The 41792-nt window shown below is 71.7% G+C and carries 38 protein-coding genes, 1 pseudogene and 1 riboswitch; of the genes and pseudogenes, 27 read left to right on the plus strand and 12 right to left on the minus strand.

What is annotated here, in order from left to right:
- The first annotated feature begins 401 nt into the window (after positions 1–401).
- Complete coding sequence (locus AB0927_RS18690) at positions 402–1106, plus strand: hypothetical protein (RefSeq protein WP_366668703.1); 705 nt, start codon at positions 402–404, stop codon at positions 1104–1106.
- A 22-nt stretch (positions 1107–1128) separates the two neighbouring features.
- Here AB0927_RS18690 and AB0927_RS18695 read toward each other — a convergent pair whose 3' ends face one another.
- On the minus strand, positions 1129–1584 hold the full coding sequence (locus AB0927_RS18695; protein WP_366668704.1) for a hypothetical protein: 456 nt from the start codon (positions 1582–1584) through the stop codon (positions 1129–1131).
- Positions 1585–1787: 203 nt separating this feature from the next.
- On the opposite strand from AB0927_RS18695, the gene AB0927_RS18700 reads away from it, so the two are divergent.
- The 4 genes from AB0927_RS18700 (at position 1788) to AB0927_RS18715 (ending at position 5142) form a co-directional block, all read left to right on the plus strand.
- On the plus strand, positions 1788–2510 hold the full coding sequence (locus tag AB0927_RS18700; protein ID WP_366668705.1) for an A24 family peptidase: 723 nt from the start codon (positions 1788–1790) through the stop codon (positions 2508–2510).
- 43 nt (positions 2511–2553) lie between these two features.
- Positions 2554–3753: a cyclic dehypoxanthinyl futalosine synthase gene (mqnC, locus tag AB0927_RS18705; protein ID WP_366668706.1), complete on the plus strand. Its 1200-nt coding sequence runs from the start codon at positions 2554–2556 to the stop codon at positions 3751–3753.
- A 7-nt stretch (positions 3754–3760) separates the two neighbouring features.
- Positions 3761–4366: a hypothetical protein gene (locus tag AB0927_RS18710; RefSeq protein ID WP_366668707.1), complete on the plus strand. Its 606-nt coding sequence runs from the start codon at positions 3761–3763 to the stop codon at positions 4364–4366.
- A gap of 83 nt (positions 4367–4449) precedes the next feature.
- Complete coding sequence (locus tag AB0927_RS18715; protein WP_366668708.1) at positions 4450–5142, plus strand: demethylmenaquinone methyltransferase; 693 nt, start codon at positions 4450–4452, stop codon at positions 5140–5142.
- A gap of 34 nt (positions 5143–5176) precedes the next feature.
- Here AB0927_RS18715 and AB0927_RS18720 read toward each other — a convergent pair whose 3' ends face one another.
- Positions 5177–5485 carry a PASTA domain-containing protein gene (locus tag AB0927_RS18720; RefSeq protein ID WP_366668709.1) on the minus strand — a complete coding sequence of 103 codons (309 nt, stop codon included), beginning with the start codon at positions 5483–5485 and terminating at the stop codon, positions 5177–5179.
- Between the two features lie 109 nt (positions 5486–5594).
- Complete coding sequence (locus AB0927_RS18725; protein WP_366668710.1) at positions 5595–6125, minus strand: GNAT family N-acetyltransferase; 531 nt, start codon at positions 6123–6125, stop codon at positions 5595–5597.
- Between the two features lie 97 nt (positions 6126–6222).
- Here AB0927_RS18725 and AB0927_RS18730 point away from each other — a divergent pair, with 97 nt between their 5' ends.
- Positions 6223–7506, plus strand: a complete 1284-nt coding sequence (locus AB0927_RS18730) for a geranylgeranyl reductase family protein (RefSeq protein WP_366668711.1) — start codon at positions 6223–6225, stop codon at positions 7504–7506.
- Here AB0927_RS18730 and def read toward each other — a convergent pair whose 3' ends face one another.
- Both def and AB0927_RS18740 read right to left on the minus strand, forming a co-directional pair.
- Entirely contained in the window at positions 7507–8130 is a 624-nt protein-coding gene (gene def / locus AB0927_RS18735) for a peptide deformylase (protein WP_366668712.1), read from the minus strand. It lies immediately after the preceding gene.
- 152 nt (positions 8131–8282) lie between these two features.
- Complete coding sequence (locus AB0927_RS18740) at positions 8283–9110, minus strand: C40 family peptidase (RefSeq protein ID WP_366668713.1); 828 nt, start codon at positions 9108–9110, stop codon at positions 8283–8285.
- Positions 9111–9854: 744 nt separating this feature from the next.
- On the opposite strand from AB0927_RS18740, the gene AB0927_RS18745 reads away from it, so the two are divergent.
- Genes AB0927_RS18745 through nuoN form a run of 14 tightly spaced genes read left to right on the plus strand, consistent with a single transcriptional unit; the run spans position 9855 to position 25799 of the window.
- A complete protein-coding gene (locus AB0927_RS18745; protein ID WP_030494815.1) occupies positions 9855–10214 on the plus strand; it encodes an NADH-quinone oxidoreductase subunit A in 360 nt (119 codons plus the stop codon).
- A gap of 15 nt (positions 10215–10229) precedes the next feature.
- Positions 10230–10784, plus strand: coding sequence for an NADH-quinone oxidoreductase subunit B family protein (locus tag AB0927_RS18750; protein ID WP_177148523.1), 555 nt, complete (start codon positions 10230–10232; stop codon positions 10782–10784).
- Complete coding sequence (locus tag AB0927_RS18755) at positions 10781–11539, plus strand: NADH-quinone oxidoreductase subunit C (protein ID WP_366668714.1); 759 nt, start codon at positions 10781–10783, stop codon at positions 11537–11539. Before AB0927_RS18750 ends, AB0927_RS18755 begins: the two co-directional genes overlap by 4 nt.
- Entirely contained in the window at positions 11536–12861 is a 1326-nt protein-coding gene (locus AB0927_RS18760) for an NADH-quinone oxidoreductase subunit D (RefSeq protein WP_366668715.1), read from the plus strand. The genes AB0927_RS18755 and AB0927_RS18760 overlap by 4 nt, the downstream gene beginning before the upstream one ends.
- On the plus strand, positions 12858–13640 hold the full coding sequence (gene nuoE, locus AB0927_RS18765) for an NADH-quinone oxidoreductase subunit NuoE (protein WP_366668716.1): 783 nt from the start codon (positions 12858–12860) through the stop codon (positions 13638–13640). The genes AB0927_RS18760 and nuoE overlap by 4 nt, the downstream gene beginning before the upstream one ends.
- Positions 13637–14986: an NADH-quinone oxidoreductase subunit NuoF gene (nuoF, locus tag AB0927_RS18770; protein WP_366668717.1), complete on the plus strand. Its 1350-nt coding sequence runs from the start codon at positions 13637–13639 to the stop codon at positions 14984–14986. Before nuoE ends, nuoF begins: the two co-directional genes overlap by 4 nt.
- A complete protein-coding gene (locus tag AB0927_RS18775) occupies positions 14983–17511 on the plus strand; it encodes an NADH-quinone oxidoreductase subunit G (protein ID WP_366668718.1) in 2529 nt (842 codons plus the stop codon). The genes nuoF and AB0927_RS18775 overlap by 4 nt, the downstream gene beginning before the upstream one ends.
- Positions 17508–18884, plus strand: coding sequence for an NADH-quinone oxidoreductase subunit NuoH (nuoH, locus tag AB0927_RS18780; protein WP_366668719.1), 1377 nt, complete (start codon positions 17508–17510; stop codon positions 18882–18884). The genes AB0927_RS18775 and nuoH overlap by 4 nt, the downstream gene beginning before the upstream one ends.
- Positions 18877–19479 carry an NADH-quinone oxidoreductase subunit NuoI gene (gene nuoI / locus AB0927_RS18785; protein ID WP_366668720.1) on the plus strand — a complete coding sequence of 201 codons (603 nt, stop codon included), beginning with the start codon at positions 18877–18879 and terminating at the stop codon, positions 19477–19479. Before nuoH ends, nuoI begins: the two co-directional genes overlap by 8 nt.
- Entirely contained in the window at positions 19476–20318 is an 843-nt protein-coding gene (locus tag AB0927_RS18790) for an NADH-quinone oxidoreductase subunit J (RefSeq protein ID WP_366668721.1), read from the plus strand. Before nuoI ends, AB0927_RS18790 begins: the two co-directional genes overlap by 4 nt.
- Complete coding sequence (gene nuoK, locus AB0927_RS18795; protein ID WP_366668722.1) at positions 20315–20614, plus strand: NADH-quinone oxidoreductase subunit NuoK; 300 nt, start codon at positions 20315–20317, stop codon at positions 20612–20614. The genes AB0927_RS18790 and nuoK overlap by 4 nt, the downstream gene beginning before the upstream one ends.
- A gap of 15 nt (positions 20615–20629) precedes the next feature.
- Positions 20630–22576 carry an NADH-quinone oxidoreductase subunit L gene (gene nuoL / locus AB0927_RS18800; RefSeq protein ID WP_366668723.1) on the plus strand — a complete coding sequence of 649 codons (1947 nt, stop codon included), beginning with the start codon at positions 20630–20632 and terminating at the stop codon, positions 22574–22576.
- Between the two features lie 5 nt (positions 22577–22581).
- A complete protein-coding gene (locus AB0927_RS18805) occupies positions 22582–24153 on the plus strand; it encodes an NADH-quinone oxidoreductase subunit M (protein WP_366668724.1) in 1572 nt (523 codons plus the stop codon).
- Positions 24150–25799, plus strand: a complete 1650-nt coding sequence (gene nuoN, locus AB0927_RS18810) for an NADH-quinone oxidoreductase subunit NuoN (RefSeq protein ID WP_366668725.1) — start codon at positions 24150–24152, stop codon at positions 25797–25799. The genes AB0927_RS18805 and nuoN overlap by 4 nt, the downstream gene beginning before the upstream one ends.
- A gap of 89 nt (positions 25800–25888) precedes the next feature.
- On the opposite strand, the gene AB0927_RS18815 is transcribed toward nuoN, so the two are convergent.
- Positions 25889–26431 (minus strand): hypothetical protein, encoded by a 543-nt coding sequence (locus tag AB0927_RS18815; protein WP_366668726.1) that lies wholly within the window; start codon positions 26429–26431, stop codon positions 25889–25891.
- Positions 26432–26756: 325 nt separating this feature from the next.
- Between AB0927_RS18815 and recQ the strand changes: the two genes are divergently transcribed.
- Positions 26757–28757, plus strand: a complete 2001-nt coding sequence (gene recQ / locus AB0927_RS18820) for a DNA helicase RecQ (protein ID WP_366668727.1) — start codon at positions 26757–26759, stop codon at positions 28755–28757.
- A gap of 27 nt (positions 28758–28784) precedes the next feature.
- On the opposite strand, the gene AB0927_RS18825 is transcribed toward recQ, so the two are convergent.
- Both AB0927_RS18825 and fahA read right to left on the minus strand, forming a co-directional pair.
- The gene (locus AB0927_RS18825; RefSeq protein WP_366668728.1) at positions 28785–29723 is read right to left on the minus strand and encodes a M56 family metallopeptidase; all 939 of its coding nucleotides are present in this window, start codon (positions 29721–29723) and stop codon (positions 28785–28787) included.
- Positions 29724–29908: 185 nt separating this feature from the next.
- Positions 29909–31129, minus strand: coding sequence for a fumarylacetoacetase (fahA, locus tag AB0927_RS18830; protein ID WP_366668729.1), 1221 nt, complete (start codon positions 31127–31129; stop codon positions 29909–29911).
- Positions 31130–31389: 260 nt separating this feature from the next.
- Between fahA and AB0927_RS18835 the strand changes: the two genes are divergently transcribed.
- A complete protein-coding gene (locus AB0927_RS18835) occupies positions 31390–32202 on the plus strand; it encodes an HAD family hydrolase (protein WP_366668730.1) in 813 nt (270 codons plus the stop codon).
- Between the two features lie 60 nt (positions 32203–32262).
- Here AB0927_RS18835 and AB0927_RS18840 read toward each other — a convergent pair whose 3' ends face one another.
- Complete coding sequence (locus AB0927_RS18840) at positions 32263–32748, minus strand: transglycosylase SLT domain-containing protein (protein ID WP_366668731.1); 486 nt, start codon at positions 32746–32748, stop codon at positions 32263–32265.
- A 4-nt stretch (positions 32749–32752) separates the two neighbouring features.
- Positions 32753–32925: riboswitch (cyclic di-AMP (ydaO/yuaA leader) on the minus strand.
- A 522-nt stretch (positions 32926–33447) separates the two neighbouring features.
- On the opposite strand from AB0927_RS18840, the gene AB0927_RS18845 reads away from it, so the two are divergent.
- The 4 genes from AB0927_RS18845 (at position 33448) to AB0927_RS18860 (ending at position 37837) form a co-directional block, all read left to right on the plus strand.
- A complete protein-coding gene (locus AB0927_RS18845; protein ID WP_366668732.1) occupies positions 33448–34458 on the plus strand; it encodes a polyprenyl synthetase family protein in 1011 nt (336 codons plus the stop codon).
- 291 nt (positions 34459–34749) lie between these two features.
- On the plus strand, positions 34750–35985 hold the full coding sequence (locus AB0927_RS18850) for a DUF2092 domain-containing protein (protein ID WP_366668733.1): 1236 nt from the start codon (positions 34750–34752) through the stop codon (positions 35983–35985).
- Positions 35986–36012: 27 nt separating this feature from the next.
- Positions 36013–36969, plus strand: coding sequence for an ABC transporter ATP-binding protein (locus tag AB0927_RS18855; RefSeq protein WP_366668734.1), 957 nt, complete (start codon positions 36013–36015; stop codon positions 36967–36969).
- Positions 36956–37837 (plus strand): ABC transporter permease, encoded by an 882-nt coding sequence (locus AB0927_RS18860; RefSeq protein ID WP_366668735.1) that lies wholly within the window; start codon positions 36956–36958, stop codon positions 37835–37837. The genes AB0927_RS18855 and AB0927_RS18860 overlap by 14 nt, the downstream gene beginning before the upstream one ends.
- Here AB0927_RS18860 and AB0927_RS18865 read toward each other — a convergent pair.
- Positions 37827–39002 carry an amidase gene (locus AB0927_RS18865; RefSeq protein ID WP_366668736.1) on the minus strand — a complete coding sequence of 392 codons (1176 nt, stop codon included), beginning with the start codon at positions 39000–39002 and terminating at the stop codon, positions 37827–37829. The genes AB0927_RS18860 and AB0927_RS18865 overlap by 11 nt on opposite strands.
- 192 nt (positions 39003–39194) lie before the next feature.
- On the opposite strand from AB0927_RS18865, the gene AB0927_RS18870 reads away from it, so the two are divergent.
- Positions 39195–40277, plus strand: a complete 1083-nt coding sequence (locus tag AB0927_RS18870; protein ID WP_366668737.1) for a hypothetical protein — start codon at positions 39195–39197, stop codon at positions 40275–40277.
- Positions 40278–40304: 27 nt separating this feature from the next.
- On the opposite strand, the gene rarD is transcribed toward AB0927_RS18870, so the two are convergent.
- Together rarD and AB0927_RS18880 are read right to left on the minus strand one after the other, a co-directional pair.
- Positions 40305–41306, minus strand: coding sequence for an EamA family transporter RarD (gene rarD / locus AB0927_RS18875; RefSeq protein WP_366668738.1), 1002 nt, complete (start codon positions 41304–41306; stop codon positions 40305–40307).
- A 219-nt stretch (positions 41307–41525) separates the two neighbouring features.
- Positions 41526–41792, minus strand: a pseudogene (locus AB0927_RS18880) (2-oxoacid:ferredoxin oxidoreductase subunit beta); the annotation flags it as partial.

The raw sequence follows: 41792 nt of genomic DNA on the forward strand, positions 1-41792 counted from the left end.
GCGCCGGGTCGTCGGCGGATGGTGTGGGCCCGGTGGCTTTTGCCGGGTCGTCGGCGGGTGGTGCGGGATCGGTTGGTGTCGCCGGGTCGTCGGCGGATGGTGTGGGCCCGGTGGCTTTTGCCGGGCCGTCGGTGGGTGGTGCGGGATCGGTTGGTGTCGCCGGGTCGTCGGCGGACGGTTCGGGCCCGGTGGCCTTCGACGGACCGTCGGTGGGTGGTGCGGGGCCGGTCGGTGTCGCCGGGCCGTCGGTCGGTGGTGCGGGGGCGGGGGAGTTCGGACCTGCCCCGGTGATGGGTCCGGTGCCTCCCCTGAGCGATCCGGGCGGCCCCTCGACACCCGCCCCCGCGTTCCCGGCCCCGCCTGCCTACGCCCCCGCCGCCGGTATATCGACCCCCGCCCCCGTGCCCGGTACGCCGACCGTCGTCCCCACTCCCCGGGACGGGGACGGGGCGCGTCCCGGGAAGCTCTCGGTGAGCGTGGCGGCGAGCGCGTCCCCGGCGGGGACCGGCGGTGGCCGCCGGATCAGCTGCACGGTGGCGCTCGCGGTCGCCGGTGCGCTGGCCCTGGTGACCGTCGGGGCCGGCGCCCTGCTGCGCCCGTGGTCCGACGGCGGCCACACCAGCGAGGCGGGCGGCGCCCCCCACTCCCCGGCCGACTCCCCGGCCCCCGGCGACGCCGAGCCCGAGCCCTCCGCGGCCCCCACCGACCCTTCCCAGGGCGGTTCCGTCGGCGGCGGCGAGACCACGGGTCCCGGCGCGGTCCCCGCCCGCTACCTCGGCACCTGGGAGGGCCGGGCCACCGGCCTCGGCGGCACCCTCCCCATGGGCACCTTCCGCGTCACCGTCCACCAGGCCCGCGTGGGCCAGTCCCTGGGGCGACTGCGCCAGACCGACCAGATCGGCGCCGTCTGCACCGACCTCCTCACCCTGAAGAAGGTCACCGGAACCCGGCTCCTCGTGACCTCGGTGGGCGCGAAGGACAACCACCCCGGCTGCGACCCCGCCCCCCACCAGATCGAACTGACCCCGGTCGGCGACGACTTGAAGTACACCTCGGACAGCGAGCCGGAGGGCCACCCGGTGGCCGTGCTGACGAAGGCCGGCTAGGCGGCCGGAGGCTCAGGCCGTCCTACCTCGGGTCGGAGGACATGGGGACGCATCCCGAGCCGATGCTTATGAACATGGACGACTCGTTCTGCACGCCCACCCCGGCCCACCACTCGGACTGGGGGAGCTTTCCCCCGACCCTGGCCGCGTTCGGGTCGGGGGCGTCGAGTGTGTAACCGGCCTTGACGAAGTGGGCCTTCGCCGCGTCCAGGACCGGCCGGGACGCGGCCTTCGGGACGTCGAGCCTCAGGCCGTACCCGTAGCTGAACCTGTCCGGGCCCGGTGCCTCGGTCGGGCACTTCTCCCAACTGCCGCCGTCGACCGACGTGTCGGCCGATCCGATGGCGGGGCGGACCGCTTCGAGTGTCTCCTGCGCGAGCGACCGCGCCTTCTTCACCACCGACTGGGGATCCTTGCCGTCGCCCCCGGACCCTCCGCAACCCGTGGTGACCGCCAAGGCCGCCACGGCAGCGACCACGGCTCCTCTGGACAACCGTTCCGTTGTTCTCACAGCCCACCAATCGAAGATGTGTTCAGTAGCGGCGCCGCCCCAGGACCTCGGTACGCTCTCAGCGTCCCGAGCACGACTTCTCCCGGCCGTACGACCCAGGACACCCGCCATGGCGCGACGAAGGATCTCAGACTCGACCGGTTCTCGGCCCATGTGCTGGTCGGGCCGGGATGGGTGACGTGCCGCTGTGGGTCGCCGCCGCGCTGTGGGGCGCGCTCGCGGGGGTGCTGTTGCCCAGGGCCGCCTACCGGTTGGCCGTGCCGGAGGAGGAGCCGTGGCGTGCGCGGTGCGCGGACGGGCACGTGATCCGGGGGTGGCTGGGGCGTACGGCGTGCCCGCGGTGCGCGTCCGCCGCCGGTCTCCTGGTGCCCGCCCTCACCGCCCTGGTCTGTGCCGCCCTCGCCGCCGCGACCGGCGCCCGGCCCGAGCTGGCGGTGTGGTTGCCGCTCGCGCCGGTGGGGGTGCTGCTCGGCGTGGTCGACGTCCGGGTGCGGCGGTTGCCCGACGTGCTGACCCTGCCGCTCGCCGCCGCCGCCCTCGCGCTGCTGGGCCTCGCCTCGCTCCTTCCCGGGCATGCCGGGCACTGGCTCACCGCGCTGTCCGGGGCGGCCGTACTCGGCGTGGCGTACGGGGTGCTGCACCTGCTGAACCCGGCCGGGATGGGGTTCGGGGACGCGAAACTGGCCCTGGGGATGGGGGCCGCGCTCGGGTGGTACGGATGGCCCGTGGTGCTGCTCGGCACGTTCGCCGCGTTCCTGTCGGGTGCCCTGTACGGCGGTGCGCTCGTCGTCGTACGGAAGGCCTCGCGCAAGACAGGGGTCGCGTTCGGGCCGTTCCTGCTGGGCGGGACGCTCGCCGGGGTGCTGATCGGCGCGTATACGGCGCTGTCGTAGTCTGGTCCGGTCCGTCCACACCCCTTACGAAGGGACAGCCCCGGTGACCGAGAAGGCCGACCTCCAGTCCGTCCTCGACCGTGCCGCCGCCGGTGGGCGGATCACCCCGGAAGAGGCCGTCGCCCTCTACCGCGACGCCCCGCTGCACGCGCTCGGCGCGGCCGCCGACGCCGTACGCCGCCGCGAGTACGCCGGTATCGAGCACATCGCGACGTACATCATCGAGCGCAACATCAACTACACGAACGTGTGTGTCACGGCGTGCCGGTTCTGCGCCTTCTACGCGGCCCCCAAGGACACGGACAAGGGCTGGACCCGCGACCTGGACGACATCCTGCGCCGCTGCGCGGAGACCGTCGAACTGGGCGGCACCCAGATCATGTTCCAGGGCGGCCACCACCCGGACTACGGCGTCGAGTACTACGAGAAGCACTTCAAGGCCATCAAGGACGCCTTCCCCCAGCTGGTGATCCACTCGCTGGGCGCGTCCGAGGTCGAGCACATGGCCCGGATCAGCGGGGTGTCGGTCGAGGAGGCCATCACCCGGATCCACGCGGCCGGTCTCGACTCCTTCGCCGGCGCCGGCGCCGAGCTGCTGCCGGAGCGGCCGCGCAAGGCCATCGCCCCGCTCAAGGAGAGCGGCGAGCGCTGGCTGGAGATCATGGAGACCGCGCACAACCTGGGGGTGGAGTCCACCTCCACCATGCTGATGGGCACCGGCGAGACCAACGCCGAGCGCATCGAGCACCTGCGGATGATCCGTGACGTCCAGGACCGCACGGGCGGCTTCCGCGCGTTCATCCCGTACACGTACCAGCCCGAGAACAACCACCTCAAGGGCCGTACGCAGGCGACCCTCTTCGAGTACCTGCGGATGATCGCCATCGCCCGGCTGTTCCTCGACAACGTCCGGCACATCCAGGGCTCCTGGCTCACCACCGGCAAGGAGGTCGGCCAGCTTTCCCTGCACTACGGCGCGGACGACCTGGGCTCGATCATGCTGGAGGAGAACGTGGTCTCCTCGGCCGGCGCGAAGCACCGCTCCAACCGCCTGGAGATCATCGACCTCATCCGCAAGGCGGGCCGGGTGCCGGCGCAGCGCGCGACGACGTACGAGCACCTCGTCGTGCACGACGACCCGGCGAACGACCCCGTCGACGACCGCGTCGTCTCGCACATCTCCTCCACGGCGATCGAGGGCGGCACCGCCCACCCCGAGTTGAAGCTGCTCCCCGCCAACTGAGCGCGCCGTGCTGACGATTCACGCCGACTCCCGGGGGCACGCGCTCGCCGTCGAGGGCGAACGGGTCGTGGGCGCGGGGGACCTGGCGGAGCTGGCCGACGCGTACCCGCGGGCGCGGGTGCGGCAGTGGCCCGGCATCCTCACGTCCGGATTCGTCAACCTCCACGGCACCGAGCTGCTGGAGGAGACGTACCACCCCGATCCCCGGGAGGCCGGGGAACTGGGCACCGAGCCGCTGACGGGGGACGCGCTGGCCGCGCTCGCCCTGGACGACGTGCGGTGGGGCGCGAGCGCGCGGCGGGGGGTGCAGCGGATGCTGGCGCACGGCACGGTGGCCGTGGCGTGCGACGCGCTGCGCAGACCGGCGGTCGCGGACGCGGTACGGCGTACCGGGCTGGACATCGTGGGCCGTACGGGCCGTCCCGGCGGGGTGCCGTCCCTCGACCCGCTGGCGTACGGGCTCCCGCCGCGGACGCCTCCGCGCCGGGAGCCGGGTTCCGCCGCGCGGTTCGCCGTCTTCGACGTCGCGGACGAGGCGGAACTCGCCGAACGGGGGGCGGGGACGTGCGTGGCGACGGTGATCGGGGGCCGGCTGCTGTACCGGCGTCGCTGACCCGGCCCGCCGGGCCACCGGCGAAGACCCGGACACGCCCGCCCCGAAGCCGTCCCGCGGGACCGGGCTGCGACAATGGCCGGGTGACCCGCGCATCCCTGGACAAGCAGCCGCACGAAGTCGCCTCGATGTTCGACAACGTGGCGGAACGGTACGACCTGACCAATGACGTGCTGTCCCTGGGGCAGGACCGCCGCTGGCGCAAGGAAGTCGCGGCGGCCGTGGACGCCCGCCCCGCGCAGAAGATCCTGGACCTCGCCGCCGGCACCGCCACCTCCTCCCTCCCCTTCGCCCGCACCGGCGCGTACGTCGTGCCCTGCGACTTCTCCCTCGGCATGCTCCAGGTCGGCAAGAAGCGCCACACCTGGCTGCCGTTCACGGCGGGCGACGCGACGAAGCTGCCGTTCAAGGACGACACCTTCGACGCCGTGACCATCTCCTTCGGCCTGCGCAACGTGCAGGACACGGACGCGGCGCTGCGGGAGATGTACCGGGTGACCCGGCCCGGCGGACGCGTCGTGATCTGCGAGTTCTCGCACCCGACCTGGACGCCCTTCCGGACCGTCTACACCGAGTACCTGATGCGCGCCCTGCCCCCGGTCGCGCGCGCGGTGTCCTCGAACCCGGACGCGTACGTCTACCTCGCCGAGTCCATCCGCGCCTGGCCCGACCAGCCGGGCCTCGCCGGACGGCTCCGCGAGGCCGGCTGGTCCAGGGTGGCGTGGCGCAACCTCACGGGCGGTGTGGTCGCCCTGCACCGCGGCTTCAAGGACTGAGCGCCCGGACGGCCGCCAAAGGTCCCGCCGGACCTCACCGGCCGATCATCTCGAACGCGTCCCCCGCTTCCCCCAGTTCGCGCTGGAGGCCGCCCGTCGGCGGCCGGGGGACGCGTGGTTCGCGCACGCCCCCGCCGCCCTCGCCCTCCGCGAAGTCGAACCACACGTACACCAGCGAGTCCGCCGGCACCTCCGCACCGGGCTGCGGGTACTGGCGTACGACGTAGTCCACGACCGCCCGGTGGAAGTCCGGACGGTCCGGGGCGGCCAGGAACAGGCCCCGCGCCCGGGCGGTCTCGCGCGCGTCCACGGCCATCAGACCGACCAGCCGTGGCACACGCACGTCGGGTGTTTTGGGTGTTGCGTGCACAGATGTCACCCCCAGCGGTACTGGCAGGGTAACCCCGGTGCGGTCCCGCCGGAAGGATCCGGTGTCGTACTGTGACAGACGGCTACTCTGCGTCACCAGTAGGGGAGTTGAGGGTCAGCCGGAAGCAGAGCGAGTCCTCGTCCAGGACCGGGTGCGGGTAGCTCTCCGCCGCCCGCATGCCCAGGCGCCGGACCACCGCGATGGAACGCTCGTTGCCCGGTCGTACCACCGCCACCACCTCCGGCACCCCCGCCGCCCGTACCCGCGCCACGGTCTCGTGCGCGGCGGCGGTGGCGTACCCCTTGCCCCAGTGCGCCCGGCCGATCCGCCAGCCGATCTCCGTCGCGCCGACCGGGCCCCAGTCGCGCGGCCAGGGCTGGGCACCGGTGAACCCGATGGCCTCGCCGGACTCGTCCAGCACGGTCCAGAGGCAGTAGCCGAGTTCCGCGTCGTGCCGCCGCTGGCGCGCGGTGAGTTCCTCGTACACCGACAGCGCGGCCGGCCCGCCGGCGAAGAACTCCATCACCTCGGGGTCGGCGAAGAGGCGGTGCCAGGCGAGCGCGTCCTCGTGGGTCGGGACGCGCAGCCGTATCGCGGGGAGAGATCGGTTCACAGGGCAGCCCTTCAGCCGGGTGATCTATTCCGCTGAATAGACTGCCCATGTCCAGTGCCGGTCGGCACGCAGATTTCGAACTTGGGGAGATCCCGCCGTGACCGAGCCCCTCTCCGACCACTCCGCCGATGTGATCGTCGTGGGCGCGGGGCCAGCCGGCTCCGCGACCGCGTACCACCTCGCCAAGGCCGGTCTCGACGTCCTGCTCCTGGAGAAGACGGAGTTCCCGCGCGAGAAGGTGTGCGGCGACGGCCTCACGCCCCGCGCGGTCAAGCAACTCGTCGCCATGGGCATCGACATCTCCGAGGAGGCCGGCTGGCTGCGCAACAAGGGCCTGCGCATCATCGGCGGCGGCTCCCGCCTCCAGATGGACTGGCCGGACCTCGCGGCCTACCCGAACTACGGACTCGTGCGCAAGCGCGACGACTTCGACGAGATCCTGGCCCGAAACGCCCAGAAGGCCGGGGCGCGGCTGTACGAGCGCTGCAACGTCTCCGGGCCGATCGTGGACGAGCGCACCGGCCGCATCACCGGTGTGAAGGCCAAGCTCGGCGAGGAGAAGCGCGAGGTCAGCTACCACGCGCCGCTCGTCGTCGCCGCCGACGGCAACTCCACCCGGCTGTCCCTCGCGATGGGCCTGCACCGCCGCGAGGACCGCCCCATGGGCGTCGCGGTGCGCACGTACTTCACCTCGCCCCGCCACGACGACGACTACCTGGAGTCCTGGCTGGAGCTGTGGGACCGGCGCGGCGCCCAGGAGCGGCTGCTGCCCGGCTACGGCTGGATCTTCGGCATGGGCGACGGCACCTCCAACGTCGGCCTCGGCGTCCTCAACACCTCCGCCGCCTTCAAGGAACTGGACTGGCGCGAGATCCTCAAGGCCTGGTGCGCCTCCATGCCCGAGGACTGGGGCTACACCCCCGAGAACATGACCGGGCCGATCCGCGGCGCCGCCCTGCCCATGGCCTTCAACCGCCAGCCCCACTACACCCGCGGTCTGCTGCTGGTCGGCGACGCCGGCGGCCTGGTGAACCCCTTCAACGGCGAGGGCATCGCCTACGCCATGGAGTCCGGCCAGATCGCCGCCGACGTCATCGTGCAGGCCCACGCGCGGGCCACGCCCGCGCAGCGCGAGATCGCCCTCCAGCGCTACCCGCGCGTCCTCAAGGACACCTACGGCGGCTACTACAACCTCGGCCGCGCCTTTGTGAAGCTCATCGGCAACCCGAAGGTCATGCAGATCGCCACCCAGCGCGGCCTGACCCACCCGGTCCTGATGAAGTTCACCCTGAAGCTGCTGGCGAACCTCACCGACCCGACGGGCGGCGACGCCATGGACCGGATCATCAACGGCCTGACGAAGGTGACCCCGAAGGCCTGATCAGGCGTCGAGCGCGGCCTCTTTGGCGGTCCGGCGGGCGTAGACCTCTTCCCGCCGGTCCGCCATCTGCCGCAGCGCGTCCTTCTTCTCCCGCTTGGCCAGCCGGTCCAGGTAGAGGTACCCGTCGGTGTGGTCCGTCTCGTGCGCGAGGCACCGGGCGAAGTAGCCCGTGCCCTCCACGGTGAGCGCCCGGCCGTCCCGGTCCAGGCCGCGCACCACCGCCCGGTCCGGCCGCGGTACGGCCATCACCGCGCCCGGCACCGACAGGCACCCCTCGCCCTCGTCCAGCAGCCGCCGGCCGCCGAGGGGTGATTCGAGCACCGGATTGACGATGTGTCCGACATGCCGGTTTCCCTCGTCGTCGGCGCAGTCGTACACGAAGAGGCGCAGATCGACCCCGACCTGGTTCGCCGCGAGCCCGGCCCCCTCGGCGACGTACATCGTGCGGAACATGTCGTCGACGAGCGCCGCGAGGTCGGGCCCGAACTCCGTGACGTCCCGGCACGGCTTGTGCAGCACCGCCTCGCCGACCTCGGTGATCCGGCGCACCGCTCCGCGCCCGGCCTCGGGGGCGTACCGGGGGAACTCGGCGACAGGGGCGCCCTGTACGAACACGCGTGGCATCGCGTCTTCTCCTTCACTCGTGGACGAAACCGCCGTACGGCGGCTCCGGGCCCGAGCATGCCAGGGAACGCCGCAGGGCCGCTGCCCCCGAGCGGCTGCGGCCCTGCGCGAGGCGCGAGGCGCCTCACGTGTGCGAAACGGTACGGGATACCTCAGAGCACCCGCACGGCGCCCGTCGGCTCGTCGTACGACAGCGGGTGCTCCGCGACGCCGTCCGACGGGTTCTGCGCGCCGACGAACATGCCGCCGCCCACGTACACCGCGACGTGGTACGCGCTGCCCGCGCTGCCCCAGTACAGGATGTCGCCCGGCTGGAGGTTGCTCAGCGAGACCTGGGTGCCGGCGGTCGACTGGTCCTGGGAGACGCGCGGCAGGCTCACGCCGACCTGCTTGAAGGCGGTCTGCACCAGGCCCGAGCAGTCGTACGCGGAGGGGCCGGTGGCGCCGGACACGTAGGCCTTGCCGAGCTGCGACTTCACGAAGCTGACGACGGCCGCGGCGGAGCCGGTGGCCGTGGAGGAGCTGGTGCTGGTGCTGGTGCTCGCGGCGGTGGAGCCGGAGCCGCTGGCCGCGAGGGTCGTGCGGGCGGTGCTGCGGGAGGCGCGCGCGGCGGCCTCCTGGCGGGCCGCGGCCTCCTCGGCCTTCTTCTTGGCCTCGGCCTTCTTCTTGGCGTCGGCGAGGTCCGCCTTGGCCTGCTTCGCGGCCTTCGCGGCGGCCGCGTCGCGCTCGGCCTGGAGCTGGTAGTTCGCCGCGGCCTGCTGGGTGGCGTCCGCGGACTGGGCCGCCTGCGCGGCCAGGTCGGCCGTCAGGGTGGGCAGTTCGAGGGTCTGCGTCACCGGCTCGGCGGCGCTGGCCGAACCGGCTGCCCCGGCGACGGCCAGGGTTCCGAGGACGCCACCGGCAACTCCGGCCCGCATCGCGAGGGACGACGCGCTGCGGCGGGGCTTCCGGTGGCTGCGTATGTGAGCGGTGTGGGACATGGGAACAACCGGTATCAGGGGCTCCTCCGTATCTTCAAGAAACGTGGGCTGCGCCACAGTTGCCCAATCGAGACCTCAAACCTCGGGCGTGTCGCTCCTTATTGACGCCGTAACGGACATTGCGGACGCCCGTGATCAAGCCCTTGATCACGGTCTTTGATCATTAAGTCCGAATTGCCCCACGCCTACCACCGGTTGGGGTGGTTGGCCAAGCCCGGTTCCTGAGAGGCGGCTGTGACTGTGACCGAGGTCACGGAACGGCCGTCCGGGGGTCGACGTCTCGCGCGTGTGCGGCTCGTGAACGTGTGCACGCACTTTCCCTCCCGTCCACACCGCACCACCCGTCTCCCCCTGATGTGTGAACGAGATCCACTATCAAGATCGAGTGTCCAGCGCCAATTTGCATGCAGGTGAACTCTCTTGATATTGAGACGCCCCTCTTGGCCTGCGGTGACGGGCGAGAATGTCACTTCTGGTGATCAACTGAACGCTTCGCGTGCGAAGATCACCCATCATCCGACTTCATGATCCTTCGTCAGGTGGTGGAGATCACAAAGCTTGTGGAATACCCCGTGTCGCAGATCACAGATCGGCGGGCATAAGATGCGAGGCAGTTGGGCTTGTGACCTGCTTCACATGTTCTCGATCTTCGCCGGGACAAGCGGGGTTCGTGGTGCCGGTGGGGCGGATGTGAGCCCGGTGAAACCGCCAGCAGTCAGTGCCGACTGAGAGGAGCGAGGAGCGGTGAACGCGTATGCGCCCATCCTCGTACTGGGAGCCCTCGGGGCAGGCTTTGCGATCTTCTCCGTGGTCATGGCCACGCTGATCGGTCCGAAGCGGTACAACCGCGCCAAGCTCGAAGCCTACGAGTGCGGTATCGAGCCGACCCCCACGCCGGCCGGCGGCGGGCGGTTCCCCATCAAGTACTACCTGACGGCGATGCTCTTCATCGTCTTCGACATCGAGATCGTCTTCCTCTACCCCTGGGCCGTCACCTTCGACGCCCTGGGGCTTTTCGGGCTCGTGGAGATGCTGCTCTTCGTGCTCACCGTCTTCGTCGCGTACGCGTACGTATGGCGGCGCGGCGGCCTGGAATGGGACTGAGGGGCCTTATAAGACATGGGACTCGAAGAAAAGCTGCCGAGCGGCTTCCTGCTGACCACCGTCGAACAGGCCGCGGGCTGGGTGCGCAAGTCATCCGTCTTCCCCGCGACCTTCGGCCTGGCCTGCTGTGCCATCGAGATGATGACCACCGGCGCTGGCCGTTACGACCTCGCGCGCTTCGGTATGGAGGTGTTCCGCGGCTCACCGCGCCAGGCGGACCTGATGATCGTGGCCGGCCGGGTCAGCCAGAAGATGGCGCCGGTCCTGCGGCAGGTCTACGACCAGATGCCCAGCCCCAAGTGGGTGATCTCCATGGGCGTGTGCGCCTCCTCCGGCGGCATGTTCAACAACTACGCGATCGTCCAGGGCGTCGACCACATCGTCCCGGTCGACATCTATCTCCCCGGCTGCCCGCCCCGCCCCGAGATGCTGATGGACGCGATCCTCAAGCTCCACCAGAAGATCCAGTCCTCCAAGCTCGGCGTGAACGCCGAGGAAGCGGCCCGCGAGGCGGAGGAAGCGGCGCTCAAGGCCCTGCCCACCATCGAGATGAAGGGGCTGCTGCGGTGAGCGACGCGAACGGCACCCACGGCGGCGGGGCGAACGGGGTGAACCCCGAGAAGGACCTCTCCGCCTCCAACCTCCCCGGCCGGCGCGGCCAGGGCGGCGAGGAGATCCGCGTCCAGCGCGGCATGTTCGGCGCCAACAACGGCGGCGACACCTCCGGCTACGGCGGCCTGGTCCGCTCGGTCCGCCTGCCGGGCCCGGCGAACCGCCCCTACGGCGGATGGTTCGACGAGGTCGCCGACGAGCTGGAGGGCGCCCTGGAGGAACAGGGCCTGCTGCCGGACAACGCCATCGAGAAGACGGTCGTGGACCGCGGCGAACTCACCTTCCACATCGAGCGCGAGCACCTGCTCCGCGTCGCCCGCACCCTGCGCGACGACCCCGCCCTGCGCTTCGAACTGTGCACCGGCGTCAGCGGGGTGCACTACCCGCACGACAAGGGCCGCGAGCTGCACGCCGTCTACCACCTGCGCTCGATCACCCACAACCGGCTGATCCGGCTGGAGGTCAGCGCCCCCGACGCCGACCCGCGCATCCCGTCCCTGGTCTCCGTCTACCCCACCAACGACTGGCACGAGCGCGAGACCTACGACTTCTTCGGAATCGTCTTCGACGGCCACCCGGCCCTGACGCGGATCATGATGCCGGACGACTGGCAGGGCCACCCGCAGCGCAAGGACTACCCGCTCGGCGGCATCCCCGTCGAGTACAAGGGCGCCCAGATCCCGGCTCCGGACCAGCGGAGGTCGTACTCGTGAGCAGCACCCAGTCAGCAGCCTCCCGGGAAACCACCGAGGGCACCGTCTACACGGTCACCGGTGGCGACTGGGACGAGGTCGTCCAGTCCGCGGCCCGCGCCGACGACGAGCGGATCGTCGTCAACATGGGTCCCCAGCACCCCTCCACCCACGGGGTGCTCCGGCTGATCCTGGAGATCGAGGGCGAGACGGTCACCGAGGCCCGCTGCGGCATCGGCTACCTGCACACCGGCATCGAGAAGAACCTCGAGTTCCGCACGTGGACGCAGGGCACCACCTTCGTCACGCGCATGGACTACCTGACGTCCTTCTTCAACGAGACCGCCTACTGTCTCGCCGTCGAGAAGCTCCTCGGCATCGAGGACGACATCACCGAGCGCGCCAAGATCATCCGGGTGCTCCTGATGGAGCTGAACCGGCTCTCCTCCCACCTGGTGTGCATCGCCACCGGCGGCATGGAGCTGGGCGCGACCACCATCATGATCTACGGCTTCCGTGATCGTGAAATGATTCTCGACCTCTACGAGCTGATCACCGGCCTGCGGATGAACCACGCGTACATCCGCCCCGGCGGACTCGCCCAGGACCTGCCGCCCGGCGCGGTCGACCAGATCCGCGAGTTCGTCAAGAAGATGCGCCGAAACCTCCCGGAGTACGACAAGCTCGCCACCGGGAACCCCATCTTCAAGGCCCGCATGGGGGACATCGGCTATCTCGACCTGGCCGGCTGCATGGCCCTCGGCGCCACCGGACCGATCCTGCGCGCCACCGGCCTGCCGCACGACCTGCGCAAGAGCCAGCCGTACTGCGACTACGAGACCTACGACTTCGAGGTCCCGACCGCCGACAGCTGCGACGCCTACGGCCGCTTCCTGATCCGGCTGGAGGAGATGCGCCAGTCGCTCGGGATCGTCGAGCAGTGCCTGGACCGGCTGGCGCCCGGACCGGTCATGGTCGCCGACAAGAAGATCGCCTGGCCCGCCCAGCTCGCCCTCGGCCCGGACGGACTCGGCAACTCCCTCGACCACATCAAGAAGATCATGGGCACCTCCATGGAGGCCCTGATCCACCACTTCAAGCTGGTCACCGAGGGCTTCCGGGTCCCGCCGGGCCAGGCCTACGCGGCCGTCGAGTCCCCCAAGGGCGAACTCGGCGTGCACGTGGTCTCCGACGGCGGCACCCGCCCCTACCGGGTCCACTTCCGTGACCCGTCCTTCACCAATCTTCAGGCCATGGCGGCGATGTGCGAGGGCGGCCAGGTCGCCGACGTGATCGTCGCCGTCGCGTCCATCGACCCCGTGATGGGAGGCGTCGACCGGTGACCACCTCTTCTTCGGAGCACGGCGTCAGCCTGGGCATGCCCGAACCGCCCGCGGCCGCCTACCCGGACGACGTACGGGCCCGCCTGGAGGCGGACGCGCGCGAGGTGATCGCGCGCTACCCGGACTCCCGCTCCGCCCTGCTGCCGCTCCTCCACCTCGTGCAGTCCGAGGAGGGCCACGTCACGCGCACCGGAATGCGGTTCTGCGCGGAGATGCTCGGCCTGACCACGGCCGAGGTCACCGCGGTGGCCACCTTCTACACCATGTACCGGCGCCGGCCCTCCGGCGACTACCAGGTCGGGGTGTGCACCAACACGCTGTGCGCGGTGATGGGCGGCGACGCGATCTTCGAGACCCTCCAGGAACACCTGGGCGTCGGCAACGGGGAGACCACCGACGACGGCAAGGTCACCCTGGAGCACATCGAGTGCAACGCGGCCTGCGACTTCGCGCCCGTCGTGATGGTCAACTGGGAGTTCTTCGACAACCAGACCCCCGCCACCGCCCGGGACCTGGTGGACGACCTGCGCGCCGGCCGGCCCGTACAGCCCACGCGCGGGGCGCGGATCTGCACCTTCAAGGAGACCGCCCGGATCCTGGCGGGCTTCCCCGACGAGCGGCCCGGAGCCGTCGAGGAGGGCGGCAGCGCCGGACCCGCCTCGCTGGCGGGGCTGCGCCTGGCCAAGGGCGAGCCCGCACCCGCGCGCGTGGTCCATCCCCGCGGACAGGAACCCCAGGACGGGCCGACCTCCCGCCAGGCCGAAGAGGAGGGGGAGTGATGAGCGTGGCAGCCGAACTCAAGGACTCCAGCCCCGAGAAGCTGCTCGCACCCGTGCTGTCGGCCTTCTGGGACGAGGACCGCTCCTGGTCCCTGGACGTCTACCGGCGGCACGAAGGGTACGAGGGGCTGCGCAAGGCGCTCGCCATGCCGCCCGACGACCTGATCGCCTACGTCAAGGAATCCGGCCTGCGCGGTCGCGGCGGCGCGGGCTTCCCGACCGGCATGAAGTGGCAGTTCATCCCGCAGGGCGACGGAAAGCCGCACTACCTGGTCGTCAACGCCGACGAGTCGGAGCCGGGCACCTGCAAGGACATCCCGCTCCTCTACGCGAACCCGCACAGCCTCATCGAGGGCATCGTGATCGCGTGCTACGCCATCAGGTCGTCGCACGCCTTCATCTACCTCCGGGGCGAAGTGGTCCCGGTGCTGCGCAGGTTGCACGAGGCCGTGCGCGAGGCCTACGCGGCGGGCTACCTCGGCGAGAACATCCTCGGCAGCGGACTGAACCTCGACCTCACCGTGCACGCCGGCGCCGGCGCGTACATCTGCGGCGAGGAGACCGCGCTGCTCGACTCGCTCGAAGGCCGCCGCGGCCAGCCGCGGCTGCGTCCCCCCTTCCCCGCCGTCGAAGGGCTCTACGCCTGTCCGACCGTGGTGAACAACGTCGAGTCCATCGCGTCGGTTCCCGCGATCCTGAAGAACGGCAAGGACTGGTTCAGGGCGATGGGCAGCGAGAAGTCCCCGGGCTTCACGCTCTACTCGCTCAGCGGCCATGTCGCGAGCCCCGGCCAGTACGAGGCCCCGCTCGGCGTCACCCTGCGCCAGCTCCTGGAGATGAGCGGCGGGATGCGCCCCGGGCACCGGCTGAAGTTCTGGACGCCGGGCGGCTCCTCCACGCCGATGTTCACAGCCGAACACCTCGACGTGCCCCTCGACTACGAGGGCGTCGGCGCCGCGGGCTCCATGCTCGGCACCAAGGCCCTCCAGTGCTTCGACGAGACCACCTGCGTGGTCCGCGCCGTCACCCGCTGGACCGAGTTCTACGCCCACGAGTCCTGCGGCAAGTGCACGCCCTGCCGCGAAGGGACGTACTGGCTGGTGCAGCTCCTGCGGGACATCGAGGCCGGCAAGGGCGCCAGGTCGGACCTCGACAAGCTCGCGGACATCGCCGACAACATCAACGGCAAGTCCTTCTGCGCCCTCGGCGACGGCGCGGCCTCGCCGATCTTCTCCTCGCTGAAGTACTTCCGCGAGGAGTACGAGCAGCACATCACGGGCCGGGGCTGCCCCTTCGACCCGGCCAAGTCGACGGCCTGGGCGGACCGCCCGGAGGTGAACGCATGACCGTGACCACCAACGCTCCCGCGGGTGGCGGAGAGGCGGCCCTCCCGCCGGAAGACCTCGTCACGCTGACGATCGACGGCATCGAGATCAGCGTGCCCAAGGGCACCCTGGTCATCCGGGCCGCCGAACAGCTCGGCATCGAGATCCCCCGCTTCTGCGACCACCCCCTGCTCGCCCCGGCCGGCGCCTGCCGGCAGTGCATCGTGGAGGTCGAGGGCCAGCGCAAGCCCATGGCCTCCTGCACCATCACCTGCACCGACGGCATGGTGGTGCGCACCCAGCTCACCTCGCCCGTCGCCGAGAAGGCCCAGCGCGGCGTGATGGAGCTGCTGCTCATCAATCACCCGCTGGACTGCCCGGTCTGCGACAAGGGCGGCGAGTGCCCGCTCCAGAACCAGGCCATGTCGCACGGCAACGCCGAGTCCCGCTTCGAGGGCCGCAAGCGCACCTACGAGAAGCCGGTACCGATCTCCACCCAGGTGCTGCTGGACCGCGAGCGCTGCGTGCTGTGCGCCCGCTGCACCCGCTTCTCCAACCAGATCGCGGGCGACCCGATGATCGAGCTGATCGAGCGGGGCGCGCTCCAGCAGGTCGGCACCGGCGAGGGCGACCCCTTCGAGTCGTACTTCTCCGGGAACACCATCCAGATCTGCCCGGTCGGGGCGCTCACCTCGGCGGCGTACCGCTTCCGCTCGCGCCCCTTCGACCTGGTCTCCTCGCCGTCGGTGTGCGAGCACTGCGCCGGCGGCTGCGCCACCCGCACCGACCACCGGCGCGGCAAGGTCATGCGGCGGCTCGCGGCCAACGACCCCGAGGTCAACGAGGAGTGGGTCTGCGACAAGGGCCGCTTCGCGTTCCGCTACGCGCAGCTCAGGGACCGCCTCGAAACCCCGCTGGTCCGCAACGCCGACGGGGTCCTGGAGCCCGCGTCCTGGCCGGAGGCGCTGGAGGCCGCCGCGCGCGGTCTGACCGCCGCCCGCTCCCGGGCCGGCGTGCTGACCGGCGGCCGGCTCACCGTCGAGGACGCGTACGCGTACAGCAAGTTCGCGCGGGTGGCCCTCGACACGAACGACATCGATTTCCGCGCACGGGTGCACAGCGCCGAGGAGGCGGACTTCCTCGCCTCCCGGGTGGCGGGCCGCGGCCGGGACATCGACGGTACGGGCGTCACGTACACCGCCCTGGAGAAGGCACCCGCCGTGCTGCTCGTCGGCATCGAGTCGGAGGAGGAGGCGCCCGGCGTCTTCCTGCGGCTGCGCAAGGCCTGGCGCGGGCACCGGCAACGGGTGTTCGCGCTGGCCACGCACGCGACCCGGGGCCTGGAGAAGGCGGGCGGCACCCTGCTGCCGGCCGCGCCCGGCACCGAGCCCGAGTGGCTGGACGCGCTCGCGAGCGGGGTCGGCCTGGAGGCACCCGGCACCCAGGCCGCCGAGGCGCTGCGCGGCGAGGGCGCCGTCATCGTCGTGGGAGAGCGGCTGGCCTCGGTCGCCGGCGGGTTCACCGCCGCCGTACGGGCCGCCACCGCGACCGGCGCCCGGCTGGTGTGGATCCCGCGCCGGGCCGGGGAGCGCGGCGCCCTGGAGGCCGGCGCGCTGCCCGCGCTGCTGCCGGGCGGCCGCCCCGCGACCGACCCGCGCGCCCGCGACGAGGTGGCCTCGGCCTGGGGCCTGACCGAACTGCCGCTGGGCTACGGCCGTGACACCGAGCGGATCATCGAGGCCGCCGCGGACGGCACCCTCGCGGCCCTGGTGGTCGCGGGCGTCGAGGTCGCCGACCTGCCCGACCCGGCCCGGGCGCGCCAGGCGCTGGACCAGGTCGGCTTCCTGGTCTCGCTGGAGCTGCGGCCCAGCGAGGTCACCGAGCGCGCCGACGTGGTCCTCCCGGTCGCCGCGGTCGCCGAGAAGGCCGGGACCTTCCTCGACTGGGAGGGCAGGGTGCGCTTCTTCGAGGCCGCGCTCAAGCCGGAACAGATGACCCGCCGCCTCGCCCCGACGGACGCGCGCGTGCTGCACATGCTGGCCGACGAGATGGACCACGTCGAAGGCGCCGGCGGACGCCGGCACCTCGGGCTGCCGGATCTGCGCACCATCCGCGCGGAGATCGACCGGCTCGGCCCCTGGGACGGGCCGCGCGCCGCCGAACCCCGGGAGCAGGCGGGCGCCGTGCCCCGCCCGGCCGCCGGGGAGGCCGTGCTCGCGGGCCACCGGCTGCTGCTCGACCAGGGACTCCTCCAGGAGGGCGACGAGGCGCTGGCCGGCACCCGGCGCGCCCCCCGCGCGCGCCTGTCGGCCGCCACGGCCGCCGAGGCGGGCCTCAAGGACGGCGCACTCCTCGCCGTCACCGGCCCCGCGGGCACCGTCGAACTCCCGCTCCAGATCAGCGAGATGCCCGACCGGGTGGTCTGGCTCCCGCTGAACTCCGTCGGCGGCGGCGTCGCCTCCGACACCGGGGCCCAGCCCGGCAACCTCGTCCGCATCGGCCCGGCGGCCTCCGCCGGGGCGGCCCCCAAGGAGGTGGAGGCATGAGCCCGTACCTCGCCGCTGAAGACCTCTCGATGTTCGGCCACGACCCCTGGTGGCTGGTCGTCGTCAAGGCCGTCTTCTGCTTCGCCTTCCTGATGGTGACCGTGCTGTTCTCCATCGTCTGGGAACGCAAGGTCGTCGCCTGGATGCAGCTGCGCATCGGGCCCAACCGGCACGGCCCCTGGGGCATGCTCCAGTCGCTCGCCGACGGCGTGAAACTGATGCTCAAGGAGGACCTGGTCGTCCGCCGCGCGGACAAGGTGGTCTACGTCCTCGCGCCGATCGTGGCGGCCATCCCGGCCTTCATGGCGATCGCGGTGATCCCGTTCGGCCCCGCCGACCACGAGGTCTCCATCTTCGGCACCCGCACCACGATGCAGCTCACCGACCTGCCGATCGCGATGCTCTACATCCTCGCGGTCGCCTCGGTCGGCATCTACGGCATCGTGCTCGCGGGCTGGAGCTCCGGATCCACGTACCCGCTCCTGGGCGGTCTGCGCTCCTGCGCGCAGATGATCTCGTACGAGATCGCCATGGGCGCCGCGTTCGCCTCGGTGTTCCTCTACTCGGGGTCGATGTCGACGTCCACCATCGTGGCCCAGCAGCACGACCGCTGGTACATCCTGCTGCTACCGGTCTCCTTCCTCCTCTACATCGTCACCATGGTCGGCGAGACCAACCGCGCCCCCTTCGACATGCCGGAGTCCGAGGGCGACCTGGTGGGCGGTTTCAACACCGAGTACTCGTCCATCAAGTTCGCGATGTTCATGCTCGCCGAGTACGTGAACATGGTGACGGTCTCCGCCGTCTCCACCACCCTGTTCCTCGGCGGCTGGCGGGCCCCCTGGCCGATCAGCACCTTCTGGGAGGGCGCCAACCACGGCTGGTGGCCGATGCTCTGGTTCGTCATCAAGGTGCAGTTGCTGCTGTTCTTCTTCATCTGGCTGCGCGGCACCCTGCCCCGGGTGCGCTACGACCAGCTGATGAAGCTCGGCTGGAAGGTCCTCATCCCGGTCTCGGTGACCTGGCTGATGCTGGTCGCCTCCGTACGGGCGCTGCGTAACGCGCACTACGACTTCGCCGACATCGCCCTCTATGTGGGCGGCGGGGTGCTCGCCCTGCTGCTGATCTCCTTCGTCGCCGACATCTTCCGCGAGAAGGCGCAGGCGGTCGAGGAGAGTGCCGCCGACCAGGGCGGGTTCGACCCGATGGCGGGCGGCTTCCCGGTGCCGCCGCTGCCCGGCCAGGAGCTGCCGCCGGTGCCCAGACGCCGCCCGCGCCGGGAGCGGGAGCTGATTGTCAGTGGCGGGCCCGACACTGTCGGTGACGGTTCGTCAGAGGGATCTTCGGATGGAAAGGAGGCGTCCGATGGCTGAGGAGCCCAAGGAGATCAAGCCCGGTTTCCAGAACCCCGTGGCCGGCTTCGGCGTGACCTTCAAGGCCATGTTCAAGAAGCGGCTGACCGAGCAGTACCCGGAGCAGAAGAAGACCACCGCTCCGCGCTTCCACGGACGGCACCAGCTCAACCGCCATCCGGACGGCCTGGAGAAGTGCGTCGGCTGCGAGCTGTGCGCCTGGGCCTGCCCCGCCGACGCCATCTACGTGGAGGGCGCCGACAACACCGACGAGGAGCGCTACTCGCCGGGCGAGCGCTACGGCCGCGTCTACCAGATCAACTACGCCCGCTGCATCCTGTGCGGGCTGTGCATCGAGGCGTGCCCCACGCGCGCGCTGACGATGACCAACGAGTTCGAACTGGCCGACTCCAGCCGCGCCAACCTCATCTACACCAAGGAGCAGCTGCTGGCCGGCCTCGAAGAGGGCATGGTCGAGGCGCCGCACTCCGTCTTCCCCGGCACCACCGAGGAGGACTACTACCGGGGCCTGGTCACCGAGGCCGCGCCCGGCACGGTCCGCCAGGTCGCCGTCTCCAAGGGGGAGAAGGAAGAGGACCAGGAGGTGGACGCATGAGCGCGCAGCTCGCCGCCTACACGACCTCCACCGGTGAGGCCTTCCAGTTCTGGGTCCTCGGCACCGTCGCGGTGATCGGCGCCCTGTGCACCGTCTTCATGAGGAAGGCCGTGCACAGCGCGCTCAGCCTCGCCGGGACCATGATCGTCCTGGCGGTGTTCTACCTCGCCAACGGCGCCTACTTCCTGGGCATCGTGCAGATCGTCGTCTACACGGGCGCGATCATGATGCTGTTCCTGTTCGTGGTGATGCTCGTCGGCGTCACGGCCGCGGACTCGCTGAAGGAGACCATCAAGGGCCAGCGCTGGCTGGCCCTGCTGTGCGGGGTCGGCTTCGGCGTGCTGCTGCTCGCCGGGATCGCCAACGCCTCCCTGACCGACTTCACGGGCACCGGCCAGGCGAATGCCAACGGCAATGTGGAGGGCCTCGCCGCCCTCATCTTCACCAAGTACGTCTTCGCCTTCGAGATCACCGGCGCCCTGCTGATCACGGCCGCCGTCGGCGCCATGGTGCTCACCCACCGCGAGCGCACCGAGCGCGCCAAGACCCAGCGCGAGCTGGCCGAACAGCGCGTCCGCGAGGGCAGGCACGTGCCGCCGCTGCCCGCCCCGGGTGTCTACGCCCGGCACAACGCGGTGGACATCGCGGGCCTGCTCCCCGACGGCACCCCGTCCGAGCTGACCGTCAGCAAGACGCTGCGCGAACGCGGCCAGATCCGGGACGTGTCCACGGAGGCGATCAACGACCTGCGGGCGCTGGAACAGCGCTCCAAGGAGCGTCTGGAGCGGACGCCGACCGAACCGGAGACGTTCAAGCGGCCCGAGGAGGCGTCGAAGTGAACCCGGTCAACTACCTGTATCTCGCGGGCCTGTTGTTCACGATCGGCGCCACCGGCGTACTGATCCGGCGCAACGCCATCGTGGTCTTCATGTGCGTCGAGCTGATGCTGAACGCCTGCAACCTCGCGTTCGTCACCTTCTCCCGGCTGCACGGCAACCTCGACGGCCAGGTCATCGCGTTCTTCACGATGGTCGTCGCCGCCGCGGAGGTCGTGGTGGGCCTCGCGATCATCGTGTCGCTGTTCCGTACCCGCCACTCGGCCTCGGTCGACGACGCCAGCCTGATGAAGCTGTAAGGGGTCGGGAGAATCGTGGAGAAACTGATCGCGCTGCTCATCGCGGCGCCCCTGCTCGGAGCGGCCGTCCTGCTGGTCGGCGGCCGGCGGCTGGACCGCGTCGGCCACTGGATCGGCACCCTGCTGTCGACCGCCTCCTTCGTGTTCGGCCTGATCTTGTTCACCGACCTGCTCGGCAAGAACGCGGAACACCGGACCCTGATCCAGCACCTGTGGACCTGGATCCCGGTGGAGGGCTTCCAGGCGGACGTCACCTTCCGCCTGGACCAGCTTTCGATGACCTTCGTCCTGCTGATCACCGGTGTCGGCTCGCTGATCCACCTGTACTCGGTCGGGTACATGGAGCACGACGAGCGGCGCCGCCGCTTCTTCGGCTATCTGAACCTGTTCCTCGCGGCGATGCTGCTGCTCGTACTCGCCGACAACTACCTCCTGCTCTACGTCGGCTGGGAGGGCGTCGGCCTCGCCTCCTACCTGCTGATCGGCTTCTGGCAGCACAAGCCCAGCGCCGCCACGGCCGCCAAGAAGGCGTTCCTGGTCAACCGCGTCGGCGACATGGGCCTGTCGATCGCGATCATGCTGATGTTCACCACGTTCGGCAGCTTCGCCTTCGGCCCGGTCTTCGGCCATGTCGACGGCGCCTCCCAGGGCAAGCTCACCGCGATCGGCCTGATGCTGCTGCTCGCCGCGTGCGGCAAGTCCGCCCAGGTGCCGTTGCAGTCCTGGCTCGGCGACGCCATGGAGGGCCCGACCCCGGTCTCGGCCCTGATCCACGCGGCGACCATGGTGACCGCGGGCGTCTATCTGATCGTCCGCTCGGCGGCCGTCTTCAACGCGGCGCCGGACGCCCAGCTCGCCGTCACGGTGGTGGGCGCGGTCACCCTGCTCTTCGGTGCGATCGTCGGTTGCGCCAAGGACGACATCAAGAAGGCGCTGGCCGGTTCGACCATGTCGCAGATCGGCTACATGGTGCTCGCCGCGGGCCTCGGCCCCATCGGCTACGTCTTCGCGATCATGCACCTGGTGACCCACGGCTTCTTCAAGGCCGGGCTGTTCCTCGGCGCGGGCTCCGTGATGCACGGCATGAACGACGAGGTCGACATGCGCGGGTACGGCGGCCTCAGGAAGTACATGCCGGTCACCTTCGTCACCTTCGGCCTCGGTTACCTCGCCATCATCGGCTTCCCGGGCCTGTCCGGCTTCTTCTCCAAGGACAAGATCATCGAGGCGGCCTTCGCCAAGGGCGGCACCGAGGGCTGGATCCTCGGCGGCGCGGCCCTGGTGGGCGCGGCCATCACCGCGTTCTACATGACGCGGGTGATGCTGATGACGTTCTTCGGCGAGGAGCGCTGGAAGAACCGGGGGACACGGTCGCCCGAGGCCCCGAGCGCCGAGCCCGCCGCCGAGCACCGCGGCGAGACCGCCGAGCCGCACCCGCACGAGTCCCCGAAGGTCATGACGATCCCGATGATCGTGCTGGCCGTCGGCTCGGTCCTCGGCGGTGGCTTCTTCAGCATCGGCGACCGCTTCCTGCACTGGCTGGAGCCGGTCACCGGGCACAGCGAGGGCCACTCCCCGGTCAGCGCCACCGAGGTCACGATCGCCACGATGGTCTGCCTGGTGATCGGCGTGGGCATCGCCTGGGCGCAGTACGGCCGCAAGCCCGTCCCGGCCGTCGCCCCGCGGGGCTCCCTGCTCACCCGGGCGGCCCGCCGCGACCTCCTCCAGGACGACTTCAACCACGTGGTCCTGGTGCGCGGCGGCGAACACCTCACGCGCTCCCTGGTCTACCTCGACCACAGCCTGGTCGACGGGGTCGTCAACGGCACGGCGGCCGGCTTCGGCGGCCTGTCCGGGCGGCTGCGCCGGCTCCAGAACGGCTTCGCCCGCTCCTACGCGGTCTCGATGTTCGGCGGCGCGGCACTCCTGGTCGCCGCGACCCTGCTGATGAGGGCGGTCTGATACCGATGTCCTTTCCCCTGTTGACAGCGACGGCGGTGCTCCCCGCCGTGGGAGCCGTCGCCACGGCCGCCGTACCGGCCGCGGGGCGCACCGCCGCCAAGTGGCTGGCCCTGCTCGTCTCGCTCGGCACGCTCGCGCTGGCGGTCACCGTCCTGGTCCGCTTCGACCCGGGCGGCGCCCGCTACCAGCTCACCGAATCCCACTCCTGGATCCGCGACTTCGGGGTGCGTTACGAGCTGGGCGTCGACGGCATCGGGGTGGCGCTGATCGCGCTGACCGCCGTACTGATGCCGTTCATCATCCTGGCGGGCTGGCACGACGCCGACCCGCTGGAGACCGGCAGCCGCCGCTGGCGCCCCACTCAGGGCTTCTTCGCGCTGATCCTGGCGGTCGAGGCGATGGTGCTCATCTCTTTCGAGGCCACCGACGTCTTCCTCTTCTACATCTTCTTCGAAGCCATGCTGATCCCGATGTACTTCCTCATCGGCGGCTTCGGGGACCGCGCCCACGCCCAGGGCGAGGAGGCGGCCGCCACCCAGCGCTCGTACGCGGCGGTGAAGTTCCTCCTCTACAACCTGGTCGGCGGTCTGATCATGCTGGCCGCGGTGATCGGCCTCTACGTGGTCGCCGGGAACTTCTCCCTCCAGCAGATCGCCGAGGCGCGGGCCAACGGCTCGCTGCACATGGCGACCAGCACCGAACGCTGGCTGTTCCTCGGCTTCTTCTTCGCCTTCGCGGTGAAGGCGCCGCTGTGGCCGCTGCACACCTGGCTGCCCAACGCCATGCAGGAGTCCACCGCCCCGGTCGCCGTCCTCATCACGGCGGTGGTCGACAAGGTGGGCACCTTCGCGATGCTCCGCTTCTGCCTCGGGCTGTTCCCGGAGGCCAGCCGGTGGGCGACGCCGGTGATCCTCGTCCTGGCGCTGATCAGCATCGTCTACGGCGCGCTGCTCGCCGTCGGACAGCGGGACATCAAGCGCCTGGTGGCGTACGCGTCGATCTCCCACTTCGGCTTCATCATCCTGGGCATCTTCGCGATGACCAGCCAGGGCCAGTCCGGCGCCACGCTCTACATGGTCAACCACGGCATCTCCACGGCCGCGCTGATGCTGGTCGCCGGGTTCCTGATCTCCCGGCGCGGCTCGCGGCTCATCGCCGACTACGGAGGGGTGCAGAAGGTCGCCCCGGTGCTCGCCGGCACCTTCCTGATCGGCGGTCTGGCCACCCTGTCGCTGCCCGGCCTCGCGCCGTTCGTGAGCGAGTTCCTCGTCCTGGTGGGCACGTTCACGCGCTACCCGGTGATCGGGATCATCGCCACCCTCGGCATCGTGCTCGCCGCGCTCTACACGCTGGTGCTCTACCAGCGCACCATGACGGGCCCGGTGAAGCCCGAGGTCTCGGCGATGCCCGACCTGCGGGTGCGTGAGGTCCTGGTCGTCGCGCCGCTGATCGTGCTGCTGATCTTCCTGGGCGTCTATCCGAAGCCCGTGACGGACATCGTCAACCCGGCGGTCCGGCACACCATGTCCGATGTCCAGAAGAAGGACCCCAAGCCCGAGGTGGAGGCGGCCAAGTGAGCACCCCAGCCGTCCACAGCCTGTGGACAACCGCGGCCGACCGCATCCCCCAGATCGGCGCGCCGAAGATCGAATACGGGCAATTGTCGCCCACGCTGATCATCATCGGTGCCGCGCTGGTCGGGGTGTTGATCGAGGCCTTCGTCCCGCGCAGGTCCCGCTACTACGCACAGGTGTTCGTCTCGGTCGTCGCCCTGTGCGCCGCGTTCGCCGCGGTCGTCGGGCTCGCCGCCGACGGGTACGGCACCACCAAGGCGCACATCGCCGCCATGGGCGCCATCGCGGTCGACGGCCCCGCCCTGTTCCTCCAGGGCACCATCCTGCTCGCGGGACTGGTGGGCCTGTTCACCTTCGCCGAGCGGCGGCTCGACCCGGCGGCGGGCGACCACCGCGTGGACTCCTTCGCCGCGCAGGCCGCCGCCGTGCCGGGCAGCGACACCGAGAAGGCCGCGGTCAAGGCCGGGTTCACCACCACCGAGGTCTTCCCGCTGCTGCTCTTCGCGGTCTCCGGCATGCTGGTGTTCACCTCGGCGAACGACCTGCTGACGCTGTTCGTCGCCCTGGAGGTCTTCTCCCTGCCGCTGTACCTGCTGTGCGCGCTGGCCCGCCGCAAGCGGCTCATGTCGCAGGAGGCCGCGGTCAAGTACTTCCTGCTCGGCGCCTTCGCCTCCGCGTTCACCCTGTTCGGCATCGCGCTGCTGTACGGCTACGCGGGCTCGGTGTCGTACGCGCGCATCGCCCAGGTGGTGGACGGCTCGGTCACCAATGTGAACCCGGCTCTGGCCAACACCATGGGCAACGACGCGCTGCTGCTCCTCGGCGGCGCCCTGCTGGTGATGGGCCTGCTGTTCAAGGTGGGCGCGGTGCCGTTCCACATGTGGACGCCCGACGTCTACCAGGGCGCGCCCACCCCGGTGACCGGCTTCATGGCGGCGGCGACCAAGGTGGCCGCGTTCGGCGCGCTGCTGCGCCTGCTGTACGTGGTGCTGCCGGGCATGCGCTGGGACTGGCGGCCGGTGATGTGGGCGGTGGCGATCGTCACCATGCTGGGCGGCGCGATCGTGGCGATCACCCAGACCGACATCAAGCGGCTGCTGGCGTACTCGTCCATCGCGCACGCCGGATTCATCCTCGCGGGTGTCATCGCCACCTCGAAGGACGGCGTGTCGTCGGTCCTGTTCTACCTGGCCGGCTACTCGTTCGTGACGATCGGCGCCTTCGCGGTGGTCACGCTGGTGCGGGACGCGGGCGGCGAGGCGACCCACCTGTCCAAGTGGGCGGGGCTCGGCCGGCGCTCCCCGCTGGTGGCGGCGGTCTTCGCGGTGTTCCTGCTGGCCTTCGCGGGCATCCCGCTGACCTCCGGCTTCGCGGGGAAGTTCGCCGTGTTCAGGGCGGCGGCGGCCGGCGGCGCGGTGCCGCTGGTGGTCATCGGTGTGATCTCCTCGGCGATCGCGGCGTTCTTCTACATCCGCGTGATCGTGCTGATGTTCTTCAGCGAGCCCAAGCCCGAGGGGCCGACGGTGGCCGTGCCGTCCCCGCTGACGATGCTGGCGATCGGGCTCGGCGTGGCGGTGACGCTGGTGCTGGGCGTGGCGCCGCAGTACTTCCTGGACCTGGCGAGTCAGGCGGGAGTGTTCGTGCGCTGAGGGTTCGTGCGCTGAGTGTTCCGTCGCGAAGGCCCCGGTTCCGCCGTGGAACCGGGGCCTTCGCGTGGTCGTTCGCGTTTGTCGTACGGTCAGCCCGGCGCGCCGGGATAGGGGCACTTCACGTCGGGGTTCCACTCGTAGAACAGGCCGCTGGGGTTCTTCTTGTAGAGCCAGGCGTGCAGCGAGTAGTGGGTCGGGATGGTCGAGTTGTGGTGAGCGGTGACCGGGCCCTCGAACTTCCGCCCGAACAGCGTGGGCCGCGCGGTGTTCTTGTCGGCCTTCACGATCCACTCCACCCCGGTGAGCCTGCGGCTGCCCTTGCCGTCGTCCTCGTAGAGCAGGGCGGCGGGCCTGACCGGGTCGAGGGAGCCGTAGAGCCGGGGGTTGATGTAGTGGTAGCCCATGGCGCCCTTGCCGTCGTTCATGTCCATGGTGCAGGGGTTGGGCTGGTACCCGGCGGCCACGGCGAGGGGGACGTACTGGTACTTCGCGGTGGCCGACAGCGTCGGCGCGAGCTGCTTCCAGACGGAGGCGTCGACGGGGCCCGGGTCGGCCCGCGCGGGGGCGGTCGCGAGGGCGAGGGCGGCGGTGGACGCGAGGGCGAGGGCGGCCTTGGTCGGGTGAGCGCGCATGGGGCGGAGCTCCTTGGGGGAGACGGGGTCGCATCGAGAAGGATGTGCCGGGGGCCTGCCATGGGCCATCGGGGGCGGCCGATCGGGTGACGGGAGGGGGAGGGGAGCGGGGACGGGAGGGGACGGGAGGGGACGGAAGGGGGAGGGGAGGGCGCGGGGCGCGGGCGTGGGCTGGATTCGCACTGGTGTTCCCGGCCTGTGGATAACTCGGGGGCTGTCGGTGCGGACCCCTATCGTTGAGGCAGTGGTCGGCAGGCGGCATGCCACGGCACACGGGGGACCGGCGGGGGACAGGACGATGGATGCGACGGGCGGGATCAGCGAGATGCCAGTGGTGACCGAGGGGCCGGGCGCGGACGCGAGCGAGGCGCTGGCCACGCTGCACCGGGTCTTCGGGTACGGCGCCTTCCGGGGCGAGCAGGAAGCGATCATCGAGCATGTGGTGGCGGGCGGCGACGCCCTGGTCCTCATGCCCACCGGCGGCGGCAAGTCGCTGTGCTACCAGATCCCGGCCCTGGTCAGACCCGGCACAGGCGTGGTGGTCTCGCCGCTGATCGCGCTCATGCAGGACCAGGTGGACGCCCTGCGCGCCCTCGGTGTGCGGGCCGGGTTCGTCAACTCCACGCAGGACTTCGACGAGCGGCGGACCGTCGAGGCCGAGTTCCTGGCCGGCGAGCTGGACCTGCTCTACCTGGCGCCGGAGCGGCTGCGCCTGGACAGCACCCTGGACCTGCTCTCGCGCGGCAAGATCTCCGTCTTCGCGATCGACGAGGCGCACTGCGTCGCCCAGTGGGGCCATGACTTCCGCCCCGACTACCTCGCGCTGAGCCTGCTCGGCGAGCGCTGGCCGGACGTCCCGCGCATCGCCCTGACGGCCACCGCGACCCGGGCCACCCACCAGGAGATCACCCAGCGGCTGAACCTGCCGGCGGCCCGCCACTTCGTCGCCAGCTTCGACCGGCCCAACATCCAGTACCGGATCGTGCCCAAGGCCGACCCGCGCAAGCAGTTGCTCGCCTTCCTGCGGGAGGAGCACCAGGGCGACGCGGGCATCGTGTACTGCCTCTCGCGTAACTCGGTGGAGCGGACCGCGGAGTTCCTCAGCGCCAACGGCATCGAGGCGGTGCCGTACCACGCGGGCCTGGACGCGGGCACGCGTGCGGCGCACCAGTCCCGGTTCCTGCGCGAGGACGGCCTGGTCGTGGTGGCGACCATCGCCTTCGGCATGGGCATCGACAAGCCCGACGTGCGCTTCGTGGCCCACCTGGACCTGCCCAAGTCCATCGAGGGCTACTACCAGGAGACCGGCCGCGCGGGCCGCGACGGCCTGCCGTCCACGGCCTGGATGGCGTACGGGCTGAACGACGTGGTGCAGCAGCGCAAGCTGATCCAGTCCGGCGACGGCGACGAGGCGTTCCGCCGCCGGGCCGCCGCCCATCTGGACGCGATGCTCGCGCTGTGCGAGACCGCCGGGTGCCGGCGCGGTCAGCTGCTCGCCTACTTCGGCCAGGAACCCGCCCCGGCGGGCTGCGGCAACTGCGACACCTGCCTGACCCCGCCGGAGACCTGGGACGGCACCGTCGCCGCCCAGAAGGTGCTGTCCACAGTGGTGCGGCTGCAACGGGAGCGCGGGCAGAAGTTCGGCGCGCTCCAGATCGTGGACATCCTGCTCGGCAAGCGCACCGCCAAGGTGATCCAGTTCGACCACGACCAGTTGTCCGTCTTCGGCATCGGCCAGGACCTCGTCGAGGGCGAGTGGCGCGGCGCCATCCGGCAGCTGCTGGCCCAGGGACTCCTCGCGGTCGAGGGGGAGTACGGCACGCTGGTGCTCACCCAGGAGAGCGGCTCGGTGCTGCGAGGGGAGCGGGAGGTGCCGCTGCGCAAGGAGCCGAAGAAGCCGGCCCTCTCCCGGTCGGGGTCGGGGTCGGGGTCCGGCGGTTCCGGCCGGGGCGGCGGCAAGGCCAAGGCCGCCGTGGCCGAGCTGCCCGAGGAGCTTCAGCCCGCCTTCGAGGCGCTGCGCGTCTGGCGTACCGGCCAGGCCCGGGAGCAGGGCGTGCCGCCGTACATCATCTTCAACGACGCCACCCTGCGCGCGATCGTCTCCCGCATGCCGGGTTCGGTGCGGGACCTGGCCACGGTCAGCGGGGTCGGCGAGAAGAAGCTGGCGACGTACGGCGAGGAGGTGCTCGCCGTGCTGGCTTCCCTGGACGGATCCGGCACGCCCGCCGCGGAGCCGCTCGCCGCCGAGCCGCCTGCTCCGGGGGAGTCACCGGAGGACGACTGGCCGGGCCCGGGGGACGAGCCGGAGCCGGACGACTGGATATAGCCGGGCTCAGGGCGCCCGTGCCGCGGCTCAGGACAGCGCCTTCAGCCCCGGCGCGAAGGTGATCAGCAGTGGGAGGAGCGGCACCAGCGCGGCGACCGTCGTCGTCAGGGCGCGATGACGGCGCAGCAGCCGCGGGGGCGGTGCCAGCAGGCGGTCGACCCGCTCGCCGAGCAGGCGGCGGCTGGAGGCGCAGGACAGGACGCCCCGGTGCTGGTTCAGCTCGATCAGCGCGAGGGCGGTGGTCAGGTGGCCGCAGCGCCGGGAGGCGGTGTCGTCGGCGGCCAGTTCCACCAGGCGGTGCGTCTGGTCGCGGAAGTGGGCGAAGAGCGGCACCCGGGGAAAGCCCGAGGCGAGCGCCGTGGACAGGTGCAGCAGCCAGTCGTGGTGGGCGCGCGCGTGGCCGCGCTCATGGGTGAGGACCGCGTCGAGCTGGTGTCCGGTGAGGCGGTGCAGCGCGCCGGTGGTGACCACCAGCTGCGGGGGATGCCCCGGCATCCACCAGGCGTCCGGGTACTCGTCCTCCAGGACCAGCATCGGGCCCCGCGCCACCGGCAGTCCGGCGGGCAGGTCGGGGGCGCGTTCGCGTAGCTGGGCCCGCGCCTGGCCGCGGCTGCGGCGGGCCTCGACCAGTTCCCGGCCGAGCATCGCGGTGGTCCAGGCGGCGCCGCAGGCCAGCAGGACGGTGAGGACGGCGGCCCACACCGGCGCCGCGGAGAGGTCGTAGGCGGCGGTGACGGCGGGCGGCGCCGGGGCGAACACATGGTCGCGCACGGTGTGGAAGACCGCCGCGGCGCCCAGCGTCAGCGCGGCCAGACAGCACAGCAGGACGGTGGCGACCAGGCACTGCCACACCCACAGCGCGACCACGGGTTCCCGGTCGGGCCAGTCGGCCCGGGTCAGCGCGCGCGGGGCCGGCCCGGCCGCCGTCAGGGCGACGACGGTGAGCAGGAGCAGGCAGACGGTCATGCCGGGGCTCCGGTTCCTGATCCGAGAGGGGTTCGGGTATGGGTGGTACGAAGCCGGGCGGGGCGCGCGGGCGGCCGCCGCGGGTGGTGCGTGCTGCCGCCAGTATGACGAAGAGGGGCGCCGCGAGGCAGGTGTCGGGGCCGAACCGTCCGCTCCCGTCCCGCCGCGCGGCGCCCGCCGCCGGCTCAGGCCGAGGGCACGATCCGCCCGGTCACCTCACCGAGGCCCACCCGGCCCCCGTCCGCCCCGGGTGCCCAGGCCGTCATGGTGACCACGTCGCCGTCCTCCAGGAAGGCGCGCTTGCCGTCGGGGAGTTCGAGGGGGTCGCGCCCGTTCCAGGTCAGCTCCAGCAGGGAGCCGCGCTGGCGTTCCTCGGGCCCGCTCACGGTGCCGGAGCCGTACAGGTCGCCGGTGCGCAGGGAGGCGCCGTTGACGGTCATCTGGGCGAGCTGCTGGGCGGCGGTCCAGTACATGGTGGAGAAGGGCGGCTCGGAGACCACCTCGCCGTTGATGGCCACGGAGATCCGCAGGTCGTAGCCGCCGGGCTCGATGCCGGGGGCCGCGTCGTCCAGGTAGGGCAGCAGCGGGTGGGTGCGCTCGGGCGGGGTCACCCGCGCGTGCTCCAGGGCGTCGAGCGGGGTGATCCAGGCCGACACGGAGGTCGAGAAGGACTTGCCGAGGAACGGGCCGAGGGGGACGTACTCCCAGGCCTGGATGTCCCGCGCGGACCAGTCGTTGAGCAGGCACAGCCCGAAGACGTGCTCGCGGTAGTCGCCGAGCGCGACCGGGGTCCCCTGCTCGCTGGGCACGCCGACCACGAAGCCGACCTCGGCCTCGATGTCCAGCCGGATCGAGGGGCCGAACACGGGCGCCGGGTCGGCGGGGCCCTTGCGCTGCCCGGAGGGCCGTACGACGTCCGTGCCCGAGACCACGACCGTGCCGGAGCGGCCGTGGTAACCGATCGGCAGGTGCTTCCAGTTGGGGGTGAGGGAGTCCGCGGCGTCCGGGCGGAAGATCTTGCCGACGTTGCGGGCGTGGTTCTCCGAGGCGTAGAAGTCGACGTAGTCGGCGACCTCGAAGGGCAGGTGCAGGGTCACCTCGGACAGCGGGTGGAACAGGGGTTCCAGCGTCTCGCGGTGGGCGGGGTCGGTGACCCAGGAGGTGAGCGCGCCGCGCACCTCGGTCCAGGCCGCGCGCCCGGCCGCCAGCAGCGGGTTGAGGGTGGGGCGGGCGAGCAGCGCCTGGTGCGGCGAGCCGAGGGCGGCGGCCGCGGCGCCCGCGTCGAGGACCTGGTCCCCGAGCCGGACGCCGACCCTGCGCTCCCGGCTGCCGGAGGGCGAGAACACGCCATAGGGAAGGTTGTGCGGACCGAAGGGGTCGCCCTCGGGGACGTCGAAGGGGGGCATGGGGTACTGCCTCGCTCTCATCCAGGCCATGCATGGCGATGCGTTCCATGTGGTCAGGCCACACGTTACGGCCGGGATACCGGTCTTGGGCAGTGGCCAGGGGGTTGCCACCGTAGTGCCTCAAGAGTTCGTAATGTCCGAATAGCTGCTTCGGCGGCGGCAGTTCCGGCCCGGCGGCCTTCCGGGAACGGGGACGCGGCGCGCAAGTACGGGGAATGGCACGGGAGTCGGTGGAGGGCGCGGGTCCGTATTCTCTGATCATGGCACCCTCCCCCGCGTACGCACTGATCGCCACCGACCTGGACGGGACGCTGCTGCGCGGCGACGACACCGTCTCCGAGCGCACGCTGACCGCGCTCGCGCGGGCGACGCGGGCCGGGGCCCGGCACCTGGTGGTCACCGGCCGCCCGGCTCCCAGAGTGCGCCCCCTGCTGGCCGCCCTCGGCAGTACGGGGCTCGCGGTGTGCGGACAGGGCGCGCAGGTCTACGACGCCGGGACCGGCCGTCTGGTGTCGTCGGTCCGGCTGGACCGGGAGCTGGCCGAGACCGCGCTCGGCAAGATCGAGGCCGAGGTGGGCCAGGTGTTCGCGGCCGTCGACCAGGACGGCACGGACGGGCTCACCCTGATCGAGCCCGGCTACCGGATGCCTCACCCGACCCTGCCCGCGGTCCGGGTGGCCCGGCGCGCCGAGCTGTGGCGGGCGCCGATCAGCAAGGTGCTGCTGCGCCATGCCGCCCTCTCGGACGACGAGTTGGCGGCGGTGGCGCGCTCGGTGGTGGGCTCGCTGGCCACGGTCACCATGTCGGGGCCCGGGACCGTGGAGCTCCAGCCGTGCGGGGTGACCAAGGCGACCGGCCTCGCGCTGGCCGCCGAGCGGCTCGGGGTCCCCGCGGAACGGGCCCTGGCCTTCGGCGACATGCCCAACGACATCCCGATGTTCCGCTGGGCGGCGCACGGGATCGCGATGGCGAACGCCCACCCCGAGCTGAAGGCGGTCGCCGACGAGGTCACGACGTCGAACGAGGACGACGGCATCGCCGTCGTCCTCGAAAGGCTGTTCCCGGCCGGGTGACCGGGAACAGCGGTGGTGCCACGGGCTTCCACGGCTCACGCCGTTGCGGCCCGGGGCCGGTCAGTAGGCGCCGAAGACGTTGTCGATCGAGCCGTACCGGTGGGCGGCGTAGTTGCAGGCGGCGGTGATGTTGGCGACCGGGTCGTAGATGTTGAACGAGGTTCCGGCCACGTGGTACGCGTTGAAGGTCGGGTCGATCACCTGGAGCAGACCCTTGGACGGTATGCCCTTGGCCGCGTTGGAGTCCCACAGGTTGATGGCGTTCGGGTTGCCCGAGGACTCCCGGATGATGTTCCGGTAGATGCCGTTGTAGGAGCCCGGGATGCCCTTCTCGGCCATGATCGCGCGGGACTCGCGGATCCAGCCGTCGAGGTTGTTCGGGTACCCGGCGGGGGTGGTGGCGGCCGAGGTGGTGCCGGTGGCGGCGGACGCGGTGGCGGCGCCCACGAGCGGCATGGCGAGCACGGCGGCGCCGGTGCCGGCGACGGCGATCAGACGGACGAGACGGTTGGCACGGGTGCGGCGCGGCTGAACGGCAGCAGGCATGGGGTGTTCCTCTCCTACGCCTGCGAGGTGAGCTGTCGGGTTCGGGCGGGGAGGTGCCCGGCCGCGCCTGGTGAGAGGCGTGGCTATACCCCAGCCGTCCCGGTGCGAACACGCGGTTCGGCGACTTACCTGGGTCCCCCGCTCCTGCCGTACGAATGAGTTCGTCGATGGGTTTACAGGCGGCGGCAGGATTAGGCGTCCGCCTGATGGGTCGGGAACGTATGCGAGAGCACATGTCGGGAACAAGTGCCAGATTGATACATCGCGGCATTTGACCTTGATCATCAGCCTATGGGGTACTTGATCCTTTGCGACTGCCAACGCTCAACTCGCTTGCCGCGCAAGGCGGGAAGGGGTGTTGGCGGGCGTTCGTCGGGAAGGCGTTCGGGTGACCCAACTCACGAAATGGCAAACTACGTTAAATCGGGCATAGGGGATTCGTCCCTCGGTGGGGTGGAGTCGGTACTCCGCTCACCTCTGGGGTCGCGACGAAGTTCCAGATTTCCTGTTAAGTCAATAAATGTCTGTTGCCATCATCCGATCAGAGGTATGTCGGCCATGATCCGATACCGCCCAGGCTGGACGGGTGGGCGCTATCGGTGATCGAAACCGGACCGGATACGCTGACTTGAGTGATGGCAGCGACCTATCGACAAACCGCGTAATCGCCAGCAGACACCAGCAGACAGGAGACCCCTCGTGACCGTCGTCGGGCCGTTCGGGCTGAGCGTGCGGGACCAGGCTCTCGAAGCCGATGTCCAGGCCGGATTGGCGGCTGTCGAGGAAGGCCTGCTAGAGGCCACGAAGAGCGAGGTCCCGTTCATCACGGGGGCCGCCCAGCACCTCGTACGGGCCGGCGGGAAGCGTTTCAGGCCGCTGCTCGTGATGCTCGCGGCGCAGTTCGGCGACCCCTACGCGCCCGGTGTGGTGCCGTCGGCCGTGGTCGTGGAGCTGACCCACCTGGCCACGCTGTACCACGACGACGTCATGGACGAGGCCGCCGTACGCCGGGGCGTGGACAGCGCCAACACCCGCTGGGGCAACTCCGTCGCGGTGCTCACCGGCGACTTCCTCTTCGCCCGCGCCTCCCAGATCCTCGCCGACCTCGGCCCCGAGGCGGTCCGGGTCCAGGCCCTCGCGTTCGAACGCCTGGTCACCGGCCAGATCCTGGAGACCGCCGGCCCCTCCGACGGCCGCGACCCGGTCGAGCACTACCTCGACGTGCTCGGCGGCAAGACGGGCTCGCTGGTCGCGGTGTCCTGCCGGTTCGGCGCGATGATGTCCGGCGCCGACGAGACGGTCGTGGACGTGCTCACCCAGTACGGCGAGCGGCTCGGCGTGGCCTTCCAGCTCGCCGACGACGTCCTGGACATCGCCTCCGAGTCCCGCGAGTCCGGCAAGACCCCCGGCACCGACCTGCGCGAGGGCATCCCGACCCTGCCCGTCCTGCGACTGCGCGAGCGGGCCGCCCGGCTCGGCCTGCCCGAGGACCTCGCCCTGTGCGAGCTGCTGGACTCCGACCTCAGCGACGACGCCCGGCTCGCCGAGGCCCTGGCCACGCTGCGCGCCCACCCCGCCCTGGAACAGGCCCGCCGGGACACCGTGCGGTACGCGGAGGAGGCGCGCGCCGCGCTCGCGCCGCTGCGGGAGTGCGACGCCAAGGTGGCACTGATGGAGCTGTGCGACGCGGTGGTCCACCGGGCAGGTTGACCGGCGGTGACCGGCACCCGTTCGGCGCCCACCGGATGGCCGTACCCGGACGCCTGCCGCATCCTGCCCGTAGGGATGCGTTCGAGCCCCTGTCGCACCCCTAGGGGTGCCCCGTGCGTGTCATACCGCAGTCGTACGCCGAGTTGGCTCCGTGGTCTGACGATTCCTCACCGCGGATTTGGTCGTATGGACACCACGGACATCACCAATCCTCACCGATTCGGGTGAGAATGGCGGCTCGGGTGGACCAACGTGAGGGCAGCCGCCGCCGACGACGGAGGTAAGGCACACATGGCACCGTACGAATCCGACGACGCAGTGGGCGCCGCGCGGGACGAGGAGACACGCTCGGGCCGGCGCAAGGCCGCGCGGTACGCCGTCCCGGTCGCGGTGGTGGGGGTGGCCGCGGCCACCATCGGGCTGGTCCCGGCGCTCGCCGACTCCGGCGACCCCGACCTGCCCAAGGTCACCGCGCAGCAGCTCATCGACAAGATCGCCAAGTCGGACGTGCAGCAGCTGTCCGGCACCGTGAAGATCAGCACCGACCTCGGCCTGCCCGACCTCGGCGGCCTGGAGAGCGGCCTCGCCTCCGGCCTGACCCAGGGCTCCGGCTCCGGCTCCGCGGCCGACCCGCGGTCCCGGCTGACCGAGCTGGTCTCCGGCACGCACACCCTGCGGGTCGCGGCCGACGGCCCGGACCGGCAGAAGCTGTCGCTCCTGGAGCAGGGCTCCGAGTACAGCGTCATCCACAACGGCAAGGACGTCTGGGGCTACGACAGCAAGAGCGGCCAGGTCTCCCACGGCACCGAGGCCGCCGCGGGCAAGGACCGCCGGGCCGAGCCCCCGGCCACGCCCGGGGACTTCGCCGAGCAGGCGCTGAAGGCGGTGGACGACACCACGTCGGTGACCGTCGACGGCACCGCCCAGGTCGCCGGGCACGACGCCTACAAGCTGCTGATCAAGCCCCGGCAGTCCGGCACCACGGTCGGCGCGATCAGCATCGCCGTCGACGCGAAGACCGGCATGCCGCTGAAGTTCACGCTGACCCCGAGGAGCGGCGGCGCCGCCGTGCTCGACGCGGGCTTCACCGAGGTCTCCTTCGCCCGGCCCGCCGCCTCGACGTTCGACTTCACCCCGCCGAAGGGCGCGAAGGTCACCGAACAGAAGGACGGAAAGGGCCCGGACGAGGGCGCCGCGAAGCCCGGCTCGGGCAAGGGCCTGGAGGGCGAGGGCGCCAAGGGCCTGGAGGGCACCAAGGGCGCGTCCGGCGGCACCGTCCTCGGCAAGGGCTGGACCTCCATCGCCACCTTCGACACCGGTGCCAAGGGCGGCCTGCCCACCGGTGCCAAGGGCAGTGACCTCGGCGGCGTCCTCGGCTCGCTGGGCGACAAGGTCTCCGGCAAGTTCGGCAAGGGCACGGTCTTCTCCACCCGCCTGATCAACGCCCTGATCACCGACGACGGCAAGGTCTACGCCGGCGCGGTCACCAAGGACGCGCTGGTGAAGGCGGCGAACGCGGGCAAGTAAGCGGTACCGAGTCGAGGGGGGAAGCCGATGGACCCGGTCCGGCCCGGGGCGGCGGACGGCGTGATCGCCACGCGCGGCCTCACCAAGCGCTACCGGGGCGGACAACTCGCCGTGGACGGTCTCGACCTGACCGTCCCCGCGGGCAGCGTCTTCGGCTTCCTCGGCCCGAACGGCTCGGGCAAGACCACCACCATCCGCATGCTGATGGGACTGATCGAGCCGACCTCCGGCACGGCCCACGTCCTGGGCCTGCCCATGCCGGGGGCCGCCCGCACCGTCCTGCCGCAGGTCGGGGCGCTCATCGAGGGCCCCGCCCTGTACGGCCACCTCTCCGGCCGGGACAACCTGCTGCGCTACGACGCCGCCGACCCGACCGCCGACCCACGCACCCGGCACGCCCGGGTCGCCGGCGCGCTCGACCGGGTGGGCCTCGCGGCCGCCGCGGGCAAGCGGGCGAAGGCGTACTCGCTCGGCATGAAGCAGCGCCTGGGCCTGGCCGCCGCGCTGCTGCGGCCCCGTCGGCTGCTGGTCCTGGACGAGCCGACCAACGGCCTGGACCCGCAGGGCATGCGCGAGATCCGCGGCCTGATCAGGGAACTGGCCGCCGACGGCACCACCGTCTTCCTCTCCTCCCACCTCCTCGACGAGATCGAGCAGGTGTGCACCCACGCGGCCGTGATGGCCCACGGCCGGCTCCTCGCCCAGGGCGCGACGGCCGACCTCGCGGCCGGGGCGCGCGACCGACTGGTGGTGACCACCCCGGATCCGGCGGAAGCCGCCCGGGTGCTGAAGGAGCGGGGCGCCACGGACGTCACCGCCGACGGCGACCGGGTCACCGGCGAGCCGCCGGCCCAGGACCTCGCCGAGGTGAACGCGGCCCTGGTCGCGGCGGGCGTCCGGGTGCGGGGGTTCACCCTCCGGCGGGCTTCCCTGGAGGACGCGTTCATGGCGCTGACCGGAGAGGGTTTCGATGTCGCGGGCTGACACAGGGGCCGCGACCGCCGAGCGGCGGCCCCACCCCCTCTGGACCCTGGGCCTCCTGCGCAGCGAACTGCTCACCACACTGCGCCGCCGGCGCACCCTCGTGCTGCTCGGGGTGCTGGCGGCGGTGCCGGTGCTCGCCGGGGCCGTGGTGAAGGTCCGGACGCGGGGCGGCGGCGGGGACGCCACCGGCGCGGCCGGACCCGCCTTCCTCGGCCAGGTCACCCACAACGGCCTGTTCCTGGTGTTCACCGCGCTGGCCGCGACGCTCCCGTTCTTCCTGCCGATGGCGATCGGGGTCGTCGCGGGCGACGCGATCGCGGGCGAGGCCGACGCGGGCACCCTGCGCTACCTCCTGGTCGCCCCGGCCGGCCGGACCCGCCTGCTGCTCGTCAAGTACGCGACGGTCGTGGCGTTCTGCCTGCTGGCCACGCTGGTGATCGCCGCCTCCGCGCTGCTGGTCGGCGCGCTGCTCTTCCCGCTCGGCGACCTGATGACGATCTCCGGCACCACCATCGGCTTCACCGACGGCCTCCTGCGGGCCCTGCTGATCGCGCTGGTGGTGGCCGCGTCCCTGGTCGGCGTGGCGTCCCTCGGCCTCTTCGTCTCCACCCTCACCAGCAGCGGCATCGCGGCGATGGCGGCGACCGTCGGACTGGTCGTCACCGCCCAGATCCTCGACCAGTTCCCCCAGTTGCACGCCGTGCGGCCGTACCTCTTCTCCCACTACTGGCTGTCCTTCGCCGACTTGCTGCGCGACCCCGTCTACTGGCACGACCTCAGCCGCGGCCTCGGCCTCCAGGCCCTGTACGCGGCGGTGTTCGGGTCGGCGGCCTGGGCGCGGTTCACCACGAAGGACATCACCACGTAGCCGAACCGGCCACCGCCAGCAGCAGTTCCTCGCGTCCGGGCGCCGCCACGAGCTGCACCCCCACCGGGCATCCGTCGCTGCCGAGCCCCGCCGGGAGGCTGAGCGCCGGGTGCCCGCTGAGGTTGAACGCCCAGGTGAGGGCGGTGGAGTAACGGTTTCCCGGGCCGTCGTGGCCGTGGGCTGGGCAGGGCGTGGTGGGGGTCAGCAGGAGGTCGGCGCGGCGGAAGAGGGCGGCGAGGCGGCGGTCGTTGGCGGCGCGGACGCGTTCGGCCGTACGGAGGGCACGGTCGCGGTCGCCGTTGCCGTTACTGCCGTCGCCGTCGCCGTCGCCGTCGCCGTCGGCGCGCAGGGCGAGCCAGGCGGGGGCCGGGTCTTCGAGGCGCGGGGGCGGGCCGGGCAGGAGTCGTACGGCTCCCACGGCGGCGAGCCGGCGGGCGGCGGCGTGGGCGAGCGCGACGGGCTCGGGGTCGGGGTCGGCGAAGCCGAGGTCGGGCGACCACAGGGCGGTGGGCACGCGGGCCCCGGGGGCGCCGGGCGCTTCCGGCGTCTCGGTCCGCCCGGTCATCACCCGCCAGTACGCCTCCGCGTCCGCGACGCACCGGGCCAGGACACCGGGCGCCGCGAGCCCCGTGCGGTCGGCGGACGGGAACCGCCCGTTGGTCGCCTTCAGCCCGACCACCCCGCACCACGCGGCCGGGATCCGCACCGACCCCGCCCCGTCGGTGCCGGTGGCCAGCGGCACGAGCCCGGCGGCCACGGCAGCGGCCGAACCCGCCGAGGAACCGCCGGGCGTACGGTCGTACCGCCAGGGGTTGACCGTACGGCCGTACCGCCCGAGCCCCCATGTCTTCCAGGGAGTTCCCGGGCCGGGTACGGCGGTGGCCCCCACCGGGACGCATCCGGCGGCGATCAGCGGCCCCGCCCCGCGCAGCCCGTGCCGCCCCTTCACCCCGATCGGCACCCCGGCCAGCGGCGGCCGTTCCCCCGCCGCGATCCGCTCGTCCACCGCCCGCGCGCCCCGCAGCGCGTCCTCCTCCCACACCTCCGCGAAGGCGCACAGCACCGGGTCGACGCGCTCGATCCGCGCCAGCGCGGCGGTGACCGCGCCGACGGCCGTCGAGGTGCTGGCGCGGACGGCCGCGGCGATCTCCCGTGCGGTGCTCATGGGCCGTCTCTCCCTCCGCGTAGCCTCGTTGAACAGCACATCCGCGACGCCCGTCGCGGTTCCCGGCCACTCAGGGGCCGTTGGGACGAGGCTGTGACGTCGTGGTGACGCGCAGGCGGGGATGGAGCGGACAGACTGGTTCGCAGGACGCGTACGGCCGGTGCGCGGCGCGGGGGGAGTGAGGAAGGACCGATGGCTCGACTGAGCTTCGAGAAGAAGCGGGCGCCGGGGCCCGTGGCGCACCCGGCGGCGGTGCCCGTCCGGGTGTACGGCGCGGGCGGCGCGTCCGTGGGCGGGGCGGCGGTGGTGGCGGCGCCGGGCGAGGAGATCCAGCAGGCCGTCCTGAACCACCTCCAGCGCCTCGCCATCAGCCTCGGCACCCCCATACGGGCCACGGTCCAGGACGACCGCGCCGGCTGCGTCGTCCCGCTGGAGGTCTCGGCGGACGGCTCCAGCCGGGTCACGGGCAAGGCGGTACGGGTGGCTCCGCCGGAGGCTCCGGAGTTCCTCCGGGCACCGAGGGGGGAGTTCGGCCCGGCGCCGGTCATGGACGTGCCGACGCCCGACGAGACCGAGACCGAGCCCGAGCCCGCGCCGGTCGCGGCCGCTGTCCAGCCTGCCGTGGACGCCCCCGCGCCGCTCACCGTGGCGCCCGCCCCGGAGGCTCCCGAGACCACCGACTGGCCCATCGAGTCCGCCGCCGCGACCACCGCCACGCCCACCCCGCCGCGCGGCTTCGACGCCGTGGCCGAAGAGGTGCTCGGAGACGGGCCGGTGACGGAGACCGTGGAGGGGGCCGAACTGCTCACCGAGCCGATGACGCGGATCAACGAGGCCGTGCGGGCGGGCCGGATCGAGGACGCGATGGAACTCGTCGAGCGCACGGTCGGCGAGGCGGCCACCGTCCTCGGCGCCGGCCACGCCGAGGTGCTGCACCTGCGTGAGCTGGCCGCCTACATCGCCTACCTGGCGGGCGAACCGGTCCGCGCCTGCCGGCTCTCCCTGGACCTCGCCCGCCTGCGCCGCTCCGCGCGGGACGCCGACGCCGCGTACGGCAACGTGCAGAGCGCCTCGACCGCCTGGCGTGCCGTACGGGACCCGGAGGAGGGGCTGCGGCTGGGCCGCGACCTGATAGACCTCTGGGTCGACCTCGCCGCCGAACCGGGGCCCGCCGCCGACGACCCCCGTCCCCTGGAATCCGCCCGCGCCCGCATGCTCCGCCTCACCGACCGGGCGTCCCGGGCCTCCCGCACGGCCGAGCACGGAGCCGCGTAACCGCCCGGCGCGCGCGAGGGGAAACGATCAGGCGTCCACCGGAGCCTCGCCCGGAGTCTCCGTCCGGGGCGCGTCGCTGGGTGCGTTCCGGGGCGTACCGGCCCGCGCCCCCGGAATCCTCGCCGCCAGGACCCGCTCGGGCCTGCGCGACGAGTGCAGCGCGTTGGCCGTGAGCAGGAGCAGCGCCACCCAGACCAGGGCGAAGCCGGCCCACTGCTCGGGGGGCATGGACTCGTGGAAGTAGAGGATGCCCAGCAGGAACTGGAAGACGGGGGCCAGGTACTGCAACAGGCCCAGGGTGGACAGCGGGACCCGGATCGCCGCCGCGCCGAAGCAGACCAGCGGGAGGGCGGTGACGGCGCCGGTGGAGACGAGCAGCGCCGTGTGGCCCGCGCCCTCGGTCGTGAAGGTGGAGTGCCCGTGCGCGCCGAGCCAGAGCAGATAGCCGAGCGCGGGCAGGAACTGGATCGCGGTCTCGGCGGCCAGTGACTCGACGCCGCCGAGCCCGACCCGCTTCTTCACCAGCCCGTAGGTCGCGAAGCTGAACGCGAGGCAGAGCGAGATCCACGGCGGGCGGCCGTAGCCGATGGTCAGGATGACGACCGCGGCGAGACTGGTCGCCACCGCCGCCCACTGCACGGGCCGCAGCCGCTCCTTCAGCAGCAGCACGCCCATGGCGATGGTCACCAGCGGGTTGATGAAGTACCCGAGGGACGCCTCCACCACATGGCCGGCGTTCACGGCCCAGATGTACACGCCCCAGTTGATGGTGATCACCGCGGCGGCCAGGACGACCAGCGCCAGCCGGCGCGGCTGACGCAGGAGTTCCCCTGCCCAGGCCCAGCGCCGGACGAACAACAGGGCCGCGGCGACGAAGAGCAGCGACCACACCATCCGGTGGGCCAGGATCTCCGCCGCCCCCGCGGGCTTCATCAGCGGCCAGAACAGGGGGACCAGGCCCCACATGCCGTAGGCGGCGAAACCGTTCAGCAGACCTATGCGGTGCTCACCCTTGGACGTCCCGGGCACGGGCCCTCCCTCTGCTTTCTCCATGCGCCGGCGTGCGCGCGGGGAAGAAGGTAACGCCGCACGCCCTCACCTGTCATGTCCGTATCGGCATACGGTCATGACAGCCGGGGGTGGAGGGAACGGCGGCGCCGGGAGTGGTCCGAGGGGCCGGGGCCCGGACATGCGCCGAGGCCCGGGACGGATGTCCCGGGCCTCGTGGAGCGGTGGAGCGGTGAACCGTCAGCCGACGACCGTCCAGGTGTCGCCGCCCGCGAGCAGCGCGGCCAGGTCGCCCTTGCCCTTTTGCTCGACCGCGGTGTCCAGTTGCTCGGTCATCTGCTCGTCGTAGACCGGCCGCTCGACCGAGCGGAACACGCCGATGGGGGTGTGGTGCAGGGTGTCGGGGTCGGCCAGGCGGGAGAGGGCGAAGGCGGTGGTGGGGGTGGCGGCGTGGGCGTCGTGGACGAGGAGGTCCGCCTCGTTGTCGGCCGTGACGGTGACCACGTC

The sequence above is a fragment of the Streptomyces sp. NPDC048106 genome (genome assembly GCF_040706415.1).
Taxonomy (GTDB): Bacteria; Actinomycetota; Actinomycetes; order Streptomycetales; family Streptomycetaceae; genus Streptomyces.

Excerpts from the sequence above, each read along its gene's own strand:
- AB0927_RS18700 (WP_366668705.1), top strand. The coding sequence starts at position 1,788 with ATGGGTGACGTGCCGCTGTGGGTCGCCGCCGCGCTGTGGGGCGCGCTC.
- def (WP_366668712.1), bottom strand. The coding sequence starts at position 8,130 with ATGCCACGCGTGTTCGTACAGGGCGCCCCTGTCGCCGAGTTCCCCCGG.
- AB0927_RS18740 (WP_366668713.1), bottom strand. The coding sequence starts at position 9,110 with ATGTCCCACACCGCTCACATACGCAGCCACCGGAAGCCCCGCCGCAGC.
- AB0927_RS18750 (WP_177148523.1), top strand. The coding sequence starts at position 10,230 with ATGGGACTCGAAGAAAAGCTGCCGAGCGGCTTCCTGCTGACCACCGTC.
- AB0927_RS18775 (WP_366668718.1), top strand. The coding sequence starts at position 14,983 with ATGACCGTGACCACCAACGCTCCCGCGGGTGGCGGAGAGGCGGCCCTC.
- nuoH (WP_366668719.1), top strand. The coding sequence starts at position 17,508 with ATGAGCCCGTACCTCGCCGCTGAAGACCTCTCGATGTTCGGCCACGAC.
- nuoI (WP_366668720.1), top strand. The coding sequence starts at position 18,877 with ATGGCTGAGGAGCCCAAGGAGATCAAGCCCGGTTTCCAGAACCCCGTG.
- AB0927_RS18790 (WP_366668721.1), top strand. The coding sequence starts at position 19,476 with ATGAGCGCGCAGCTCGCCGCCTACACGACCTCCACCGGTGAGGCCTTC.
- AB0927_RS18805 (WP_366668724.1), top strand. The coding sequence starts at position 22,582 with ATGTCCTTTCCCCTGTTGACAGCGACGGCGGTGCTCCCCGCCGTGGGA.
- AB0927_RS18815 (WP_366668726.1), bottom strand. The coding sequence starts at position 26,431 with ATGCGCGCTCACCCGACCAAGGCCGCCCTCGCCCTCGCGTCCACCGCC.
- recQ (WP_366668727.1), top strand. The coding sequence starts at position 26,757 with ATGCCAGTGGTGACCGAGGGGCCGGGCGCGGACGCGAGCGAGGCGCTG.
- AB0927_RS18825 (WP_366668728.1), bottom strand. The coding sequence starts at position 29,723 with ATGACCGTCTGCCTGCTCCTGCTCACCGTCGTCGCCCTGACGGCGGCC.
- fahA (WP_366668729.1), bottom strand. The coding sequence starts at position 31,129 with ATGCCCCCCTTCGACGTCCCCGAGGGCGACCCCTTCGGTCCGCACAAC.
- AB0927_RS18835 (WP_366668730.1), top strand. The coding sequence starts at position 31,390 with ATGGCACCCTCCCCCGCGTACGCACTGATCGCCACCGACCTGGACGGG.
- AB0927_RS18840 (WP_366668731.1), bottom strand. The coding sequence starts at position 32,748 with ATGCCTGCTGCCGTTCAGCCGCGCCGCACCCGTGCCAACCGTCTCGTC.
- AB0927_RS18850 (WP_366668733.1), top strand. The coding sequence starts at position 34,750 with ATGGCACCGTACGAATCCGACGACGCAGTGGGCGCCGCGCGGGACGAG.
- AB0927_RS18855 (WP_366668734.1), top strand. The coding sequence starts at position 36,013 with ATGGACCCGGTCCGGCCCGGGGCGGCGGACGGCGTGATCGCCACGCGC.
- AB0927_RS18860 (WP_366668735.1), top strand. The coding sequence starts at position 36,956 with ATGTCGCGGGCTGACACAGGGGCCGCGACCGCCGAGCGGCGGCCCCAC.
- AB0927_RS18865 (WP_366668736.1), bottom strand. The coding sequence starts at position 39,002 with ATGAGCACCGCACGGGAGATCGCCGCGGCCGTCCGCGCCAGCACCTCG.
- AB0927_RS18870 (WP_366668737.1), top strand. The coding sequence starts at position 39,195 with ATGGCTCGACTGAGCTTCGAGAAGAAGCGGGCGCCGGGGCCCGTGGCG.